This is a genomic window from Gilliamella sp. M0320, from assembly GCF_016101635.1.
GTDB lineage: Bacteria > Pseudomonadota > Gammaproteobacteria > Enterobacterales > Orbaceae > Gilliamella > Gilliamella apis.
Window position 1 is genome coordinate 186100 of the sequence record NZ_JACFQD010000001.1, and the last position, 57671, is coordinate 243770.

51 protein-coding genes and 4 tRNA genes (2 of these 55 only partly in view) are annotated in these 57671 nt (G+C 34.1%); 31 read left to right on the forward strand and 24 right to left on the reverse strand.

Features of this window, described 5'->3' with window-relative positions; all coding sequences use genetic code 11:
• The 17 genes from mraZ to yfbR form a co-directional block, all read left to right on the forward strand.
• Positions 1 to 434 carry the 3' portion of a division/cell wall cluster transcriptional repressor MraZ gene (mraZ, locus tag H3T83_RS00830; protein WP_034901162.1) on the forward strand. The gene continues 13 nt to the left of window position 1, outside the view, so only the last 434 of its 447 coding nucleotides appear in the window; its start codon lies off the left edge, out of view; its stop codon occupies positions 432 to 434.
• A 15-nt stretch (positions 435 to 449) separates the two neighbouring features.
• Positions 450 to 1385 carry a 16S rRNA (cytosine(1402)-N(4))-methyltransferase RsmH gene (rsmH, locus tag H3T83_RS00835; RefSeq protein WP_065614421.1) on the forward strand — a complete coding sequence of 312 codons (936 nt, stop codon included), beginning with the start codon at positions 450 to 452 and terminating at the stop codon, positions 1383 to 1385.
• Positions 1378 to 1758, forward strand: a complete 381-nt coding sequence (ftsL, locus tag H3T83_RS00840; RefSeq protein WP_065578131.1) for a cell division protein FtsL — start codon at positions 1378 to 1380, stop codon at positions 1756 to 1758. The genes rsmH and ftsL overlap by 8 nt, the downstream gene beginning before the upstream one ends.
• Positions 1758 to 3536 (forward strand): peptidoglycan glycosyltransferase FtsI, encoded by a 1779-nt coding sequence (ftsI, locus tag H3T83_RS00845; protein ID WP_034901166.1) that lies wholly within the window; start codon positions 1758 to 1760, stop codon positions 3534 to 3536. Before ftsL ends, ftsI begins: the two co-directional genes overlap by 1 nt.
• A 13-nt stretch (positions 3537 to 3549) precedes the next feature.
• A complete protein-coding gene (gene murE, locus H3T83_RS00850) occupies positions 3550 to 5097 on the forward strand; it encodes a UDP-N-acetylmuramoyl-L-alanyl-D-glutamate--2,6-diaminopimelate ligase (protein WP_198214827.1) in 1548 nt (515 codons plus the stop codon).
• Positions 5094 to 6458, forward strand: coding sequence for a UDP-N-acetylmuramoyl-tripeptide--D-alanyl-D-alanine ligase (murF, locus tag H3T83_RS00855; protein ID WP_198214828.1), 1365 nt, complete (start codon positions 5094 to 5096; stop codon positions 6456 to 6458). Before murE ends, murF begins: the two co-directional genes overlap by 4 nt.
• 4 nt (positions 6459 to 6462) lie before the next feature.
• On the forward strand, positions 6463 to 7545 hold the full coding sequence (mraY, locus tag H3T83_RS00860; RefSeq protein WP_065578128.1) for a phospho-N-acetylmuramoyl-pentapeptide-transferase: 1083 nt from the start codon (positions 6463 to 6465) through the stop codon (positions 7543 to 7545).
• A 24-nt stretch (positions 7546 to 7569) separates the two neighbouring features.
• On the forward strand, positions 7570 to 8904 hold the full coding sequence (murD, locus tag H3T83_RS00865; RefSeq protein ID WP_034901177.1) for a UDP-N-acetylmuramoyl-L-alanine--D-glutamate ligase: 1335 nt from the start codon (positions 7570 to 7572) through the stop codon (positions 8902 to 8904).
• The gene (gene ftsW / locus H3T83_RS00870) at positions 8901 to 10052 is read left to right on the forward strand and encodes a cell division protein FtsW (RefSeq protein ID WP_081298822.1); all 1152 of its coding nucleotides are present in this window, start codon (positions 8901 to 8903) and stop codon (positions 10050 to 10052) included. The genes murD and ftsW overlap by 4 nt, the downstream gene beginning before the upstream one ends.
• Entirely contained in the window at positions 10052 to 11104 is a 1053-nt protein-coding gene (murG, locus tag H3T83_RS00875; RefSeq protein WP_065578126.1) for an undecaprenyldiphospho-muramoylpentapeptide beta-N-acetylglucosaminyltransferase, read from the forward strand. The genes ftsW and murG overlap by 1 nt, the downstream gene beginning before the upstream one ends.
• Before the next feature lie 142 nt (positions 11105 to 11246).
• Positions 11247 to 12695 carry a UDP-N-acetylmuramate--L-alanine ligase gene (gene murC, locus H3T83_RS00880; protein WP_198214829.1) on the forward strand — a complete coding sequence of 483 codons (1449 nt, stop codon included), beginning with the start codon at positions 11247 to 11249 and terminating at the stop codon, positions 12693 to 12695.
• A gap of 2 nt (positions 12696 to 12697) precedes the next feature.
• The gene (locus tag H3T83_RS00885) at positions 12698 to 13606 is read left to right on the forward strand and encodes a D-alanine--D-alanine ligase (RefSeq protein ID WP_065578124.1); all 909 of its coding nucleotides are present in this window, start codon (positions 12698 to 12700) and stop codon (positions 13604 to 13606) included.
• A 14-nt stretch (positions 13607 to 13620) separates the two neighbouring features.
• The gene (locus H3T83_RS00890) at positions 13621 to 14454 is read left to right on the forward strand and encodes an FtsQ-type POTRA domain-containing protein (RefSeq protein ID WP_086320946.1); all 834 of its coding nucleotides are present in this window, start codon (positions 13621 to 13623) and stop codon (positions 14452 to 14454) included.
• A gap of 21 nt (positions 14455 to 14475) precedes the next feature.
• Entirely contained in the window at positions 14476 to 15729 is a 1254-nt protein-coding gene (ftsA, locus tag H3T83_RS00895; RefSeq protein WP_034901190.1) for a cell division protein FtsA, read from the forward strand.
• 80 nt (positions 15730 to 15809) lie between these two features.
• Entirely contained in the window at positions 15810 to 16958 is a 1149-nt protein-coding gene (gene ftsZ, locus H3T83_RS00900) for a cell division protein FtsZ (RefSeq protein ID WP_034901192.1), read from the forward strand.
• A 64-nt stretch (positions 16959 to 17022) separates the two neighbouring features.
• A complete protein-coding gene (lpxC, locus tag H3T83_RS00905; protein ID WP_034901194.1) occupies positions 17023 to 17937 on the forward strand; it encodes a UDP-3-O-acyl-N-acetylglucosamine deacetylase in 915 nt (304 codons plus the stop codon).
• A gap of 80 nt (positions 17938 to 18017) precedes the next feature.
• Positions 18018 to 18611 carry a 5'-deoxynucleotidase gene (gene yfbR / locus H3T83_RS00910; protein ID WP_198198417.1) on the forward strand — a complete coding sequence of 198 codons (594 nt, stop codon included), beginning with the start codon at positions 18018 to 18020 and terminating at the stop codon, positions 18609 to 18611.
• Positions 18612 to 18674: 63 nt separating this feature from the next.
• On the opposite strand, the gene H3T83_RS00915 is transcribed toward yfbR, so the two are convergent.
• The 9 genes from H3T83_RS00915 to H3T83_RS00955 all read right to left on the reverse strand — a co-directional run bounded on the left by H3T83_RS00915 (position 18675) and on the right by H3T83_RS00955 (position 27650).
• A complete protein-coding gene (locus H3T83_RS00915) occupies positions 18675 to 19346 on the reverse strand; it encodes a response regulator (protein ID WP_065578122.1) in 672 nt (223 codons plus the stop codon).
• 4 nt (positions 19347 to 19350) lie between these two features.
• Positions 19351 to 20973: a DcuS/MalK family sensor histidine kinase gene (gene dcuS / locus H3T83_RS00920; protein WP_081300031.1), complete on the reverse strand. Its 1623-nt coding sequence runs from the start codon at positions 20971 to 20973 to the stop codon at positions 19351 to 19353.
• A gap of 112 nt (positions 20974 to 21085) precedes the next feature.
• A complete protein-coding gene (locus H3T83_RS00925) occupies positions 21086 to 22243 on the reverse strand; it encodes an NADP-dependent malic enzyme (protein WP_198191886.1) in 1158 nt (385 codons plus the stop codon).
• A gap of 120 nt (positions 22244 to 22363) precedes the next feature.
• Entirely contained in the window at positions 22364 to 23659 is a 1296-nt protein-coding gene (locus H3T83_RS00930; RefSeq protein WP_065578120.1) for a 2-hydroxycarboxylate transporter family protein, read from the reverse strand.
• 478 nt (positions 23660 to 24137) lie between these two features.
• Positions 24138 to 24794, reverse strand: a complete 657-nt coding sequence (locus H3T83_RS00935) for a DUF799 domain-containing protein (RefSeq protein WP_065651594.1) — start codon at positions 24792 to 24794, stop codon at positions 24138 to 24140.
• Positions 24795 to 24797: 3 nt separating this feature from the next.
• On the reverse strand, positions 24798 to 25157 hold the full coding sequence (locus tag H3T83_RS00940; RefSeq protein WP_198214830.1) for a DUF4810 domain-containing protein: 360 nt from the start codon (positions 25155 to 25157) through the stop codon (positions 24798 to 24800).
• 31 nt (positions 25158 to 25188) lie between these two features.
• A complete protein-coding gene (locus H3T83_RS00945) occupies positions 25189 to 25860 on the reverse strand; it encodes a CsgG/HfaB family protein (protein WP_232351083.1) in 672 nt (223 codons plus the stop codon).
• A 310-nt stretch (positions 25861 to 26170) separates the two neighbouring features.
• A complete protein-coding gene (locus H3T83_RS00950; RefSeq protein ID WP_086320944.1) occupies positions 26171 to 26755 on the reverse strand; it encodes a hypothetical protein in 585 nt (194 codons plus the stop codon).
• A gap of 190 nt (positions 26756 to 26945) precedes the next feature.
• Complete coding sequence (locus tag H3T83_RS00955; protein ID WP_198214832.1) at positions 26946 to 27650, reverse strand: lipopolysaccharide core heptose(II) kinase RfaY; 705 nt, start codon at positions 27648 to 27650, stop codon at positions 26946 to 26948.
• A gap of 271 nt (positions 27651 to 27921) precedes the next feature.
• On the opposite strand from H3T83_RS00955, the gene H3T83_RS00960 reads away from it, so the two are divergent.
• Entirely contained in the window at positions 27922 to 28227 is a 306-nt protein-coding gene (locus H3T83_RS00960; RefSeq protein WP_086362050.1) for a GIY-YIG nuclease family protein, read from the forward strand.
• 13 nt (positions 28228 to 28240) lie between these two features.
• Here the strand turns inward: H3T83_RS00960 and H3T83_RS00965 are convergent, their stop codons facing one another.
• The 3 genes from H3T83_RS00965 to H3T83_RS00975 form a co-directional block, all read right to left on the reverse strand.
• Positions 28241 to 29227, reverse strand: a complete 987-nt coding sequence (locus tag H3T83_RS00965) for a serine/threonine protein kinase (protein ID WP_198214833.1) — start codon at positions 29225 to 29227, stop codon at positions 28241 to 28243.
• 9 nt (positions 29228 to 29236) lie between these two features.
• Positions 29237 to 29839: a ribosome biogenesis GTP-binding protein YihA/YsxC gene (gene yihA, locus H3T83_RS00970; RefSeq protein WP_110453333.1), complete on the reverse strand. Its 603-nt coding sequence runs from the start codon at positions 29837 to 29839 to the stop codon at positions 29237 to 29239.
• Between the two features lie 76 nt (positions 29840 to 29915).
• On the reverse strand, positions 29916 to 31127 hold the full coding sequence (locus tag H3T83_RS00975; protein ID WP_198214834.1) for an aspartate aminotransferase family protein: 1212 nt from the start codon (positions 31125 to 31127) through the stop codon (positions 29916 to 29918).
• A 193-nt stretch (positions 31128 to 31320) separates the two neighbouring features.
• Here H3T83_RS00975 and H3T83_RS00980 point away from each other — a divergent pair, with 193 nt between their 5' ends.
• The 5 genes from H3T83_RS00980 (at position 31321) to pflA (ending at position 37087) form a co-directional block, all read left to right on the forward strand.
• Positions 31321 to 31590: an oxidative damage protection protein gene (locus tag H3T83_RS00980; RefSeq protein ID WP_034902970.1), complete on the forward strand. Its 270-nt coding sequence runs from the start codon at positions 31321 to 31323 to the stop codon at positions 31588 to 31590.
• Positions 31591 to 31598: 8 nt separating this feature from the next.
• A complete protein-coding gene (gene mltC / locus H3T83_RS00985; protein ID WP_034902973.1) occupies positions 31599 to 32669 on the forward strand; it encodes a membrane-bound lytic murein transglycosylase MltC in 1071 nt (356 codons plus the stop codon).
• Positions 32670 to 32869: 200 nt separating this feature from the next.
• Complete coding sequence (focA, locus tag H3T83_RS00990; RefSeq protein WP_034902976.1) at positions 32870 to 33718, forward strand: formate transporter FocA; 849 nt, start codon at positions 32870 to 32872, stop codon at positions 33716 to 33718.
• A gap of 64 nt (positions 33719 to 33782) precedes the next feature.
• A complete protein-coding gene (pflB, locus tag H3T83_RS00995) occupies positions 33783 to 36065 on the forward strand; it encodes a formate C-acetyltransferase (protein ID WP_065578112.1) in 2283 nt (760 codons plus the stop codon).
• Positions 36066 to 36310: 245 nt separating this feature from the next.
• Positions 36311 to 37087 (forward strand): pyruvate formate lyase 1-activating protein, encoded by a 777-nt coding sequence (gene pflA, locus H3T83_RS01000; RefSeq protein WP_217331941.1) that lies wholly within the window; start codon positions 36311 to 36313, stop codon positions 37085 to 37087.
• Between the two features lie 48 nt (positions 37088 to 37135).
• Here pflA and rarD read toward each other — a convergent pair whose 3' ends face one another.
• A complete protein-coding gene (rarD, locus tag H3T83_RS01005; RefSeq protein WP_198214835.1) occupies positions 37136 to 38032 on the reverse strand; it encodes an EamA family transporter RarD in 897 nt (298 codons plus the stop codon).
• Between the two features lie 71 nt (positions 38033 to 38103).
• Positions 38104 to 39396 carry a serine--tRNA ligase gene (gene serS, locus H3T83_RS01010; RefSeq protein ID WP_198214836.1) on the reverse strand — a complete coding sequence of 431 codons (1293 nt, stop codon included), beginning with the start codon at positions 39394 to 39396 and terminating at the stop codon, positions 38104 to 38106.
• Between the two features lie 775 nt (positions 39397 to 40171).
• On the opposite strand from serS, the gene H3T83_RS01015 reads away from it, so the two are divergent.
• Entirely contained in the window at positions 40172 to 40441 is a 270-nt protein-coding gene (locus H3T83_RS01015) for a DUF4190 domain-containing protein (RefSeq protein WP_034903477.1), read from the forward strand.
• Positions 40442 to 41068: 627 nt separating this feature from the next.
• On the opposite strand, the gene H3T83_RS01020 is transcribed toward H3T83_RS01015, so the two are convergent.
• The 8 genes from H3T83_RS01020 to recA form a co-directional block, all read right to left on the reverse strand.
• Positions 41069 to 41145, reverse strand: a tRNA-Arg gene (locus H3T83_RS01020).
• A 19-nt stretch (positions 41146 to 41164) separates the two neighbouring features.
• Positions 41165 to 41241, reverse strand: a tRNA-Arg gene (locus H3T83_RS01025).
• 18 nt (positions 41242 to 41259) lie between these two features.
• Positions 41260 to 41336, reverse strand: a tRNA-Arg gene (locus tag H3T83_RS01030).
• Positions 41337 to 41353: 17 nt separating this feature from the next.
• Positions 41354 to 41446, reverse strand: a tRNA-Ser gene (locus H3T83_RS01035).
• A gap of 123 nt (positions 41447 to 41569) precedes the next feature.
• Positions 41570 to 41770 (reverse strand): carbon storage regulator CsrA, encoded by a 201-nt coding sequence (gene csrA / locus H3T83_RS01040; RefSeq protein WP_065578109.1) that lies wholly within the window; start codon positions 41768 to 41770, stop codon positions 41570 to 41572.
• A gap of 142 nt (positions 41771 to 41912) precedes the next feature.
• A complete protein-coding gene (gene alaS, locus H3T83_RS01045) occupies positions 41913 to 44546 on the reverse strand; it encodes an alanine--tRNA ligase (protein WP_198198408.1) in 2634 nt (877 codons plus the stop codon).
• A 192-nt stretch (positions 44547 to 44738) separates the two neighbouring features.
• Positions 44739 to 45239, reverse strand: a complete 501-nt coding sequence (locus tag H3T83_RS01050) for a regulatory protein RecX (protein WP_086356861.1) — start codon at positions 45237 to 45239, stop codon at positions 44739 to 44741.
• Positions 45239 to 46285 carry a recombinase RecA gene (gene recA / locus H3T83_RS01055; protein ID WP_034903468.1) on the reverse strand — a complete coding sequence of 349 codons (1047 nt, stop codon included), beginning with the start codon at positions 46283 to 46285 and terminating at the stop codon, positions 45239 to 45241. Before recA ends, H3T83_RS01050 begins: the two co-directional genes overlap by 1 nt.
• Positions 46286 to 46720: 435 nt before the next feature.
• On the opposite strand from recA, the gene H3T83_RS01060 reads away from it, so the two are divergent.
• The 3 genes from H3T83_RS01060 to H3T83_RS01070 are packed head-to-tail and all read left to right on the forward strand — an operon-like array spanning position 46721 to position 50202.
• Entirely contained in the window at positions 46721 to 47965 is a 1245-nt protein-coding gene (locus H3T83_RS01060; RefSeq protein WP_165601682.1) for a PqiA/YebS family transporter subunit, read from the forward strand.
• Between the two features lie 15 nt (positions 47966 to 47980).
• Complete coding sequence (gene pqiB / locus H3T83_RS01065) at positions 47981 to 49618, forward strand: intermembrane transport protein PqiB (RefSeq protein WP_065578105.1); 1638 nt, start codon at positions 47981 to 47983, stop codon at positions 49616 to 49618.
• Complete coding sequence (locus H3T83_RS01070; protein ID WP_198214837.1) at positions 49618 to 50202, forward strand: ABC-type transport auxiliary lipoprotein family protein; 585 nt, start codon at positions 49618 to 49620, stop codon at positions 50200 to 50202. The genes pqiB and H3T83_RS01070 overlap by 1 nt, the downstream gene beginning before the upstream one ends.
• 61 nt (positions 50203 to 50263) lie before the next feature.
• On the opposite strand, the gene pabB is transcribed toward H3T83_RS01070, so the two are convergent.
• Together pabB and H3T83_RS01080 are read right to left on the reverse strand one after the other, a co-directional pair.
• Positions 50264 to 52003 carry an aminodeoxychorismate synthase component I gene (pabB, locus tag H3T83_RS01075; protein WP_198214838.1) on the reverse strand — a complete coding sequence of 580 codons (1740 nt, stop codon included), beginning with the start codon at positions 52001 to 52003 and terminating at the stop codon, positions 50264 to 50266.
• Position 52004: 1 nt separating this feature from the next.
• On the reverse strand, positions 52005 to 52577 hold the full coding sequence (locus H3T83_RS01080; protein ID WP_110453088.1) for an aminodeoxychorismate/anthranilate synthase component II: 573 nt from the start codon (positions 52575 to 52577) through the stop codon (positions 52005 to 52007).
• Positions 52578 to 52886: 309 nt separating this feature from the next.
• On the opposite strand from H3T83_RS01080, the gene manD reads away from it, so the two are divergent.
• The 4 genes from manD to H3T83_RS01100 all read left to right on the forward strand — a co-directional run.
• Positions 52887 to 54101 (forward strand): D-mannonate dehydratase ManD, encoded by a 1215-nt coding sequence (gene manD / locus H3T83_RS01085; RefSeq protein ID WP_034902860.1) that lies wholly within the window; start codon positions 52887 to 52889, stop codon positions 54099 to 54101.
• A gap of 24 nt (positions 54102 to 54125) precedes the next feature.
• Positions 54126 to 55460 carry an MFS transporter gene (locus H3T83_RS01090; RefSeq protein ID WP_081300034.1) on the forward strand — a complete coding sequence of 445 codons (1335 nt, stop codon included), beginning with the start codon at positions 54126 to 54128 and terminating at the stop codon, positions 55458 to 55460.
• A 48-nt stretch (positions 55461 to 55508) separates the two neighbouring features.
• Positions 55509 to 56990: a mannitol dehydrogenase family protein gene (locus H3T83_RS01095; protein ID WP_198214839.1), complete on the forward strand. Its 1482-nt coding sequence runs from the start codon at positions 55509 to 55511 to the stop codon at positions 56988 to 56990.
• A 184-nt stretch (positions 56991 to 57174) separates the two neighbouring features.
• Positions 57175 to 57671, forward strand: the 5' portion of a protein-coding gene (locus tag H3T83_RS01100; protein ID WP_065578100.1) for a GntR family transcriptional regulator. 187 nt of this gene lie beyond the right edge of the window; only the first 497 of its 684 coding nucleotides appear in the window; its start codon is at positions 57175 to 57177; its stop codon lies beyond the right edge, outside the window.

A 57671-nucleotide genomic window follows, 5' to 3' on the forward strand; every position in this document is an offset into this window, starting at 1 on the left:
CAATTTCAATCAATTTAGATAGTAAAGGGCGAATAGCAATTCCTACTCGTTATCGTGATTTTTTGTCTGACGGTTTAGTTTGTACCATTGGTTTATATCATCCTTGTTTAACACTTTATTCAATGTCTGAATGGCAAAAAATTGAATTACAACTATCAACATTGTCGACTATTATTGAAGTAGAAAGAAGAATTAAAAGGCTACTATTAGGTTATGCAACGGAATGTAATTTAGATAATGCTGGACGTATTTTACTTCCACCAACTTTACGTACTTATGCAAAACTAGAAAAACATACTATGTTTGTCGGCCAATCTAATAAATTTGAAATTTGGGATGAAGGAATATGGTATCAACAAATTAGTGATGATATTGCTGCGTTACCAACAGATATTGAAAACTTATCAGATAATTTAAAAAATCTAACAATTTAATAAGAGTAAATAACAATGGATTATCAACATAAAACAGTTTTATTAAATGAAGCTGTAGAAGCATTGAATTTAAAAAAAAACGGTATTTATGTTGATGGGACTTTTGGCCGTGGTGGTCATTCTCGTTTGATCCTCGAACAATTAGGTGACAAAGGAAAACTAATAGCAATTGACCGTGATGATAGGGCTGAGCAAGCAGCATGTCAGATAAATGATCCTAGATTTACTTTTGTTAGAGGTGAATTTTCTAATGTATATCAATATATTAATGAATTAGGGTTCCTAGGCTGCGTTGATGGTTTTTTGTTAGATTTAGGTGTGTCATCACCTCAATTAGATGATCCTGAAAGAGGATTTTCTTTTATGAAAGATGGACCACTTGATATGCGGATGAATAATCATAAAGGTATAACTGCAAGTGAGTGGTTACTAAATAGTGATGAAAATGATATTGCATGGGTATTAAAAACTTTTGGTGAGGAAAAATTTGCTAAACGTATCGCGCGGGCAATTGTCGAGCAAAATAAGGTAGCACCAATCACTCGTACCTTAGAGTTAGCGAGTTTAATTGAAAAAGTGACTCCGAAGAAAGATAAAAATAAACATCCAGCAACACGCTCATTTCAAGCTATTAGGATTTACATAAATAGTGAACTTGAGGAAGTTGAACAAGCATTAAATAGCAGCTTGTCAATACTGGCTAATCAAGGAAGACTTGCTGTGATTAGTTTTCATTCCTTAGAAGATAGAATCGTAAAACAATTTATTAATAAACAGAGTAAAGGTCCAGATTTACCTGCAGGGTTACCATTAACAGAACAACAAATTAAACAATATGGTAATGCTAAATTAAAATCACTTGGCAAAATTAAGCCGAGTAATGATGAAATATATGGTAACCCGCGTTCACGTAGCGCGATATTAAGGATAGCAGAAAGGAAAAATGAATAGTAACCAAAACAATGAAATTTATAACAGAACTAGTGTAGAAATACACAATCAAAAAAGACCAAGCAAAAGTTTATTTGGATTAATCCTTAATGATTTGCTTGGTCATCAAAAGATTTCATTATTGTTATTGTTACTTATTATTATCTCAGCTGGTGCTATATTGATAACAACACAGCAGGTACGTAAACAATTATTTGAACGTGAACAATTACTACTTGAACAAGATGTATTAGAAAGTGAATGGCGTAATTTAGTTATTGAAGAAAACGTGCTTGCAGATCCAAAACGGATTGAAGAAAAAGCTAAAAATCAATTAAGTATGTCGTATGTTACACCTCAAAATGAAACCGTTATTGTGATAAAGAGTAAATAATGAAGTTTGCCAATAAAAATAAAAAAGATAACGTAAGACTTACTACGAAATCGAATAAAGGGAATAAATTAAACAGTAAAAAGCAAGTTTTTACGCTTAATCGATTCTACCTAGTATATGGCTTTATTATTTTAGCTATTATTGGTTTGTTGATTAGATTGGCTATTTTACAAATAATTGAACCCGATAAACTTATTGCTGAAGCCAATAAACGTTCCATTCGTCATCAAGAAATGAGTGCGCCGAGAGCGATGATTACTGATCGTAATGGTAGAGCACTGGCCGTTAGCGTTCCAATGTATGATGTTTGGGCTGATCCGAAAATAGTTGTGCAGAAAGGTGGGGTTGATGCCAATGATATTCGTTGGCAAGGATTAGCGAAAACGTTAAATATTCCAATGTCGACATTAGAACAAAAATTGAGTAATCCATCGATGCGTTTTGTTTATTTATCTAAACAAATTACACCAACTATATCGGATTATTTAAAAAAATTGAAATTACCAGGAATATCGTTTGCTAAGACTTCAAAACGTTATTACCCTGCAGCAGAAAATATCGCCCAATTAATTGGCTTAACAGATACCGATGAAAACGGTACAGAAAAAGGTTCTGAAGGTATCGAAAAAAGTTTTAATAAATGGCTTATTGGTGAATCAGGACAACGTGTAGTAAGACGAGATAGAGTTGGTCGTGTTATTGAGGAGCTAGAAAGAACAGAAAGTGAAATTGCTTCTGATTTAACGTTAAGTATTGATGAGCGTTTACAGTCGCTCGTTTATAGCGAGCTTAGCCAAGCTGTTACTTTTAATAAGGCTGATAGTGGTACAGCTGTTTTAATCGATGTTCATACTGGTGAGATTTTAGCGATGGCAACCAGCCCATCCTATAATCCAAATAATCGTTCTTCAATTGATTATAATTTGTTACGAAATCGAGCCATAACAGATGCATTCGAGCCAGGTTCAACAGTTAAACCTTTAGTTGTTATGGCTGCATTAGAAAAGAAAATAGCTGATTTGAACACTATCATAGATACTAGACCATTTTTAGTTAACCGCTATGAAATAAAAGATGTTTCTTATCAAAAAGCACTGAATTTGGCTGGTATTTTGGAAAAATCCAGTAATGTAGGGGTAAGTAAATTAGCACTGCAAATGCAATCAGGTGATCTTGTTGAGTTTTATAGTCGTTTTGGCTTAGGCCAACCAACAGAACTTGGTTTAGGAGGTGAAGTTAGTGGTTCTATTGCTGCCGATAGAACAAGAAAATGGGCGGATATAGAGCGTGCAACTTTTTCTTTTGGTTATGGCTTAAGTGTTACCCCATTACAATTAGCTCGAGCTTATGCAACTATAGGTAGTTATGGTGTTTATCGACCGGTTTCAATATTAAAAGTGACAGAACCCGTAGAAGGTAAACGGGTTGTAAGTGAAAAAATAGCTAAAACTGTAGTGCAATTGATGGAAGCTGTGGCAGTAACCGGTGGCGGAACTAAAGCCTCAGTTCCTGGATATAGTGTCGGTGTTAAAACGGGTACAGCTAAAAAACTAGCTGGTGGTCGATATGTCAACCAGTATTTAGCTTATACCGCAGGTATTGCACCGGCAACAGGGCCAAAATATTCACTAGTTGTGGTAATTGATAATCCAAAAGCAGGACAATATTATGGCGGCTCTGTTTCCGCACCTGTTTTTAGTCGAATTATGGGTGGTGTTCTTAGAACAATGAACGTTAAACCAGACCGCCAAGTAGATGGCCAAATGATCGTATATTAGTAGGTAACAAATAATGGCAACTAACACATTTAAAACGTTATATAAATTATTAGGTGGAAGTGATCTAGAACTAGATGATTTTCCGCTTAATCATTTGATAATTGATAGTCGAAAAGTAAATAAAGATGATGTTTTTATTGCTATTAAAGGGTATACCGTTAATGGTCGGGATTTTATTCCGCAAGCTATCTCATCTGGTGCTGCTGTAGTTCTAATTGAAACAAATAGAAAATCAAATGATTTGAAAATTGATTATCTTAAACAAAAAAATAAGAAAGCTATTCCACAAATAAGTATATTTCAGCTTTCTCAAAAATTATCAAAAATTGCAAACGACTTTTATTGTTCACCATCAAAAAACTTATCGGTTATTGGTGTAACAGGAACTAATGGTAAAACAACAGTAACGCAGCTTATTGCACAATGTGTAACTTTGTTAAATAAAAAAGCCGCATTATTGGGTACGATAGGTAATGGTATTTATAATCAACTTGAGCCTTCATTAAATACGACTTTATCGGCTATTGAAGTTCAATCAGCTTTAGCTGAATTTGTCACGCAACAAGTTCAAGTTGTCGCCATGGAAATTTCGTCCCATGGTTTAGCGATGAATCGAGTAAAAGCATTAAATTGTGCAGCAACAGTGTTTACTAATTTAAGTCGTGATCACCTTGATTATCATAAAACCATGAATAAATATGCTAAAGCAAAATGGTCATTATTCAGCGGTGATGAACACGAAAAGCAAGTTGCTAGTTCAGGTAAATCAATTATTAATTATGATGATGAATACGGACGGCGTTGGATTGACAAATTATCAAGTGTTACGGTTGTGTCATGTCAACCTAAATCATTGCGCCGTTTAAAAACATTGGATAAGCCCTATGTTGGCGTATCAATGATTGAATATCATGATAAAGGGGCCAAAATTCATATGGAATCGAGTTGGGGTAATGCTATTATTCACAGCCGATTATTAGGTGAATTTAATGTATCAAATGTTTTGTTAGCAATTGCAACCTTGTTGACTCTTGATTATCCATTTTTTGCTGTTGTTAATATGGCATCATATCTTAAGCCGATCTGTGGTCGTATGGAAGTAATACATGTAAAAAATAGTCCAACAGTCATTATTGATTATGCACATACGCCAGATGCATTACAAAAAGCATTACAAGCAAGTCGTATTCATTGCAAAGGCCAATTATGGGTGATTTTTGGTTGTGGTGGAGATAGAGATACCGGTAAAAGACCTTTAATGGCCGAAGTCGCGGAACAATTTGCTGATAAAATTGTATTAACAAATGATAATCCCCGAACTGAAGATGAGGCTAAAATTATTCATGATATAGAGCAAGGTTTAACCAATATTAAAAATACACAAGTTATTACCGATAGAGTTACAGCTATCCGAGAAACTCTTGCTCAGGCTAAAGCTGATGATGTGATCTTAATTGCAGGAAAAGGACACGAAGATTACCAAATTATTGGTAAAACTAAACATCATTATTCAGATCAAGAAACGGTAAAACAGATTTTAGGAGTAGAGAATCTATCATGATTCCTTTAGTTATTAAACAAATTGCAACAATCGTCAATGGTACATCTTATCATCTTCCAAATGAAAAATTGGCTATTAATGAAATTTGTACTGATTCACGAAAAATTACTGATCAATCACTATTTATTGCATTGGTAGGTGAAAAATTTGATGGTCATTTATTTGCTAAACAAGCTATTGACGATGGTGCTATTGCGGTAATTGTAAATCGTAAAATCGATGATGATATTCCTCAAATAGTGGTCAATGATACTTATATAGCCTTAGGTCAACTAGCTGAATTTGTAAGAGATAAAAGTTCAGCAAAATTTGTTGCGTTAACTGGTTCATCGGGCAAAACCTCCGTCAAAGAAATGACTGCTAATATTTTACAACAATGTGGTGAGACTCTTTATACTCAAGGTAATTTTAATAATGATATAGGTGTGCCACTAACATTACTACGATTAAAGAAGCAAGACCAATTTGCAGTTGTTGAATTAGGTGCCAATCATATTGGTGAAATTGCTTATACTACACGCTTAGTTAAACCAAACAGTGCGCTGATTAATAATATAGCTTTGGCGCATATTGAGGGATTTGGTTCTCTTGAGGGTGTAGCAACAGCTAAAGGTGAAATTTTTGAAGGATTAGCTGATAACGGAATTGCAATTATTAATTTGGAAAGTTGTTCAGATAAATGGTTAAAGAATTTGAAAAATAAAACTGTCTGGACTTTTTCAACAGCTGATTCTTCTGCCGATTTTTATGCCAGCAATATAAAAATGATGGATCAGACAGTTTTTACATTGCATACCCCAATTGGTGAGAGCGAAATTAGCTTACCGTTAGTTGGTGAGCACAATATATCTAATGCAATAGCGGCATCAGCTTTAGCAATATCAGTAGGTGCAAGTTTAACACAGGTTAAAAACGGTTTAGCTGCATCAAAACCAGTAAAAGGACGGTTGTATCCTGTTAGGTTAAATCAAACGCAGTTAATTTGGGATGATTGTTATAATGCTAACGTTGGCTCAATGTCAGCTGCTATACATGTTTTAGCAACACAGCCCGGGTATAAAGTATTAGTCGTTGGTGATATGGCTGAATTGGGTAACGATGCAAATATTTATCATCAACAAATCGGCGAGTTAGCTAAACAACAAAATATTGATTGTGTTGTTAGTGTCGGTCAGCTAAGTGAATTAATCAGTCAATTTAGTGGTGTTGGCCATCATTTTATTGATAAACAATGTGCTGTAGATTATTTATTAAACTTACTACGTCTACATCCAACTTTAACTATGCTAGTCAAAGGATCACGTAGTGCAAAAATGGAAGATCTTATCGTGGAAATTCAAACAAAAATAGGTCAGGATTAAAATTATGTTGGTGTGGATATCAGAATATTTAGTTAAATATTTTACTTTCTTTAATGTTATTTCTTATCTTACGGTAAGGGCTATTTTAGCGCTATTAACTTCATTGACCATTTCGCTAATTATGGGGCAAAAAGTCATTGATTGGTTGCAAAAATTGCAGATTGGTCAAGTTATCCGTAATGATGGTCCGGAATCTCATTTAAGTAAAAAAGGAACACCAACAATGGGAGGAACACTTATATTAGCCTCCATTTCAATTTCAGTTTTTTTATGGGCTGATCTGCGAAATCCTTATGTTTGGGTAACATTATTTGTATTACTTGGTTATGGTATTGTTGGCTTTGCAGATGATTATTTAAAAGTTATACGTAAAAATACAGCGGGGCTAATTGCTCGATGGAAATATTTTTGGCAGTCAGTTATTGCATTAATTGTTGCTTTTGGTCTTTATGCTTATGGAAAAGATAGTTCTGTTACAGTACTAGTTGTACCATTCTTTAAAGATGTTATGCCGCAATTAGGATTGTGGTTTATCTTATTGACTTATGTCGTCATAGTTGGTGCTGGTAATGCAGTGAATTTAACTGATGGTCTCGATGGATTGGCAATTATGCCAACAGTTTTTGTTGCTGCTGGTTTTGCACTTGTTTCTTGGGCAACTGGTAATGTTAATTTTGCTGCTTATTTACATATTCCATATATTAAATTTAGTGGCGAATTAATGATTGTTTGTACAGCTATTATTGGTGCTGGTCTTGGTTTTTTATGGTTTAACACTTATCCGGCAATGGTCTTTATGGGCGATGTTGGTTCATTAGCTTTAGGTGGTGTGTTTGGGATTATTTCTGTTTTACTCAGACAAGAGTTCTTATTGTTAGTTATGGGTGGTATTTTTGTTATTGAAACCTTATCTGTAATTTTACAAGTAGGATCCTTTAAATTAAGAGGTAAACGAATTTTTCGAATGGCACCAATTCATCATCACTATGAATTAAAAGGTTGGCCAGAACCAAGAGTTATTGTTCGGTTTTGGATTATTTCACTGATGTTAGTGGTAATTGGTTTATTAACTTTGAAATTACGCTAAATAATATTAGAGCAGGATTAAATCATGGTTGATTATCAAGGTAAAAAAATTGTTATTATCGGATTAGGTATTACAGGACTTTCCTGCGTTAACTATTTTCTTGCTCAAAATGTTATACCGAAAGTAATTGATACTCGTTCATCTCCTCCAGGATTAGAGCAATTAGATAAGCGAGTTATTTATCATTTAGGTAATTTAAATACAGATTGGCTATTTGAGTCTGACTTGATTATTGCTAGTCCAGGTATTGCTTTATCAACACCTGAATTACAAAAAGCTGCTGAACTCGGTATTGAGATTATTGGGGATATTGAACTTTTTTGCCGTGAAATTAATCAACAAACAAATAAAAAAGTTATTGCCATTACCGGGGCAAACGGTAAAACGACTGTCACTACTTTGGTTGGCGATATTATAAAAGCAGCTGGTATAAAAGTTGGTGTAGGTGGCAATATAGGTGAAGCCGCTTTATCATTATTGCAACAAGACTGTGATGTTTATGTCCTTGAACTATCAAGTTTTCAATTAGAAACAACATCAAGTTTACAAGCTTCAGTGGCAACAATTTTGAATATTTCTGAAGACCATATGGATCGTTATCCACTAGGATTGTTGCAATATACTGAAGCGAAACAACGCATTTATCATAATGCAAAATGTTGTGTTATTAACTATGATGATAAATTGACTAAACCGTTTGGTAAACAACAACATTGTGTCTCTTTTGGATTAAACAATGGAGACTATCATTTAGATGAGAAGTATGAACATTTAATTGCACAAAATCAGCCTGTTTTATCAACTAAATCAATGAAACTAATCGGCTGTCATAATTATCTGAATGCTTTGGCTGCTTTAGCTATTGCTGATAATTTACAGATCCCACGAGATTCAAGCTTACAAACAATTTCTAATTTTCAAGGTTTACCTCATCGTTTTGAATTAGTATTTGATAACAATAATGTCAAATGGATTAATGATTCTAAAGCCACTAATGTCGGTAGTACTGAAGCGGCATTGAAAAGTGTTATATGTAATGGAAAACTATTTTTATTGTTAGGTGGTGATGGTAAATCGGCAGACTTTACCCCTTTGATTCCTTATTTAAAAAGTAGAAATATTGAAATTTTCTGTTTTGGCCGAGATCGAGATTTGCTTGCTAATTTAGCCCCTGAAATCACAACTGTTACGTTAACTATGTCCGAAGCCATTCAGTGTATAGCTAAAAAAGTAGTCGCAAATGATGTCGTGTTGCTCTCTCCAGCTTGTGCGAGTTTAGACCAATTTAAAAACTATATTGAGCGTGGAAATCTATTTGCACAACTTGCCAAACAGTATGGTTCAAGGAGTGATACATGACATTCTTCTGGATAAAAAAACAAGTTAATCCAAATATTCCATTTGATAACCAACTACTTTGGACTGTAATTGGTTTAATAGTATTTGGTTTAATTATGGTAACATCTTCATCAATGGCGTTTAATGAAAGTGACCCATTTTTCTATACGCAACGAGAGTTGATTCAAATCGGAATGTCGCTCTTTTTAATGGGGATCACGTTATATATTCCGATGCAACGTTGGCAACAATTTGGATCAGTTTTATTAATCCTTTCAATTATTATGTTGATAGTTGTTTTAGGGATTGGTTCTTCAATCAACGGTGCGTCTCGTTGGATCCCATTAGGTGTTTTTAATTTTCAGCCAGCTGAACTTTCTAAATTATCGTTATTTTTATTTTTAGCAGGTTATTTAGCCCGTAAGTCAGAAGAAGTCCAAAGCGGCTTTTGGGGCTTTTTCAAACCTATGGTGGTTATGGCAGTTTTATCAATTTTGTTACTTAAACAGCCTGACTTAGGTACTGTAATTGTATTATTTATGGTAACAATAGGTATTTTATTTATTGCTGGCGCTCAATTATGGCAATTTATTGCGATTTTACTAACTGGAGTCGGTGCTGTAGTTTGTCTTATTTTATATGAGTCTTATCGTTTAACGCGTTTAATGACATTCCTTGATCCGTGGCAAGATGCAACTGGTGCTGGTTATCAGCTCGTTGCATCATTAATGGCAATTGGTAATGGTGGTATTACTGGACAAGGAATTGGTAATTCTATTTTTAAATTACGCTATTTACCTGAATGTCATACCGACTTTATTTTCTCAATTATTTCAGAAGAGTATGGATATATTGGTGTTGCTGCGTTATTGCTATTACTCTTCTTTCTAACTTTCAAAGCATTAGCAATCGGCTATCGAGCTTTGAATGAAGGTTCTCAATTTTCGGGCTATTTGGCTTGTGAAATTGGTATTTGGTTTGGATTTCAAACTTTTGTTAATGTTGGTGTCACCTCCGGTATGTTACCGACAAAAGGTTTAACTTTGCCATTTATTAGTTATGGAGGCTCAAGCCTTATTGTGATGAGTATTGCGGTTGCAATATTACTGAGAATAGATTTTGAGTTTAGACAACAACAAACTCAAGCAAGAATAAGGTCGATAAAATAATGAAAAAATTATTAGTCATGGCTGGTGGAACCGGTGGTCATGTATTTCCAGGTATTGCCGTTGCTCATTATTTAATGAAGCAAGGTTGGCAAGTGAGATGGCTAGGCACTGCAGACCGTATGGAAGCACATTTAGTGCCAGAAAATGGTATTGATATTGATTTTATCCAAATATCAGGTTTGCGAGGTAAAGGTAAAATGGCGTTATTAAAAGCGCCTTACAAAATATTAAAAGCGGTTTTGCAAGCAAGAAAAATCTTAAAAAATTATCGTCCTGATGTCGTTTTAGGTATGGGAGGATATGTTTCCGGACCGGGTGGTATTGCGGCTAAATCTTTAGGCATTCCGGTTGTATTACATGAACAAAATGGTATAGCAGGTTTAACTAACAAATCTTTAGCTAAAATTGCGACCAGAGTTTTACAAGCTTTTCCAACAGCATTTCCTAATGCAGAAGTTGTTGGAAATCCTGTTCGTAGTGATTTATTAACGATTAAAGAACCAAGCGAAAGATTTAAAGATCGACAAGGCCCAATTAGAGTCTTGATTATGGGCGGAAGTCAAGGAGCCAAAGTCATTAATGATGTTGTACCTCAAGTAATTACAAGATTGTCTGATAAGTATGTTGTTTGGCATCAAACAGGTAAGGGTATGTTAGATGATGTACTTAAATCATATCAGCATTGTGATATGACAAATAATCGTGTGACAGAATTTATAACAGATGTCAAAGAAGCTTATGATTGGGCTGATATCGTAATTTGCCGTAGTGGGGCATTAACTGTAAGTGAGATTGAAGTTGTTGGTATTGGAGCTATTTTCGTACCATTTATGCATAAAGATCGCCAACAATTTTGGAATGCGAAATCTTTAGCGGATATTGGTGCAGCAAAGATAATTGAACAACCAGATTTCAATGTTGACTCACTATTTACGTTACTTGAGCATTTGAGTCGCGAAGATTTAGTTGAAATGGCTATTAAAGCAAAAAGTTTATCAATTATAAATTCGACGGAAAGAGTAGCCGAAACGCTTATTTCGGTGGTAAAATAGTGAATTTTATATATAATTTTAAGTAATTGTTTTATTGATGTGTTTGATATTTAATCTTAATTTGTTTGATAAATGATTGTCCAATAAATTTTTAAATACCGAATACTAAATAAGAAGTAACTAACTAGCTAGGGGTTTAAGTGTGAATACTAAGGAATTAGCTGAATTAAGAGCAATCATTCCAGAAATGAAACGAGTCAAACATATCCATTTTGTTGGTATTGGTGGCGCGGGCATGGGCGGTATTGCCGAAGTTCTTGCTAATGAAGGATATCAAATTAGCGGTTCAGATATTGCTGAAAATCCTGTAACTCAGCATTTAGAAACATTAGGTGCTAAAATTGTCATTGGTCATGCTGCTGAAAACGTCCTGAGTGCTAGTGTCGTGGTTATCTCTTCGGCTATTTCTCAGGATAATATAGAAGTTATTGCAGCTAGAGAGGCTCGGATACCAGTGATTCAAAGAGCTGAAATGTTAGCTGAGTTAATGCGTTTTCGATATGGTATTGCTATCGCTGGTACCCATGGTAAAACAACCACTACAGCAATGGTTACTTCTATATATGCTGAAGCTAAACTTGATCCAACTTTTGTTAATGGTGGATTAGTAAAAGCGGCAGGAACACATGCTAGATTAGGTAGTAGCCGTTATTTTATTGCTGAAGCAGATGAAAGTGATGCTTCATTTTTACATCTACAACCTATGGTCTCTATAGTCACTAATATCGAACCTGACCATATGGATACCTATCAAGGAAGTGTAGAAAATCTTAAACAAACCTTTATATCTTTTTTACGCAATCTCCCTTTTTATGGTTTAGCCGTAATGTGTTATGACGATCCGATTAATCGCGAGTTATTACCAGTGGTTGGTCGTAAAATTATCACCTATGGATTTAGCGAAGAAGCCGATGTTGTAATTAAAAATTATCGCCAAGAAAGAGGTGTTAGCTATTATACTGTTTGCCGTCCAGATAGAGATGATTTACACATTGAATTGAATGCTCCAGGCAAACATAATGCTTTAAATTCTGCAGCAGCGATTATTGCGGCAACAGAGGATGGTATTGATGATGATTCAATTGTACGCGCGCTGGCTAAATTTGCTGGTACTAGTCGACGTTTTGATCTTCTAGGTATTTTCCCTTATGGCAATGATAAAGATATAATGATGGTTGATGATTATGGGCATCACCCTAGTGAAGTTAATGCAACAATTCAAGCGGCTAGAAATGGTTGGCCAGATCGGCGTTTAGTTATGTTATTTCAACCGCATAGATATACGCGAACTAGAGATCTCTTTGATGATTTTGCCCAAGTACTTTCTCAAGTTGATGCATTAGTTATGTTAGATGTTTATTCTGCCGGAGAACAACCTATTGCTGGTGCTGATAGTCGTTCACTTTGTCGTTCAATTCGTAATCGAGGAAAAGTGGATCCAATTTATGTTTCAGATTTAGATCTGGTACCGGAAATTATGAAAGAAATATTACAAGGTGGAGATTTGTTATTAACACAAGGCGCTGGTAGTGTTGGTCGGATTGCCCGTCAATTAGCTGGTAGTCAATTATTTTCAAAAGGGGTTTTATAATAATGGTTGATAAAATTGCTGTATTGTATGGTGGAACCTCTGCTGAACGTGAAGTATCACTAAAATCAGGACAAGCTGTTCTAGCAGGATTAAAAGAAAATGGTATTGATGCCCATCTTGTTGATACAAAAGAGTATTGTATAACTAATTTAAAACAAGATGGTTTTTCAAAAGCATTTATTATTTTGCATGGGCGTGGTGGTGAAGATGGTATTACTCAAGCTATTTTAACTTATCAAAATATTCCTTATACCGGAAGTGATGTTTTATCCTCAGCATTAACTATGGATAAGTTAAAAACCAAACTAGTGTGGAAATCACTTGGTTTACCTGTTGCTGATTATGTAATGGTTGATAAATCACAATCAATTGATGTTGATAATATTATTAAACAACTTGGCTTACCATTGTTTGTTAAACCTAGCCATGAAGGTTCAAGTGTCGGTATGTCCAGAGTTAATCAAGCAGACGAATTAAAAGCAGCTGTTGATATTGCCTTTAAATATGATAATACCGTGATGATCGAATCATTTTTAGCTGGACCAGAGTTTACTGTAGCTATTGTTGGTGAAGATGTTTTACCTGCAATTTACATTAAACCTGCTACCAATTTTTATGATTATGATGCAAAGTATTTGTCAGATAAAACCCAATATTTTTGCCCTAGTGGATTAAGTGATGCTAAAGAACAAGAAATTCGTAAGTTAGCTCTAGATGCTTATAAAGCTGTAGGATGTAGAGGTTGGGGAAGAGTCGATATTATGTTTGATGAAAATGAAAAGCCATATTTACTTGAGGTAAATACTGCCCCTGGAATGACAGATCACAGCTTGGTACCAATGGCGGCAAAAGAATATGGCTGGTCATTTAGTGAATTGGTTAAACGTATTTTACAATTAGCAACCATATAATTGGCTTTATTTTTATGAAAAAAGTCCGACAAGCAGCGCATAAACATCAAAACCAGAATAAAAGAAAGTTGCTTGTTTTTCGCAATGCAGAACAAATGTTAGGTTTTTTGTTCTTAGTAGTAATAGTTGTTATTTGTGGATGGGTCGTCAATTCTATTCGAGACTGGATGGAAGATCCCGATCAGATGGTATTATCACAATTGACCTTAAGTGGTGATTATACTTATACGACTGAAGATGATCTTAGACAAGCAATTCTAGGATTAGGTTTGCCAAATACCTATATTGGACAAGATGTGGATGATATTCAGCAAGAAATTATGCGATATCCTTGGGTAAAACAAGCAAGTGTTCGTAAACAATGGCCCGACAGATTGATTGTAAACATTGAAGAATATAAACCTGCATTTTACTGGAATGATTTATATTTACTTGATAAAAATGGCAATACTTTCAGTGTGCCATTGGATCGTTTGAACGATTTATCATTGCCAAGGCTTTATAGCCCTGAAGGTAAAGCCAAGTCAATGTTAGAAACTTATTTTAGATTAGAGGAACTCTCTAAAAAATGGGCTAACAATAAGTCTACTTTGATAATTCAGGCAGCAATATCGGATGAACGTAATGCATGGCAATTAATGGTAAAGCAATGTAAAGTTGATTTGTGTTCTGAAAATGAGGAAATAAAATTGATATTAGGTAGCGAAAAAATAGAACAACGTTATCAACAATTTATCAAATTATTTCCAGAAATTCAGTCAAGAATACCGGATGGTGAAAAAATAACGGCTGCTGATTTACGTTATGAAAATGGTATTTCAGTGCAACGAGAAAAAATCTCTCAATAAGGAATAAATAAAGGCTGAAGTATGAAAGCAACAGAGAAAAAATTGGTTGTTGGACTTGAAGTTGGCACCTCGAAAGTTCTTGCCCTCGTTGGTGAAGTTCTTCCTGATGGTATTGTCAATATTATTGGTGTTGGCCATTGTCCATCAAAAGGTGTTGATAAAGGTGGTGTGAACGATCTTGAATCAGTGGTTAAATCAATCCAACGAGCTGTTGATCAAGCTGAATTAATGGCTGATTGCCAAATATCTTCTGTTTATTTAAGCCTGTCAGGTAAACATATTCGTTGTCAGAATGAAATTGGAATGGTGCCGATTGCAGATGAAGAAGTGACAGCAGAAGATGTTGAAAATGTTGTTCATACTGCTAAATCTGTACGTATTTTAGATGAACATAGAATCTTACATGTTATTGCCCAAGAGTACTCTATTGATCTACAAGAAGGTATTAAAAACCCAATTGGATTATCTGGTGTAAGAATGAAAGCGAAAGTTCATTTGATCACCTGCCATAATGATATGGCGAGAAATATAGTTAAAGCAGTAGAGCGTTGTGGATTGAAAGTTGATCAGCTTATTTTTTCTGGTTTGGCATCGAGTTATGCTGTATTAACTGATGATGAAAAAGAGTTAGGTGTTTGCGTCATAGATATTGGTGGCGGAACAATGGATGTCTCAGTTTATACTGGTGGAGCATTACGTCATTCTGTGGTTATTCCTTATGCTGGTAATGTGGTTACCAGTGATATTGCTTACGCATTTGGCGCACCACCAATGGATGCAGAAAATATTAAAATTCGTTATGGATGTGCTGTTGGTTCACTAGTCGGTAAAGATGAAGTTATTGATGTTCCAAGTGTAGGTGGACGTCCGTCTCGTTCATTACAGCGGCAAACATTAGCTGATGTCATTGAACCTCGTTATTCAGAGCTTTTATCGTTAGTTCAAAAAGAGCTATTAGTATTACAAGACGAGCTTAAAAGACAAAATGTTAAATATCAATTGGCAGCAGGAATTGTGTTAACAGGCGGTGCTGCTCAAATTAAAGGTATGGTTGAATGTGCTGAGAAAGTGTTTCAAAATCAAGTACGTATCGGCCAGCCTTTAAATATTTCAGGATTAACTGATTATGTACAAAAACCATATTGTTCAACAACTGTAGGGTTATTGCATTATGGTAAACAAAGTTTATTACATGATGATGCTAAAGACAGCAATAAATCATCATTAAAAGGGATAGCTAAACGTTTGACCGGTTGGTTCAAAAAAGAATTTTAGCTAATATATTTAATAACTTCGTAGACATTGTAGCTGGTTATCTGTACAATGTCCTTAGATCGTAAATTTGGAGATAAGTTATGTTTGAGCCTATGGTTGCGGATGATGAGCCAGCAGCTGTCATTAAAGTTATTGGTGTCGGTGGCGGCGGCGGTAATGCTGTTGAGCATATGATTGCTGAACATATTGAAGGCGTTGAGTTTTTTGCAGCAAATACTGATGCACAAGCATTGAAAAGAATAAAAGTTGGTCAAACTATCCAAATCGGAAATAATGTTACCAAAGGACTTGGTGCTGGTGCTAATCCAGAAGTTGGCAGAAATTCAGCAGAAGAGGATCGTGATGTTATTCGTAGTGCGATTGAAGGTGCCGATATGGTCTTCATTGCAGCCGGAATGGGTGGCGGAACAGGTACTGGTGCTGCACCAGTTGTTGCTGAAATTGCGAAAGAATTAGGTATTTTAACTGTAGCTGTAGTTACAAAACCTTTTGGATTTGAAGGTAAAAAACGCATGGCTTTTGCTGAGCAAGGTATTGCTGAATTAGCTAAACATGTTGATTCACTTATCACAATTCCAAATGATAAACTATTAAAAGTTTTAGGGCGTGGCGTTAAATTATTAGATGCTTTTGCTGCAGCAAATGGTGTATTAAAAGGTGCAGTGCAAGGCATCGCCGAACTAATTACCAAACCTGGTCACATCAATGTCGACTTTGCTGATGTTAGAACTGTAATGTCTGAGATGGGCTATGCGATGATGGGTTCTGGTCGTGCAACTGGTGATAATCGAGCTGAAGAAGCAGCTGAAATGGCGATTTCAAGTCCTTTACTTGAAGATATTGATTTATCAGGCGCTCGTGGCGTATTAGTTAATGTTACAGCAGGTCTTGACCTTGGTCTTGAAGAGTTCGAAACAGTGGGGAGCACCGTAAGAGCGTTTGCATCTGATAATGCTACTGTTGTTGTTGGTACGACTTTTGACCCAGATATGTCAGATGAGATTAGAGTGACTGTGGTTGCTACAGGTATAGGAATGGATAAACGTCCAGAAGTTAAGATAACTAAACCTGCCGCTCATCACGGCTCGTTGTTTGGTCAAACCAGTCATTTACCGTTACAACAAGAAGAATCATCAATATCTAAGGTTGTGAATGAACCTGATGTGTCTCCTATTGAAGAGCGTAAAATTTTAGATATTCCTGCGTTTATTCGTAAGCAGGCTAATTAATATTGAACTTATTTGATTTATTATTGTCTAATGGCATAGTAACAAATAAAAAAGTAGGTGCGAAGTGAAACAAAGAACATTAAAAAAGACAATTCAAGCAACTGGTGTCGGTTTACATACTGGTAAAAAAGTTACTTTGACATTACGTCCTGCACCGGAAAATACAGGTGTTATTTATCGTCGTACAGATTTAAATCCGTATGTTGATTTCCCTGTGGATGCAAAATCAGTGCGAGATACAATGCTTTGTACCTGTTTGGTTAATGAAGATAATGTTCGTATTTCAACTGTCGAACATATTAATTCAGCATTAGCTGGACTTGGTATCGATAATATTATTATTGAGGTAAATGCTCCGGAAATTCCAATTATGGATGGTAGTGCAAGTCCGTTTATCTATTTGTTATTAGATGCTGGAATCGCTGAACAAAATGCGTTGAAAAAGTTCTTACGAGTAAAAGAAACTGTTCGTGTTGAAAATGGTGATAAGTGGGCAGAAGTACGACCATATAGTGGTTTCCGTTTGGATTTTACTATTGATTTTCGTCATCCGGCTATTGATAGTAGTTCGCAACGTTACCAACTAGATTTTTCTTCTGAATCTTTTATTCGCCAAATTAGTCGTGCAAGAACTTTTGGCTTTATGCGAGATATCGAAGCTCTACAATCTAAAGGATTATGTTTAGGTGGTAGTTTAGATTGCGCGATTGTTGTTGACGATTATAAAGTTCTTAATGAAGACGGTCTTCGTTTTGAAGACGAATTTGTACGTCATAAGATGCTTGATACCATAGGTGACTTATATATGAGTGGTCACAATATGATTGGTGAAGTCGTTTGTTATAAATCTGGTCATGCATTGAATAACCAACTATTGCAAGCTTTATTGGCGAAACAAGACGCTTGGGAATATGTCACATTTACTGAAGAGCAAAGTGTTCCTGTTGCTTTAGGTACAAGACAACTTGTTCTAGCATAATTCCTTAAACGAAAATAATCGCTTTATTAACGCTTCCGAATTGGAAGCGTTTTTTATTATTATAATTATGAGATATTAACATGAATAATAGCCATTTCTTTGCTCATTTATCACGTTTGAAATTAATTAATCGCTGGCCTTTAATGCGAAATGTGAGAACAGAGAATGTATCTGAGCATAGTCTACAAGTTGCTTTTGTTGCACATGCTTTAGCTGTCATTAAGAATAAAAGATTTAATGGCAATGTTAATCCTGAGCGAATCGCATTATTAGCGATGTACCATGATGCATCAGAAGTACTGACTGGTGACTTACCGACACCAACTAAATATTATAATCCGCAAATTACATCTGAATATAAAAAAATTGAAAAAATAGCTCAAAATAAACTCATTAATATGTTGCCTAAAGAGTTGCAAGACGATTTTAGATCATTAATTGATGATGATTATTATAATGAGTCTGAAAAGAGTATCGTAAAACAAGCAGATGCTTTATGTGCATACCTTAAAACCATTGAAGAACTTAGCGCCGGCAATAATGAATTTAAGTTAGCTGAGCAACGTCTGAAAAAAACATTATCTGAACGCAATAGTCCTGAAATGGATTACTTTTTAGATATATTTGTGCCAAGTTTTAGTTTATCTTTAGATGAAATTACTATGGATAAATAGTTTTATTTATTTTTTAATAACTAATTTATTAAATAGTAAGAAAAAAATTAAAGTGCATCGGATCTATTTTTGATAAATATAACGCTTTACTGGGCGACCAATTGGTAAGTAAGTCAAATGACTTTCTATCTCTCCCTGTTCTTCTAAGTAATCCAGATATTTCTTAACTGATATTCTAGATAGTGAAATTAATTCAACAATATCACTCATTGAAAAATCTTGCTGATAATTAGCGACCACCTCTCGCACTGATTGTAATGTTTGTGAATCGATACCTTTAGGTAACCTAGTTGAGGGATTAACGTGTTTGGTAAAAATCCGATCATCTAATTGATCTTGATTTAGTATTTCTGATGATGATAACAATCGAACACGTTCTTGATAGGAGATTAAGGCTGTGCGAAATCGTTGAAAAGTAAAGGGTTTAACTATGTAATCAATGACTCCTAAACGTAATGCTGTCTGAATGTCGTTGGTATTACATGCAGCTGTTACCATTATGATATCTATTTTGGGATAACTAATGCGAATGTATTTTAATAGTTCAAGACCATTTAATTTTGGCATAAATACATCAAGCAGTAACAGGTCAATGTGGTTATCATGAATAAAATGTAGTGCTTGTTCTCCATTACTAACAACAGATGCCAAATTGAAACCAGGTAACATTTGTAAATATTTTTTATTTAATTGAGCCACCATTGGATCATCTTCAACGATTAAAACTTCTACCATTTTCTTATTTATTCCTATATATCTCTTTTAGTGGTAATAGTACCTTAAAACAAGTCCCTTTTTTATTATTAAGATCACATAATTGTATATGCCCATCTAATTCGTCAATACTGGCCAATACTAAATAGAGTCCAAAGCCACGGTTATCACCTTTAGTCGAATAACCTTTTTGAAAAATATATTGAATATCTTTTTCTGAAATACCTTCGCCGTTGTCATTAATTTCTATTTCAAAATTAGAGTTATCTATGACTAAACTAACTTTTATTTGTTTATCATCTAAAAACTGTACAGCATCTAAACCATTATCAATTAAATTACCAAGTATTGTGACTAAACTATGAATAACAGAAGTGTCTGTTATGGGTGCTAAAACACCATCAATATTGAACTCTAAGGTAACATTTAATTCACGGGCTCGGCTAAACTTACTATTTAAAAAACCAGCTATAATTGGATCTTTTATATATTGACTAACAAGTTTTGATTCAGCTTGTTGGTTGCCAATAATTTGTTCAAGGTAGTCCATTAATTCTTGTTTATTATCATTGAAAGCTAAACCATAAATAACATGTAGTTTGTTATTGAATTCATGTGATTGTGAACGTAAGGCATCGGCGTATCGATTTACCCCAGTTAAATTTTCTGCCAATTTACGAACCTCTGTCATATCTCTAAATGAGGCAATGGCCCCGACTAAAGCATCATTAACAAATAAAGGTGTTCGATTGGTGAGTATTACCACTCCATTGATATTTTGTTCACAATCATATTCCGCATTGCCACTCATCATCACTTCATGTAGGCGAGTATTAGGAATGAAATTCTTAATAGGTAAGCCAATAATATTTTCTTTATCATCATCTATACGTAAAATTCTAATCGCTTCATCATTAATTTGAGTTATTAAACCGTTTCGATTGATAACAACAATCCCTTCTTTTACTGTTCTAATAATTGCATTTCGTTCTGCAAATAACTGAGCCATTTGAATTGGTTCAAGACCATATAGGATCTTTTTTATATTATGGGATAACAAGTAGGCTAAAATAATAGCGATAGTTAACGAGGCAAATAAGGATAACCAAATCGGTTGGCTTGTTCTCGATGCTAAATGATTAATTTTCTGCAACGTTTGGCCAACCAAAACGGCACCAATTTGTTGATGTTTTTCATTCATGATTGGTTTAAATGCTCGAACAGAATCCCCTAACGTACCCTTTGCGATTGAAGTATAGGACTCACCATTTAACGCTCGTTGTTCATCTCCTCCGACTATAGTTTGGCCGATTTTATTTTTATCTGGATGTGAATATCTAACACCTTGCATATTGAATATAACAATAAAATCGATTTGAGTCAGAGCTCTAGTTTGTTCTGTAGTTGCCTGAATGGCGGCGATATTTTGTAAAGTAGGGTTTTGTATTTTATCAATGATCGTCTGAGAAGTTGAGATAATACTGGCAATATTTTCTACACGTTGTCGAGAATTAATAAGATATTCGTTATTGACTACATGAATAATATAGATGTTTTGTGCAATAACTGAGAGTATAAAAACCAAACAAATTAGGCTTATTAGCTTAACTTTCAATGGTAATTTGTTAAATAGGTATCTCATTATCATTTAATATATAAAAAATAAACGTCTAACTATATTAACTGATTAACAGGCAAAACCTACTAATAAATTTATTAGTAGGTTTTTTTAGTTAATCTAATTTATTTTCAAGTTATCATTACAGTTTTGCTGCATTTTTGACACTTTCGGCAACAACTTTCGCTACATTAGGTTCGAAAGCGTTAGGTAATATGCAATCAACTGAAAGTTTTTCTGGTGTAATGATATCCGCTAATCCTTTGGCTGCAGCAAGTTGCATGGCTAATGTAATATTTTTTGCTCTAGCATCTAAGGCTCCTCTGAATATACCTGGGAATGCTAACACGTTATTGATTTGATTTGGATAATCACTACGCCCAGTTCCAACAATATAAGCTCCTGCGGCTTTGGCTTCATCAGGGAATATTTCTGGTGTAGGGTTTGCCATAGCAAAAATAATCGATTTTTCGGCCATCGTTTTAACCCATTCAGCTTTTAGTACTCCCGGTGCCGATACACCAATGAATACATCAGCACCTTTAACTGCATCTTCTAATGTACCTTTTTGTTTAGATTTATTGGTTCTTTTCGCCATTGCTAAATGATGGGGTGGTAACGAAGTGTCATCTTCAGATAATATACCAATTTTATCGACAATTTTAAGATCTTTGACGCCGGCAGCTAATAACATATCGGCGATTGCTAAACCAGCTGCTCCTCCGCCATTAATCACAACTTTGGCTGATTCTATCGATTTGCCAGCAACTTTTAAGGCATTATATAGTGCTGCTAGTACCACAATTGCTGTGCCATGCTGATCATCATGGAACACAGGAATATCTAAAATTTCTTGTAATCTTTTTTCAATTTCAAAACATCTTGGCGCACTAATATCTTCAAGATTTATTCCACCAAATGAAGGAGCCAACGCAGCAATATGTTTCACTAACTCATCTGGATCTTGAGTATTAATTGATAGCGGTATTGCATCAACATTAGCAAATTGTTTGAATAAAATTGCTTTGCCTTCCATTACCGGAATAGCTGCTTCTGGTCCAATATTTCCTAAACCTAATACTGCTGAACCATCAGTAATAACAGCTACTAAATTACGTTTACTGGTATATTCGTAAACTGATTCAGGATTTTTAGCTATTTCAGTACACACTGCGGCAACCCCAGGTGTATAAGCAACACTAAGATCTGCCATTGAATTAACGGGCACTTTAGAATGAGTTTCAAATTTGCCATGCATTTGCTTACTGATTGCTAGCGCTTTTTCTTGTACTGTTGTCATAATATTTACCTTTTTAAATATATTAAATCTATGTTAGATATTTTGTAAGATTAAATTAGTGCAATAATTCATCTCAAACTGTTTATAAATTTATTAATTAATTCTTTATGTTATATAAAATTACATATGTAAATAACGCATTAGTGCTGTGGTACATATCACCATCAAAGCCCCTCCTAATCTTGTTGCGACCTGAGCAAAAGGCATTAAGTTCATTCTATTTGCTGTAGAAAGTATGGCTACATCACCAGTCCCGCCCATACCGCTTTGGCAAGACGAAATAATTGATGCTTCAACAGGATACATTTTTAAGAAGAAGCTACAGACAAATCCTGTCATTGAAACAGTGAATACAATCGCGATAATAGTAATGAAATATGGGATAGTTAATACATTAACTACACTGGCTAAATCAATATAAAGCAGACCTAATCCAGCCATTAATGGGAAAGTAAAATTGCCCGAAATAAATTTGTACCATTGTTGGCTACCACGCTCTACACTTTCTGGTAATAAGCGGAAATATTTAACGACCGCTGTAGCAATAATCATTAAAACAGGGCCAGGGAAATGAATCATTTTTTCTAGAATCATTCCAAAAATGAATAAAGTGGCTAAAATCATTACTGCACCACTCATTGAGCGAGCATCAAGTGGGGTTTTATCATCTTTTAATGCTTCAGCTAAACCATCAAACTCAATTTTGACCAATTGACCATGACCACTTAAATGAGGTTTAACTTCACCTATTCGGCTCATAACGGCTGTAAAGGTAATTGCAAAAAAGTTACCGACTACTGTAGCAGGAATTAATGCACTAACGAAACTATCATAATCTTGATTTAGGATATTGCTATAAGCATTAGAAAGTTGTAAAACACCTTCACCAATTCCTCCTGCCATTACTGGCGAAACGGTATAGAAAAAGGCGTGTTCCCAAGTATCACCAAAAGCTACAGCGACAGCTACACCAACTAGTGCCGCTAAACACATTCCTAATAACATCGGGATCATCATGCGAATAAAGCCTTGAACTAAAATGACTCGATGCATACCAAGAATACTACCACATACTAAACTGGCGATATAAAAGAGCAGGAAGTTAGATTCTTTCATTAACATTTTGGTCGCCGATAGGGTATTTTCATCAAATACACCATAATAAACTAATAATGAAGGAACAATTAATGACAGAATAGCAGGGGCCCCAAACTTTTTGAAAAATGGAATATTTTGTCCTACAGTTCCCAAAAACCAACCTAAAGGTAATATTACGGCAAAACCACCAATTAATGTTCTTGGTAGCATGTCCAGTTGGGCGGCAATAATAACTATAATGGAACAAACTAAAAATATAGGAAGGGGGAGTGAACCTATATACATCTTATTTTTTTTTATATCTTCAAGCATGCTCATAACTAAACCTCTTTATGTTTTTTATAGTATATAAGCAGTATAGTTAGGTAGATATAAATCAGAAGATTAAGAAAGTTATCTAACTAATTTTGTAATTAATGTAAGTATGTTACTAACATAATTATTGATTTATAAAGACATTTATATTTAGACCATTTTTAAAATAATAAAATTAGTAATGACTAATTTATTAGGATGTTCTTATAATCATTTGACTAATTAAATCAATCAATCCATTCATTCATTTATTCATTCTTAATTTTTGCCCCTTTTTGAGTATACCAATCCCGGTTCTTGAACTTTTTTATATAGCCATTATTAGCTAAACAGTGTTGTCTTTAGTGTCTAAACAAAAGATGAATAAATGATTCTGTAAGATGATGAGTATGGTTAAAAAAGGTAATAATGATATGTGTAATTATATCAATGAAAAAGCGGTAATTATTACCGCTCTTTTATAAAGAAATTATCAGATCAGTTATTTTTGTTTAGCATAAGGACCATATAAAATCCCGTTACTTTTTACCGGGTTTGGTGTAAATAAACGAGCAGCTGCGACGCTTGAGATTGCTACACTTCGATCCGTAACAGTATCACTTATTTGAGTGATAGCAGCAGAAATTAACATACCTAATAAACTATTATTTGATTGTTGGTTTTCTAGACTAGAAGCTGTAGCACTGCCTGTCCAAATAACTTTTCCAGTTCGAGCATCGAGTAGTTTTGCTTCTAATGTTACACGTGTATCACTTTGGATCACTTGATAATTAGTTCCATAATTTTGCACATTAATATATAAAACTGCATCAGGATCAAAGGTCTGTTGTAATTTAGATAAACTAACTGCGTGAATTTCGTTAGCTACCGTTAAGCCATTTTGTTTAAATACTTCATCAGTAAACATAACAGGGAAAACATAATAACCAGCTTCAGCTAAAGGTAAGGTTACTTGAGATAAAACCCCATAACTCGCATTGATTTCATTTGAGTGGTTGACAGGTAGTAAAACTAAAATTGAAGCAGGTTTACTTTCTTTAAATGCTGTATAGTCATAACTTTCTTTATTTACTGTACATCCTGCCAACATAAAGAGACCCAGAAATGTTCCTAGTAGAGCAATAAATTTATTATTCATTGATTATTTCCCTTGATATTTTCTTTCAATAAAATCAATAAAGTGTTTTGATTCAGGGAAAAGAGTTTTTTCCTTTTCAAATTGTTCAAAAGCTTTATTTTTATCACCAGCGGTTGCATATAACAAACCTAAATGAGCATGTAATCCTGGTGGTACAGATTTATTAGTTGATTTAGCTTTTTCTATAGTTTTTTCTAAATCTTGAATCTGTTCAGTGTAGTTGTTTTTATCTGATTGATTATAGTTATAAAGTACTTCTTGATAGTCACCCCAGTAATAAATAGTATTAGATGATTGACAACCATTTAATACAAATAACATTCCTGCGAACAATAAATATATAAAGTATTGTTTTTTTAACATTGTTATGATCCTTATGTCATTAACGTTCATTTTATTTGGTATTAGGTTTCCAGTCGCCGCTATCTATGCCTCTGACTAAATTATTAATTGCTTCTCTAATAGCCAAATCTAATACTTTGCCATTTAAAGTAGAGTCATAACTTGCCTTGCCGCCAAATCCAACAACTTCTCGATTGGATAGGCTATATTCACCGGATCCTTGTACTGAGTAAGCTACTTGAGATGTTCGGATATCAATTATGTTCAGACTTACTTTAGCATAAGCAATTTGTTCCTTACCTTTGCCGAGGATTCCCCATAGTTGATGATCACCGACTTCTTTTCGTCCAAACTCTGTTACATCACCAGAAATGATATAATTTGCACCGATCACATTTTGCTTCTGTTTTCTATATTTAGCTTCATTTGCTATTTCTTGCATGTTAGTTCTATCTAGAACATTAAAATGATTGGTTTGTTGTAAATGACTAATAAGCAATGTTTTTGATTGATTACCTAGTTTATCAACTCCATCAGAGAAAATACCATTTTGATAATTTGAACGATTTTCAAATTTACCTACAGCAATATTGGTTTTAACACCATTATAATTTGAATGATAGCTATTTACTGTTGGCGATTCGATTGTCCTGGAAGATTCTTTAGCACAGCCAAATAATAAACCACTAACAACTATTACTCCTAACAACTTATTAATTTTCATCATAATTCCTTATGTTTTTATTATACCAGTACTGCATAATTGAATTTTATGAGAATTAAATAATATATCATTAAGAATGATTATCAATAACTATTTTACAGTTATTGTTTTATTTAATGATTTAGATTTTCAATTAGCTTTTTTTATTATTCCACAGCGTAAGTATTGATAAATAATTTATAGATAAAGCGAGTTATTTAAGGAAGGAAAAACGTATAGAAATGTTATTCAATAATAAGAAAATAATATATAGTTGCTAAATAAAAACCCTGTTCCTCAAAAATTTTTAAGGAAAGGATTAGTATTAGTATTAGCGTAATAAGCAAGCTTGAATTTTATCGACTTCTTTATTAAGTGCATCAATAACTAAATCAGGATGTGATCTTTCAAGGGTTTTTACGTTTTGAAATCCATCATTAGCAATCGAACCGGTATATTGTTGAGCTTGTTTAATGTTGCTAAATAAGTAATGAATATTTTTAGCTTTTCGCGTAGTTGTTAAGGTATAACTGATAAAGTATTTAGTTTGCGATTGATAATCAGTAAGCGCATTGGCAACAATATTATTTCCTTCAACTAATTTGATGGTATCTCCGCCATTGATGGTAATGGCTTGTTGAGTTGGCATATTATAATATGGCCACCAAGCTGAACCCAAATAGTTATCGCTATTTAAAACCACTGGGCTGTTATCAAGTTCTTGAGCAATACAAACTGATAATGAAGAATGAAGAACAGTGATAGGACGAGAAGTACTATATTTATTTATTATATCCACACCGACAGGATTTTGGGCAATTTCGACTCCTGGAGTTTGATAGATTGATTGCATTTTGTGAGAAGCACAGCCAGTTAGCAACATTACTAAAACAGTAAAACCAATTAACTTTCTCATATCTCATCCTAGCTTGATTAACTACTTTAATTCTAACTGGTTATAAAAGGATTTACTAGTATTTAAAAGATGAACATATAAATATTTTTTAGTATTAAAAATTAGTCAGTAATTTGTTTTATATAAAATTAAAATAATAATAATTTTGGCGAGAAATTGAGAGAAATTAATTTTTCTCTCATTTTTATTATTAGTCTTCTTTACCGCGAATTTTTCTCGATAATCGTTTAAATCCATGGGTAAATTTCTTTATTGCCATTGCCAAGACTGGTACCTTAATTTTAATATCAAAACGCTCACGCAACTCGATTGCATCATTAGCTTTGGTAAGCCAAATAAAACCAGAGTTAGTTAAATCGATCGCTTTGATTGTTCCTTCAGGTGTTAAAATAAAATTCCCTCCATGAATGTCATTGGAAACTAAATTATAACTATGTAATTTTTCAACGCAGTTTTTTATTTGTTCACCATAGGTTTTCATTTCTTCCCATTTTAACGAGCGACCTTCAATAAAATTAAAAATCATATAATGACGTTTGGTAACTTTATCAAATGCGACTAGATAAAGTTCATAAGCTATATCACATTTGTCCAATGATATTTTTGCTAGCTTATGAATTAAATTGAAATAAAAATCACCAGTCAATTTGGCGATAATACGGCGTTCTAAACGATGTTCAACACCACCGTCAATTTTAAAAATGAATTTAGTTTTCTCATGATTGATTAAATATGTATATCGCTCAATTCTATCACTTGGATCGAGTAATTCATGATGGCCTTCTTCAGCCAAAAATTGGTCAAAAAGGTCTAAATAATTGATTTCATCATTTTGCACATAGGCAAATTTCATATTGCCACGTTCAATTTCAATAATTTTTGCAAAGTTATTCAAATTTTGTCGTCCTAAGAGAGATCAAAAAAATTAAGCTATCTTAAACATTATCCCACCTAAAGTAAATCAATCACTGACAGTTATTAGAACAAACATCAAAAGTATATAAAAAGAATTTTAACTACTTATTGAACTTTTAAGTTAAATTAATACAAAGCTAATATTAGTAAAGATGAGTAATTAAGGTAGAAAAGTGGAAAAGGTAGATTTACTATTTATAAAAATTCACTTAATGATATGATCTGTTTATTATTAACAGCGACTATTTTTTATGCAAACTAAAGCTGCTGTGTGGTTTTTATATATCATAAGAACCGCAAAACAATCTTTATATACTGGTATCACTACTGATGTTGCTCGGAGATTACACCAACATCAAATGGGTAAAGGTGCAAAACATCTAAAAGGACATAAGGATCTTATTATCGTCTATCAACTAAGAGTTGGGGATAGATCAACTGCCTTGAAATTAGAATATCGTATTAAACAGTTAACCAAAATACAAAAAGAAAAATTAGTTTCAATATCTCCAAGTCTCAATGAATTACTTATTTTTCTAAATATGAAAACTATTTAATATTATTTGTTGTCTACATAATTGATAATAACTGTAATGGTGGAGCTTTAATTGCTTCAATTTGTTGGTTAAATTGTTTTAATTGTTGTTGCCAAAAATCAATATCAGTCAACCAAGGGAAGGCTCGAGGAAAAGCCGGATCTTGCCAACGTTGAATAATCCATGCCAGATGGTGCACAATTCGCATTGCTCGTAATGATTCGATTAATTTCAATTGGTTATTATCAAATAGGAAAAATTCCTCATAAAGTTCAATAAAACTGGATAATTGAATTCTCTGCTGTTGTTGATCACCATTGAGTAGCATCCAGATATCTTGAATTGCTGGACCGTTTCTCGCATCATCAAAGTCAACCAAGATGGCTTTATCCCGCCATAAAATATTTCCAGGATGACAATCGGCATGTAGTCGAATTGGTTGCCAATCGTTATGCCAATGTTGTTCAACAGTTTTAATTAAATCGCGGAGGATGATTTTAAGCTCTATTTGGATTTTATTCGGGATGATGGCGTTAGATAACAAAATTTCTTGAGGTTGGTAAAGATATTCTTGCAAACCTATGGTTGGACGGTGTTCAAAAGGTTGTTTTGCGCCAATTTGATGAATTCGACCAAGCATAGTTGCTATGGAATCAAATTGCACTAAATTATCGGTTTCATACTGCCTTGCGCCAACACTTGGAAATAATTCAAATAGATAGCCCTGATATTCATGCACACTACTGTTGTTAATTACCAGAGGTGCAATAACTGAGATATCTGCCTGTGATAATTGTTGGGTAAATTGATGCTCTTCAATAATTTGTGATCTATTCCAGCGATGTGGCCGATAATATTTAACGACATAACGAGTACGATTTTCATCAGAAAATTGATATACACGATTTTCATAACTATTTAAAGCCGTAAGGCCTGAATCAACATAGATACCTATGGCGGCTAAGCTATCAAGAATCAGTTCCGGCGTTAATGTTTGGAACGAAAATGCACTGTTATTCATAATGTTCCATTATTGTTGGCTAAACCATTCGTCTAGTTTTTGTTTTAATGCATCTAAACCAACGCGTTTTGGCGATGAGAAAGGTGCAACAGTAATATCACCTTGAAAAGGTAAAATGGCTTCTTTGACCATATTAACTTGTTTTTTTTGTGCACCAGAAGCCAGTTTATCAGCTTTAGTTAATAATAACATTACAGGAATATTTACAGATACAGCCCATTCAATCATTTGTTGATCCAAATCTTTTAATGGGTGTCTAATATCCATTAATACAACTAAACCTTTTAAACTTTCTCGTTTTTGCAAATACTCACCCAGTGATTTTTGCCACTTGCGTTTAATCGCTTCAGGTACTTGGGCATAACCATAACCAGGTAAATCAACTAAGCGACAGTTTTCTTCAACTTCGAAAAGGTTAATTAGTTGTGTTCGTCCTGGAGTTTTACTGGTTCTTGCTAGGGCTTTTTGATTAGTTAATGTATTAAGTGCGCTTGATTTCCCTGCATTGGAACGGCCTGCAAATGCAATTTCAACGCCAGTATCAATTGGTAAATGTGTAATGTCAGGGGCACTTAAGATAAAATGCGTTTTAGCATAATTTAATGGTCGAATGTCGCTCATAAACAATATCCTTTAAGTGCATTAACGGCACTTAATCACTTAAAATGCCGTTACTGTATAGAAAAACTTAAGAGTTGACAACTTTTTCGACTGCTTTTCTAAATCGGTTCATACCTTCTTTTATTTCATCTTCCGAGATAATTAAAGATGGCGTAAAACGTAGTACATTTGGCCCAGCATTAAGTATCATTACTTTATACTCGGTAGCAAAATTTAAAAAATCTCGCGCTTTACTATGAAATTCAGGTTGTAATTCAGCACCTAAAAGCAAGCCTTTACCTCGATACTCTCGAAATACTTTGAATTTATCATTGATGGTTTCAAGTTGTTCAATAAACATTGCCCGACGTGTTTGGACACCTTCAAGTACTTCTGGGTTGTTAATGATATCGAAGGCAGCACAACCAACGGCACAGGCCAGTGGGTTTCCACCATAAGTGGTACCATGAACACCAGGATGCATTACCGATGCAATCTCATTTGTGGTTAGCATTGCACTAATAGGAAAGCCACCGCCGAGAGCTTTAGCGGAAGTTAAAATATCAGGAATGACATCATATTGTTGATAAGTATATAAACTACCAGTTCTCCCCATACCGCATTGTACTTCATCAAAGACTAATAGGGCATTATATTGATCACAAAGTGCTCGAACACCTTTTAAAAACTCTGGTGTGGCAGAGGTTAATCCTCCTTCACCTTGCACTGGTTCTAATACTACAGCACAAGTATGATCATCCATTACTGCTTTAACAGCATCTAAATCATTAAAAGGAACATGAATAATATCGGCAGGTTTAGGCCCAAAACCATCGGAATATTTGGCTTGCCCTCCGACTGATACGGTAAAAAAAGTACGGCCATGAAAAGATTGATAAAAAGCGATAATTTTCGTCTTGTATGGACTATATTTTTCTGCAGTATAATATCTTGCTAATTTAAAAGCTGCCTCATTTGCTTCGGCTCCTGAATTAGCAAAAAAAACTCGGTCAGCAAATGTATTTTCAATAATTTTTTGGGCAAGTCGTAGTGAAGGCTCATTGGTAAAAACATTACTAACATGCCATAATTTTTCACTTTGTTGGTGTAACGCATTGATTAACTCAGGATGGCAATGACCGAGAGCATTAACCGCTATACCTCCAGCAAAATCGATGTATTCTTCACCATTTTGATCCCATACTCGACTACCTTTCCCTTTCACTGGTATAAAGCTAGCAGGTGAATAAACGGGTAGAATTACTTTATCAAACAGATCTCGTGTAATTTCGGGCTGCATTATTTAATCCTTATTTTAACCAACGGTCATTTTATATTTTATGTTATTTAAAAAGATAGTAAAGTTAATATTTATTCATAATTAATGAATTTATATTCATTTAAAATAAAGTTCTATATTTTATTCTTTTCTGTAATTATTTTCGGGTATAATCAATGGTTAATTAATAATCGTCGATAAGATAGGAATAAATATGAGTCGCATTATCTATTGCCATTATTTAAAAGAAGAATCTGAAGGATTAGATTTTCAGCTTTATCCAGGTGAATTGGGTAAACGTATTTATAATGAAATTTCAAAGATTGCCTGGCAAGAATGGCTTAAAAAACAAACAATGTTAATTAATGAAAATAAATTCAATATGATGAATTTAGAACATCGTAAAAAAATAGAAACCGAAATGGTTAAGTTTTTATTTGAAGGTGAAGATGTGGTTATTGATGGGTATAAACCTGAAAATTGAGAGCTAAAATGAAAAATAACTATAAAATTATTACTTTACTCATTTCCGTAACATTATTAACAGCTTGTCCTGGTTCGAAAAACAAAAGTACTGATGAAGATTATTATATAAAAGATACCAATGCTTTTAATATTTTAATCAGTCAGTATGCAAATAATATAGAACAAATTTGGGGGCCCAAAGAAATTCTTATTGCCGGACCAAAAGATTATGTTCAGTATGAAGATAATTTGCAAACACGAGTCCACATTAATTTTGTTTCAGGTGTAATAACAATTGAGACTTTATCTGATACTCCTTTAGCTTATTTAAAAGATGCGATTGTTTCGACATTACTTATGCCAGAGCCAGTTGATATGATTCGCCATGATAAAATAAGTCAGAACTTATCAGGAGAACCATTTTTATATAACCAAGTTCTTGACCAAGAAAGACAGCCAATTCGTTGGAGTGGTAGGGCGAATAGTTTTGCTGATTATTTACTTGCCAATAATCTAAAAGTCCGTTCATCTGGTTCTCATAAAATTACCTATGTTGAAATCAAGCTAGTTCCAAATCATATTAATGAACGAGCAAGAAAATTTTTACCACTTGTTACTGAAGCATCAAATCGTTATTTTATTGATGAACGATTAATTTTAGCTATCATGGAAGTAGAATCTGCATTTAACCCTTATGCAGTCAGTCGTACTGATGCGTTAGGATTAATGCAAGTTCAACAACATACTGCCGGCCGAGATATCTTTAATTCACGAGGAAAATCAGGCGAACCTAGCCGTCAATTTTTACTCGATCCACGTAATAATGTTGATATGGGAACCGCTTATTTATCATTGTTGAAGACTAAGTATTTAGCCGGTATAAATAATCCAATTTCATTAAGATATGCAATGATCACTTCCTATAATGGTGGTGCTGGTAGTGTATTGCGTACTTTTTCTAATGATAGAAATGAAGCTATTAATATTATTAACTCGATGACACCACAACAAGTTTATCGAAAATTAGTGACCTCACATGTTTCTCAAGAATCACGTAATTATTTAGTGAAAGTAAGTAAAATCTTAGATAGCAAATAATTAATTACGCAACGATTATTAGCCACTTTTTTAGTCTAGATAAGAGATACAAAGAGTGGCTATCTTATATACAATTCACATTATTAATAACTAATGATTTTTTAAGTTTTAAAGATTTTTAATAAAAAAAACGTGATCTACGTTAATTTTGGAGTATACTATGCGCCTCATAAAAGCATAGTTTTTTTGAGGATGTCAACTTGAGTAATGATAAGCTTGTGGACTCGTTTTCTCCCGCACAAATGACCCAAATCGCCGAAGAACTTGGCAATTATAAAGTTAATAAACACCCTAGTAGTACTATCTTATCTGCTATTCTTGCAGGTGTTTTTATCTCCATAGCCTTCGTATTCTATATTACTGCAACCACCGGTACAGCAACCGTTGCTTTCGGACTGGCTAAATTAGTTGGCGGTATCTGTTTCTCGCTTGGTTTGATGCTTGTTGTTTGTTGTGGAACGGATCTATTTACTTCAACCATTTTAACTATTTTACCTAAAATGACGCATAGAATAAGTTGGGTAAAAATGTTTCGTAACTGGATTTTTGTCTATATTGGTAACTTTATTGGTGCTATACTGTTTGTAGCAATTATTTGGTTTTCTGGGCAATATATGGTTGCCAATGGTTTGTGGGGATTAAATGTCTTACAAACTGCAGATCATAAATTACACCATACTTTCATCGAAGCGGTGTTCCTTGGTTTATTAGCTAATTTAATGGTGTGTTTAGCTGCTTGGATGAGTTATGCAGGTCGCAGTTTACTTGATAAAATGCTAATTATGGTGCTACCTGTAGCTATGTTTGTCGCCAGTGGGTTTGAACATAGCATTGCAAATATGTTTATGATTCCTATGGGAATTGTAATTAATAATTTTGCGTCACCTGAGTTTTGGGCTGCTGTCGGGGTCGCTCCTGATACCTTTAAGGCACTAACAGTTGAGCATTTTATTGTAAATAATTTAATTCCTGTTACTATCGGGAATATTTTAGGGGGCTTATTAGTCGCCGTTCCTAATTGGGCTTTACATTTACGTAAGCCACATTGATTTTATAATATTTACCCTTATGTAAGAGTAGATAGATATTTTTGTAAACCTGAGGTTAATAACTATGAGTAATTTAAATGAAGTACAAGCAAAGGCTTGGAAAGGATTTAAAGAGGGTGATTGGCAAAATAATGTCAATGTTCGCGATTTCATTCAAAAAAATTACACACCTTATGAGGGTGATGAATCTTTCTTAGCTGGCGCTACAGAAGCAACCACTAAATTGTGGGATAAAGTGATGGAAGGTATCAAATTTGAAAACTCCACTCATACGCCAGTTGATTTTGATACCAGTGTAATCTCTACTATCACTGCTCATGATGCAGGTTATATCGAAAAGGATTTAGAGAAGATTGTCGGTTTACAAACTGAAAAACCATTAAAACGTGCAATTATCCCGTTTGGTGGTATCAAAATGATCGAAAATTCTTGTAAAGCTTATGATAGAACTTTAGATCCATTAGTTAAAAAAATCTTTACTGAATATCGTAAAACTCACAACCAAGGTGTATTTGATATTTATACTCCAGATATCCTACGTTGTCGTAAATCAGGTGTAATCACTGGTCTTCCTGATGCTTATGGTCGTGGTCGTATCATTGGTGACTACCGTCGTGTTGCGCTTTACGGTATCGATTACTTAATGCAAGATAAATTTGCACAATTTACTTCATTACAAGCTGACTTTGAAAATGGCGTTGATTTACCAATGACTATGCAACGTCGTGAAGAAATTGCTGAACAACATCGTGCACTTGGTCAAATTAAAGAAATGGCAGCGAAATATGGTTTCGATATTTCAGCACCAGCAACTACTGCACAAGAAGCAGTTCAATGGACTTATTTTGGTTATTTAGCTGCGGTTAAATCTCAAAATGGTGCAGCGATGTCTCTTGGTCGTACTTCTACTTTCTTTGATATCTATTTCCAACGTGATTTAGCAGCTGGTTTAATTACCGAAAAAGAAGCGCAAGAAATTGTTGACCACTTCGTTATGAAATTACGTATGGTTCGTTTCTTACGTACTCCTGAATATGATGAATTATTCTCAGGCGACCCAATTTGGGCAACAGAATCTATTGCAGGTATGGGTGTTGATGGTCGTACATTAGTAACTAAGACTTCTTTCCGTTTCTTAAATACTCTATATACAATGGGTCCTTCTCCAGAACCAAACATGACAATTCTTTGGTCTGAACAATTACCTTCTGGATTTAAAGAATTTGCATCTAAAGTATCTATCGATACTTCATCTTTACAATATGAAAATGATGACTTGATGCGTCCTGATTTCAATAACGATGACTATGCTATCGCATGTTGTGTAAGTCCAATGATTGTTGGTAAACAAATGCAATTCTTTGGTGCTCGTGCAAACCTTGCTAAAACCCTTCTATACGCAATCAATGGCGGTGTGGATGAGAAATTAAAAATGCAAGTTGGTCCTAAAGAAGATCCAATCACTGACGAATATCTTGATTTTGACAAAGTGTTCGCTCGTTTAGATCATTTTATGGATTGGTTAGCAAAACAATACGTGACAGCTTTAAATGCAATTCACTATATGCACGATAAATATAGTTATGAAGCATCATTAATGGCGCTACATGACCGTGATATTATTCGTACTATGGCTTGTGGTATAGCTGGTCTTTCTGTTGCAGCTGACTCATTATCTGCAATTAAATATGCGAAAGTAAAAACTATTCGTGATGAAGATGGTTTAGCAACTGATTTTGAAATCGAAGGTGAATATCCACAATTCGGTAACAATGATCCACGTGTTGATGACATTGCTGTTGATTTAGTTGAACGTTTCATGAAGAAAATTCAAAAACTTAAAACTTATCGTAATGCAATTCCTACTCAGTCTGTGTTAACTATTACTTCAAACGTAGTATATGGTAAGAAAACAGGTAACACTCCAGACGGACGTCGTGCTGGTGCGCCATTTGGACCAGGTGCTAACCCAATGCACGGACGTGACCAAAAAGGTGCGGTTGCTTCATTAACTTCTGTGGCTAAATTACCATTTGCTTATGCTAAAGATGGTATTTCATATACTTTCTCAATCGTTCCTAATGCATTAGGTAAAGATGATGACGCACGTAAACGTAACTTAGCTGGCTTAATGGATGGTTACTTCCATCACGAAGCAACAGTTGAAGGTGGTCAACATTTAAATGTTAACGTATTAAATCGTGAAACATTATTAGATGCGATGGAACATCCAGAAAAATATCCACAACTAACTATTCGTGTATCTGGATATGCAGTACGTTTCAACTCATTAACTAAAGAGCAACAAAAAGACGTTATTACACGTACTTTCACTCAATCAATGTAATTTAGTTAATAATAAACTTAAATTAAATAGCGTCCTTTAGGGGCGCTATTTTTTTGTAGTTGAAATTTTTTGCTAAAAAACGTTATTGGGTAATGCAAAGCTATTTTATTTATTTGTCTTGATATATATTCACTATAATTAAATTAATATCGTTTCTCACTTATTGGTGTAATTGGTGAAAACATTAGTCTAACTGAGTTAAAATAAGAAAAAAGAGCAATGTAAGCAATTATCAGAGAATTGTTATGGAAAAAAATATTATTATGACAACACAACAACCGATTAAAGGTCGTATTCACTCTTTTGAGTCTTTTGGTACAGTTGATGGACCAGGTATTCGCTTCATTGTTTTCTTTCAAGGATGCTTAATGCGATGCTTATATTGTCACAATCGTGATACGTGGGATTTAAAAGCAGGGCGTGAAATTACTGTCGCTGAGCTGATGAAAGAGATCATCACTTATAAAAATTTTATTATGCCTAATGGTGGTGGTGTGACTGCATCTGGTGGTGAAGCAACCTTACAATCAGAATTTATCACTGAATGGTTTAAAGCTTGTCATGCTGAGGGAATTCATACTTGTCTAGATACTAATGGTTATGCAAGACAACTTGATCATACCGTTGAAGAGTTAATGGAAGTAACAGATCTTGTGATGCTTGATTTGAAACAAATAAATGATGAGATACACCAAAAATTGGTAGGTGTTCCAAATAAACGAGTTTTAGAATTTGCTAAATATCTTCAAAAAATAAATAAACGAACTTGGATCCGCTATGTTGTTGTGCCGGGATGGACGGATGATGATAATTCTGCTCATTTACTCGGTAAGTTTATTCAAGGGATGGAAAATATTGAAAGAGTTGAACTACTTCCATACCATAAGCTCGGTGCATATAAATGGGATACACTGGGTGATAAATATATGTTAGAAGGTGTAGAAGCTCCACCACGAGAAACATTGGATCGAATTCAAGCAATTATTGAAAGTTACGGTCAGTATGTGACATTTAGTAAATAAAGTTGATTAACTAGTAAAAAGGCACCAATTATGGAGCCTTTTTATCTACTATTTTAATCTTTTTCGTTTTACTGTTCGTAGTATATAAACAGTTCCTTCTAATACTAGGACACAAACTGATAACCAAATAAGTCCGTATGGTAAAATATGCTCTGTGGATACTGATTCATGTAAAAATAATACTGAAACGAGGGTAAGTAAGACTGGCTCTACATAGCCTAGCAGTCCAAATAAACCAAGCGGTAATAATCGCCTAGCTACAAAATACATAGCAAAGGCGATGGCGGTAATAATACCGAGCATTGGGATAAAAATATGGAAATGAGATAAATCACTTATAATCTGATTACAAGGGTAATGTAAAAGAAAATAAATCAGACAGCCTATAAATATAAAAAAGAAGTCTGAAAATGTTCCTGCAATACCTTCTATTTGCAATTTACGTCGTGTCATAAAGTAAATAGGATAACCCAAGGCGATGACCGCCGTTTCCCAAGAGAAAGCGCCAGTAATATAGATTTCTAATATAACACCTATGCTAGCGAGTAGTACCGCAATTTTTTGAAAAATACTTAGCCTTTCTTTATAGAAAATTTGCCCAAAGACCACCATACTTAATGGTAATAAAAAATAGCCAAGAGAAGCTGACAATCCATGACCATTTATTGGTGCCCAAATAAAAATAAGCATTTGAATAGTCAGTAGGAAAGAAGAAAACAATAACCCAACTAAAAGAAATGGCTGATGTTTAATTCGAATAAAGAGGGCAGATATAGATGACCATTGCTTTTCAATCAGAATTAAGACAATAATAGCCGGAAAAGATGTTAATAATCGCCAGCAAAAAATATCTACTACAGATAAAGGTTGCAATAATACTGGATAGTAATACAACAAACCAAAAAGACATGATGCTAGGATTGATAATGCAACACCTTTTATCATCTTATTTACCTTAATTAATAAAAAAATAGCGCTAATGAATAGCGCTACAATGAATATATGAAATTATAAAACTAACCAATAACTTCAAGGCCATTCATATATGGCACTAATACTGATGGTACTTTAATTGTTCCGTCTGCTTGTTGATAATTTTCCATTATAGCAACCAGTGTACGTCCAACAGCTAAACCTGAACCATTTAGTGTATGTACTAAATAGGTTTTATTATCAGCTTTATTGCGGTAACGAGCTTGCATACGACGTGCTTGGAAATCCCACATATTTGAACATGAAGATATCTCACGATAAGTATTTTGTGCTGGTACCCAAACTTCTAAATCATAAGTTTTGCAAGAACCAAAGCCCATATCTCCAGTACAAAGTACAATTTTACGATATGGCAATTCTAATAATTGTAAAACTTTTTCAGCATGTGCAGTTAATTCTTCTAATGCTTGCATTGATTCTTCTGGTTTAACAATTTGTACAAGTTCGACTTTATCAAATTGATGCATACGAATTAAGCCACGGGTATCTTTACCATAAGATCCAGCCTCAGAACGGAAACAAGGTGTATGAGCTGTCATTTTTAATGGTAATACGCTTTCATCAAGAATCTCATCACGCACTAAATTAGTAACTGGTACTTCAGCAGTTGGAATTAATGCATAATTACTGCTTTCTGACTCTTCATCAAGAGGTTTAGTATGGAATAGATCTCCTGCGAATTTAGGTAATTGACCTGTTCCAAAAAGCGTAGCTTGATTCACTAGATATGGTACGTAAATTTCAGCATAGCCATGTTGTTCGGTATGTAGATCTAGCATAAATTGCGTAATTGCACGATGTAAACGTGCTATTTGTGATTTCATTACCACAAAACGTGCGCCAGTTAATTTTACACCAGCAGCAAAATCAAGACCACCAAAACGTTCACCTAATGCAACATGATCTTGAATAGGAAAATCGAAGGTTCGTGGGGTACCAAAACGAGAAACTTCAACATTATCATTCTCATCTTTACCATCTGGCACTGAATCATTAGGAATATTAGGAATGTTGGCAGAAATATCTTTAATTTGATTAAGAAGTTTATCAAGCTCTGTTTTTGCGCTATTAAGCTTCTCGCCAAGTTTGTTTACTTCTTCGCGCAGTATTGAAATATCTTCGCCACGTGCTTTGGCTTCACCAATTGCTTTCGAGCGTGCATTGCGCTGTGCTTGTAAGTTTTCTGTTTCAACCTGTAGTGTTTTACGTTTTTCTTCAAGTTGTCGAATTGTCTCAACATCTAATTTAAATCCACGACGTGCTAATTTGCTAGCAACGAGATCTAATTCATTTCGAAGTAAATTTGGGTCCAACATAAAAAGAGTCCATTATTGTTTATTAATGTTATTTATTTAATTTCTTATTTTAGTACAGCTAACAAAACATATAAATAAAAAAGTATGATTAATAACACATATGAAATTCGTGAGTTAAGTATACTAGAATTGTTTTGGGATTCAACCGAAGTGGCAGGCCCGAACAACGCTAAATGATATTCATAAATTTATTTAATTGGATAAGAAAATAATCATTCGTTATATGTCAAAATACTATACATATAAAATTTATTATTTTTTGTGTTTGTTACTGTTGTGTATCTTGCTTAATATTTTCAGGTGACTATTATTAATAAAAGCAAATACAAATACAAGTTATTAACAGTCATTTTTTAGTAAAATATATAATATTAAAAACGTTGTTCCTTCTATAAAAATTATTATTCTTTTTTTCAAAAGTAATAAACCAAATTTTAAATCGTTTATTTACTACTGAAACTATATTTTTCTAATATAGATATTATTAGAATTTTTAGTTGTTTCGTTTGGATTACTATTGTTATCGACAATTTTCTATCCATCAAAGTCTTATCTAAAAGTTAAAATAATCAATGAAAAAGGTTTAAACACTTTTTAGCTTTCTTTTTCATCAACTATCCCTTATAAGTTTTTTGAGGGATTCAGTGAACTATTTGATAATTGGTGATAGTTCGCATTGAATGGATCTTATATTGATTTGCAAAAACGATAATATTATACTTAATTGCTATTTATTTATTTTAACTTTTCAAAATTTTTACAGGATAGAAGGTAAATGGAACAACAACAGAATAAACCAACAAGTGGTTTTGCTATAGCAGGAATGATTTGTGGGATTGTATCATTAATTCCAATGGGACTTTTAAGTATTGCTGTGGCTATTGTTGCTATAGTGTTAAGCGCTATTGCTAAGGGCGATATAAGAAATAATAATAAAAATGGTGCTGGTTTTGCTACAGCCGGGATGGTTTGCGGAATTATTGCTATTGCACTATGGGTCTTATTGATAGTTGTGATTGGTGGCGCATTATTATCATTTGCCTAATTATATAACTAAAATATAAAATTATTATTAATTGAAGCTGACAAAGTCAGCTTTTTTTGATCTAAAAGTAAAATATAATAAATTTGTTATTTTTCTATCTTTGCAAATCTATATTTTCATTTATGTCGTATTCTTTTTAAATATAGAATCATTTCTTTTTAATCCATAAAACGTTTCATCTAGATTTTTTCTGCATGTTTAACTATTGCCTTTTGAGTTTTTTATTCATCTCGCGATATTCGAATTTTACAGTAATGATTGGATTGGATAAGGTATAACGAGTACAGTCATAGATTATATGCTTTTTAAAAGGCTATAAATGAGCGTTATTAGCCGTTTTTGAGTCAGGTAAGGGGGTAGGTAGGGTAGTTAATCAAGTTTATTATATTTTGTGTTTTATTAGATTTATATTTAAAAGATTATTCTTATATATTTATCATTTCAATCTATAAACAGGGTTGATGATTATTAACAAAGTATTTGTCTTATTCTTGTCCCTTGTTTTTATCAAAATATGTAAAGAGAAATATCTAATGGAGATCAAGGCATGGCTAACAGTTCAGCTGGAGTTTATATAAATTATAATTTTTTTGAGTGTAAGAAATCGAAATGCTTTTGGATGCTTAATGGCGCACCCGAAGGGATTCGAACCCCTGACCGCTCGGTTCGAAGCCGAGTGCTCTATCCAGCTGAGCTACGGATGCGTGTAAGTTCGTAAAAAAATGGTGCATCCGAAGGGATTCGAACCCCTGACCGCCCGGTTCGTAGCCGGGTACTCTATCCAGCTGAGCTACGGATGCGTATTGAATATTATAAAATGGTGCATCCGAAGGGATTCGAACCCCTGACCGCCCGGTTCGTAGCCGGGTACTCTATCCAGCTGAGCTACGGATGCATATTTTAATTTGTAAATGGCGGTGAGAGAGGGATTCGAACCCTCGATGCAGCTTTTGACCGCATACTCCCTTAGCAGGGGAGCGCCTTCAGCCTCTCGGCCATCTCACCAAAACATTATGATTTTGCTTCAACAACAAAATCATAATGTGTGGCGCACATATTACGTTCTAGAAAAAATAAGTCAAACATTTTTTTAAGAACAAGTGCTAGTTGTTTATTTCGTACCCAATATTACTCTTTGGGCTGAACTAATTCATCACTTTTATCTTGCGATTGATGAATTCTGTTGTATATTTCTTCTCTATGAATAGAAACTTCTTTAGGTGCATTAATACCGACTCTGACCTGATTACCTTTCACGCCCAAAACGGTAATAACAACATCGTCACCAATTATAAGTGTTTCACCTACTCTCCGAGTTAAAATTAACATTAGATCTCCTAATATCAGTTAAGTATATATCCAAACAATTTAAGATATAGCTTCGTCAGCCCCCCATCAATAAGATAGAAAGACGGAATTTACAGAAATACTCTAATGTTTAATTAACAAACAAACACTGGAGCACATCTGGCTAACTTGCTTGTAATTTATTACTGATTTCCTTTTTCACAGAAGATAACGCTTCTGGTAACGCTGAAAGATCCATTCCACCTGCTTGGGCGAAATCAGGCCGCCCACCACCTTTACCACCTACTTTTAATGCTAATTGAGATACTAATTCACCAGCTTTAACAATGCTTAATAAATCATTAGTTACACCGGCAGCTAAATTGATTTTGTTACCATTAACAGCTGCTAAAATAATTACGCCGGTTTTTAATTGATTTTTCAAATCATCAATCATAGTGCGTAACATTTTTGCTTCGACATTATCAAGTTTAGCAATTAGCAAGTTTTTATTATTTATTTTTTCGCATTGATCAAGCAATTGCCCACTTTGTTGGCTAGCTTGTTGGGCTTTTAGCTGCTCCATTGCTTTCTCTAATGCTTTAGTTTGATCGAGCAATTGCTCAATTCGTGATAACACCGCTGATTTATCACTTTTGACCAATTGTCCAATTTGATTTAATAAATTGGATTCATGGTGTATATAATCCATCGCATTTTGTCCTGATGTGGCTTCGATGCGACGTACTCCTGAGGCAATACTTGATTCAGAAGTGATTTTAAATAGGCCTATATCTCCAGTTCTATCAACATGTGTGCCACCACAAAGTTCAATAGAGAAATCGCCCATGGTTAATACTCTAACAATATCTTCGTACTTCTCTCCAAATAATGCCATAGCACCTTTATTTTTAGCCTGATCAATAGGCATCAGTTCTATGTCGACTGGCAAGTTACGACGTATCTGTTGATTAACTAGATTTTCAATTTCAACAATTTGTTCTTGCGTAATAGCTTGATTATGCGAGAAATCAAATCGAAGGTAACTGTCATTAACTAGTGATCCTTTTTGATGTACATGATTTCCTAAAATACGTTGTAGAGCAGCTTGCAATAAATGTGTTGCTGAATGGTTACGACGGATACGTTCCCGTAGTTCTACATCTATTGCAGCGGTTACAATATCACCAACTTTTAATGTTCCTTTGGTGACTTTACCAATATGACCGATACTTTTGCCATATTTTTGGCTATCAGTCACATCGAATAATAGATTTGCTGAGCTTAATACACCTTTATCACCAACTTGTCCGCCTGATTCACCATAAAATGGTGTTTTGTCTAAGATGACAACTGCGGTATCGCCGGCATTGATAGCTTCAACTTTATTTCCATCTTGAAAAATTGCAATGACCTTTCCTGATGATTCGGTAAATTTATACCCTAAAAATTCAGTTTTATCATCAAGTTTAATCATATTGCTATAATCAACACTAAATGAACTTGATTCACGAGCTCGTTTTCGTTGTTCTTCCATGCATTGATTAAAGCCGTCTTCATCAATAGTGATATTTTTTTCACGACATACATCAGCAGTAAGATCTAATGGGAAACCGTAAGTATCATACAGTTTAAACGCAACATCTCCAGGTAGTATTGCATTAGTAATCTTACCTAACTCTTGATCAAGTAAAAATAAGCCTCGTTCTAATGTTTTTAAAAACTGTTCTTCTTCTATTTTTAAAGTTTCTTCAACTAATTTTTGGTTATTTGCTAATTCATTAGCGGCGCTTCCCATTACATCAATTAACGGCTTAACTAACTTATAAAAGAATATATTTTTAGCGCCTAGCATATGTCCATGACGTACAGCTCGGCGAATAATTCGACGTAATACATAGCCTCTACCTTCGTTGGAAGGTAAAACTCCATCAGAAACTAAAAATGCACAAGAGCGGATATGGTCAGCAATAACTCGTAATGATTTACTTTCTAAATCATTAGTTTTGATGATTTGCGCAGCATCTTTTATTAATTTTTTAAACAGATCAATATCATAATTTGAATTGACATGTTGTAATACTGCTGCGATTCGTTCAAGCCCCATGCCTGTATCAACGGAAGGTTTAGGTAATGGTTCCATTGTTCCATCAGCATGGCGATTAAATTGCATGAAAACGATGTTCCAAATTTCAATAAAACGATCACCATCTTCTTCAGGACTTCCTGGAGGACCTCCCCAAATATGATCACCATGATCATAAAAAATTTCAGTACAAGGTCCACAAGGCCCGGTATCTCCCATCTGCCAAAAGTTATCAGATGCATATGGTGCACCTTTATTATCACCTATGCGAATAATACGCTCTTTTGGAATACCAATTTCATTTTCCCAGATTGCATAAGCTTCATCGTCGGTTTCATACACGGTTACTGTCAAACGATCTTTTGGTAGGTTAAACCATTTTTCACTGGTAAGTAATTCCCATGCAAAATGAATCGCGTCATGTTTGAAATAATCGCCAAAACTAAAGTTTCCTAACATTTCAAAAAAAGTATGATGCCGAGCAGTATACCCTACATTGTCAAGGTCATTATGTTTGCCTCCAGCTCGCACACAACGTTGTGATGTCGTTGCTCTGGTATAAGATCGTTTATCAATACCAAGAAAAACATCTTTAAATTGATTCATTCCCGCATTTGTGAATAAAAGTGTTGGGTCATTGTGTGGAACAAGGGAACTACTCGCAACAATTTCGTGTCCTTTGCTATGGAAAAAGTCAAGAAAATTTTGACGAATTTCTGCAGTGCTTTTCATTTATGCTTCCATATTAAACGATAAATTTTTAGACATAGTAATATACCCGTTACAACTTAAGTTGAAAAGTAAATATTCTTAATACAGCGATTGAACTAATTACTATTAGTAAGGAATAAAATTAAAAGATCTTGAGAGCTTTTTTACGCAATGGGCATTCATTCTGTTTAGTATTGTAGGGACTATAATAGTTTAAGTCAACAAACTATACACAGTTTTTATATCACCTTGTGTAAAACCTCTAGAGGTTAAATACTGTGCTACTTTTTGTTTTTGTTGATTATTTTTAGGATCAATAAGTTTGAACTTTTTCAACAATTGTTGATAAGCTATCTCAGACCAATTAATATCAGCTAAATTTAATAGCTTTTTATTAAGATCGGATGATAATCCTCGTTGCTTTAATTCCAAACTAATTTTATATTTTCCATAACCTTTATTCGCACGCATAAATATATATTTTTCAATATATTGCTCATCATCCATCCAATGTTGATGAGTACAATGTTTAATAACATGTTCTATTTGTATCTTTAATTGGCTTAATTCTTCTGGATAATCATCTTCTATACATTTTATTTTTTTACTAAAAAATAAAGTTAATTTTCTGGTAAGTTCATATGAAGAGTGATCACGCTGTGCAAGTAATTGCACAGCTTTAGCTAAAATTAATTTATTAAGATTGTGTGACATTATTCGAAATTTTCATCTTCTGTTGTAGATTCTTCATCTTCAGCAGAGAAAACAGCTGGACTATTTAATAATAAATCACGCAATTTGGTTTCAAGTTCGGTAGCGATTTCAGGATGTTCTTGTAAAAACTTAATTGAATTAGCTTTACCTTGTCCAACTTTCTCACCATTATAGCTATACCATGCACCGGCTTTATCAACTAATTTATGTTTAACACCTAAATCAATCAATTCGCCTTCTTTTGATATACCACATCCATAAAGAATTTGGAACTCAGCTTGTCTAAATGGTGCAGCGACTTTGTTTTTAACCACTTTTACACGAGTATCACTACCGATAACATCTTCGCCTTCTTTTACTGCACCAGTACGACGGATATCTAAACGCACTGAAGCATAGAATTTTAATGCGTTACCGCCAGTAGTTGTTTCAGGATTACCAAACATAACACCAATTTTCATACGAATTTGGTTGATGAAAACGACAAGGCAATTAGCATTTTTGATGTTAGCGGTTAATTTACGTAATGCTTGAGACATTAAACGTGCTTGTAATCCCATATGCGAGTCGCCCATTTCACCTTCAATTTCCGCTTTCGGTGTTAATGCTGCGACTGAGTCGACAATAATGACATCTACTGCGCCAGAGCGAACCAATGCATCACAAATCTCAAGCGCTTGTTCACCTGTATCTGGTTGTGAAACTAATAAATCATCAACTTGAACCCCCAATTTTGCAGCATAGATTGGATCTAAAGCATGTTCAGCATCGATAAATGCACAGGTTTTACCTTCTTTTTGTGCTTGTGCAATAACTGATAATGTTAACGTTGTTTTACCTGATGACTCAGGTCCAAAGATCTCAACAATTCTGCCCATTGGTAAGCCACCAATACCCAATGCTATATCTAATCCCAAAGAACCAGTTGAAACGGCGTCCACATCTAAGGTTTGTGTGTCGCCTAAACGCATTATTGAACCTTTACCAAATTGTTTTTCGATTTGACTTAATGCTGCTGAAAGTGCTCGTTGTTTGTTTTCATTCATATAATTAAATTCCAATAAGTAAGGATATGAAACACATTATACTGTATTGTTATACAGTATCAAGTTTTTTTTATAAACAGCCTTAAATTGATTAATTATGTGAAATTACTCACAAATTTTCTTAATATTTATTAATAAATCCCGCTATTCAATTAATTAAACGTTATCTTAAGCGTTATTTAGAATAACGATCTTCATATTGTCATTTGGAAAAATGATAATAATCAAATTATGCTAATTTAATTAGGTTATACTTTCATAAAAAAGAAGCATTTGGTATGATTAACCTCAAAAGCTGTTGGCCATTATTGATGTATTAAATTAATTACCCCATAACATAATCGTTTAATAAATATTGGCAATTTTTTATACCTAAACGTTATGCTAATCAAAAACATCTTTACTAATTAATACACTATCAAATAAAGGAAAATAATGACTGTTGATAATCAAGATTATGTATTGTGTTCCCATTGTGATTTGGTTATCGAATTAACAGATGTTGCAATTGGTCATAAAGCAACTTGTCCTCGCTGTGGTACGACATTGTTTAAAAATCAGAACAATATGAAGTTTCGTGCGGCAATGTATGCATTTTGTTCATTAATTATGCTTGTTGTCGCTTGTGGTTTTGTATTTATTGATATTAATTTAGTTGGTAATATTAATGGTGTAAGTGTTTTGGATATACCTAAAACACTTTTTTTTGATAGATATAGCTATATTTCCGCACTATTTGTTCTATTTGTGCTCGTTTTTCCATTACTCAATTTATCTATTATTGTATTACTTTGTTGCAAAATAAAACTGACTAAATATCGAAAAAGAGATCTCTTGATCGTGTATGAAAAATTTCAGCATTGGTGTATGCCTGAAATATTTTTGACAGGAATTTTAGTTAGTTTTGTTAAATTAATGAGTTATGGCAGCCTTGGTGTTACAGGAACATTTTGGGCGTTTTGTTTGTTTGTTTTCTTTTATATCAAAGCATTAGTTATTTTTACACCAGGAAAAATATGGAATGAAATCCATCGTAATAATTTTACCTTAAAACCGTTACAAGTGGGTAAAACAGGAATTTATCAAAATATAAAATTGTGTAGTTGTTGTCATGCAATGGTTCCTACTGAGTATGCTAAATGTCCAAGATGTAAACAAAAAAGCCAACTTAGAGGAAGAGATAAAATACAGTGGACGATTGCACTATTAGTCACTTCACTGATTATTTATATACCTGCTAATTTATTTGGCATCATGATTACTGAAGTATTTGGGTCACCTTCAAGTTCGACGATTATGGATGGCGTTATTTATATGTGGCAAGCTGGTGATGTACCGGTAGCGTTAATTATTTTTGCTGCTAGCGTGGTTATCCCCATTTTAAAAATTATTTCACTTAGTTTGCTCTGTTATTTTGCTTTGGCAGTTAAGCATAAGAAAAAACGTAATTGTCTAAAAATGAAGAAATTATATAATGCTGTTGAATTTATTGGTAAATGGTCAATGATTGATATCTTTGTGGTTTCGGTCGTGTGTTCTTTAGTAAGAAATCAACAGATGATGGGCGTATATCCTGATATAGGGGTAAGTTTTTTCGCCACTGTTGTTATCATTACAATGATTGCATCCCAAAAATTTGATCCACGTTTGCTATGGGATCGAATACCAACTAGAAAATAAAATAATAGGAATAATATGGCAAGCTCAAGTAAGTTAGCAAAAATAATTAAAATTAGAGCAATTTCAGCAATATGGATTATTCCCATAGTTACCGCAATTGTTGGTTTATGGATTATCTATGCTCATTTTGCTGATCGAGGTACTTCTTTTACCTTATTAGCTAAAGATGCAAGTGGTATTGTGGCCGGTAAAACAGTTATAAAAAATCGTAGTGTTGATGTTGGTATTGTTGATGAAGTGACATTATCTGATGATTACAAACAAGTCGTAATTAAAGGTAGAATTTATAACGATATGAATCCGCTATTGAAAAATGATTCGATATTTTGGGTAGTTAAACCTGAAATTGGTCGTGATGGTGTAACAGGGCTAGGTACTATTTTATCCGGTGTTTATATTGAGCTTGTTTCCGGTAATGATACTCATAGCTTTAAAAACAATCCATTTGTGCTGTCTGATACACCGCCATTATCCGATCCAAGCATAAAAGGAATTCGTTTAAATTTAGATAGCGATCAAAGCGGTGTTGTGCCCCGTGGCGCTAAAGTAATGTTTCGCGGCTATCATGTCGGTAATGTTGAGACATCCGAATTTGATGTTGAAGCACGAAAAATGAAGTATCAAATTTTCATTACCACGCCTTATGATGCATTAGTAACTGAAAATGTACGGTTTTGGAAAGAGGGGGGAATCAATTTATCGCTATCTTCTCGTGGTGCCAGCTTAGATGTGCCTTCTTTAGATGTTCTAATGTCAGGTGGTATCAGCTTTGATTTACCTGATGGCGCTAAATTGGGACAACCTGCTAAACAACATGATGTATATAAGTTATATGAAGATAGAAAATCAATTCAAGATTCCCAATATACCGATTATAAGGAATTTATTATCATGCTTAATGATTCAATCTCTGGCTTAACCGAAGGTGCGCCAGTTGAATATCATGGCATAAGACTCGGTACAGTAAGTAAAGTGCCGTTTTATACCACAGAAATGTTGCAAGAAAGATCAATCCTTAATCAAAGAGTACCGATACTAATCAAAATCGAACCTGACAGATTAGCTGAATTGGTAGAAGATAAGATAGATATTGCTAATTTAATTATAAATGAGCAAAAAAATGGTTTGCGAGCATCATTAAAGACTTCAAATATGTTTACGGGGGCGCTCTATATTGATTTAGATTTTTATCCAGAGTTAAAAGACAAATATGATACTAAATTGGCTAAACAATATGGGTACGATACGATTGAATCTACATCAACTGGATTTGCGCAAATTCAAGCAAAAATACTGCAATTATTAGATAATTTTAATAATTTACCAGTTACCAATACTATGGAACAATTTAATAAATCTTTACAATCTAGTGAACGCTTAATGAATACCATCAATCAAATTATGGCAAGCAAAGAGATGCAAAATATGCCAAAAGATTTACAAAAAGCTATGCGTTCGTTAAATGAAGCGATGAAAGGAATACAACCAGGTTCACAACTTAATACACAAATGAATGAAAGCTTACAAAAAATTCAGCAAATGATGGATGAATTAACACCTTTACTCCATACGCTAAACAATAAAAGTAACTCATTGATCTTTTCTGCACCAAACAAAACAGATCAAGAACCAAAAGCTAGAGGAAACAAATAATGTTAAAATTGATTCGAAGCTTTAAAATTACACTATTGATAGCATTATTAACGGTAATGGTAGGCTGTTCGTCGAATACTCCAGAAAAAAATTATTTTCAATTAACAAGTAATTTAGTTAATGCTGATTCAATGACGACTCGCTCGACCAATAAGTTTATTTGGATTGAATCTATTGAAGTTGCTAGTTTTTTAAATAAATCAGGTATTGTTTTACAAACACAAGATATAAAATATGTCACAGCAACCAATAATTTATGGGCATCGACACTGTCTCAACAATTTGCAGATCGATTAGCTCAGGATCTAACCCAACTTTTACCTAATTATTTAGTTTCAACCAAATCTATTACTACACCGACCTTAACAATTAAGCTTTTTATTGATGGTTTCCATGGTAGTTATAATGGTGATGCAGTGATAAAAGGACGCTGGGTAGTGACAGATAATAAAGGACAAATTAGGACTAAATTTATTGATCGTCATGTGCCATTGGCAAAAAATGGTTATGACGCACTGGTAAAAGCCTTATCGCAAGGTTGGCAAGATGAAGAGTTTGAATTTGCAAATTCAATCAAATATTAGTTATTGTTTAACATTCCGCCGATATAATGGCGGAATGTTATCAGTATTTGATTTCAAATTATCATAACTGTTTTTTCAATTCACTAAATACCTGCTCATCAATCTCAATCCAACCACGAACACTATTAATAAATGCTATTTTGTCGGCCAGTAAAATATCTTTTTTGTTAATCGTTTTCTCAATTAATTTATGCTGTTTTAAATAATGTTGTCGCATTGTGCCAGCTAATAATCCTGATGTAATGGCAGGCGTTATCCACTCATCATTAATTAATAAAGCGATATTACCATTAACAAACTCGGTTATTTCATCATGTTGATTATAATTGATAAATTCTTGACCAATCGTCAATTGAGGAAAATGTTGCCGATTGGTTGTTTTATGATAGAGAAAAACATTGTGTTTATCGACACTTTTAGGCGCAAAAGCTATATTATTAATCACCATTGAGGTGGTAAGCAAATCTATGCTTATTTCCGATTGTCCAGATTTTGATTGCAAAAGTCGGACTTTATATTTTCCTAATGGATATTTTTGGGCTAGCTTAGTTAATGTCTGTTTGATTGTTTGAATATCACATGTAAAATCAAAATATTGCGTTGAGTTGTCCAATCTGTCCAAATGTGCATTAAGTAACCAAAACTCTCCATTTTCTAGCAATAAGGTTTCAATAATATATTCAGGCATAGATAAAGTTCTATGCAAAATAGCTGTTTTCGCTAGGACTTCATTATATTCATCATCGGCGCTTGAATCCCAGGTAATACCTCCGCCAACACCATAATTTAACTGTTGATTATTAATGGTTAAGGTACGTATTGGAATATTAAATATCGCCTTTTTCATAACAGGTTCAATATAACCAATTGAACCACAATATACGCCACGAGCTGAATTCTCAATATTACTAATAATTTGCATGGTACTTGCTTTAGGCGCTCCAGTGATTGAGCCGCATGGGAACAGTGCTTGCAATAGTTGATACAGGTTAATATTATCTTTTACTATTCCTTGAATAGTCGAGGTTAGTTGCCATACCGTTGGATATTTTTCTGCGGTAAATAAATGTGGAACGTTTACCGAACCAGGTTTTGAAATTTTGCTTAAATCATTACGCAGTAAATCAACAATCATCATATTCTCTGCAAGATTTTTTTCTGATTTCAACAACTTTATTTGTTGTTTATCTTGTTGTGTCGTCAATCCTCGTGCGGTAGTACCTTTCATTGGTTTTGTTGTAATAGTTTTATCTTCTAGTTTAAAAAATAGCTCAGGAGAGATAGATAAGATATGATAATTTTCAAATTCTATATAGGCACAATAATTGGCAAGATTATTTTTTTCTAGAAAGTGATAATAATCTAAAGGATCGTCATTAAATGGTGCACTAAATTGGATGGTATAATTGGTTTGGTAAGTATTACCTAATTCAATTTGCGAGTGAATATAGTCAATTTTTTGCTGATATTCGTTAATATCAGTATCACAAGATAACTTTAACGATAGTGGTGAAAAGTGATTTGAATCTGGAATCGGCTCACTCGTATACTTATCAAAAATACCAAATAATAGTAATGGTAAATCAAGATTTGAGCTTTTTATAATTTTGGTTTTATTGTTTTCACTAAACCCCATAGCACTTTCATAAGCAAGATAACCACAAGCGTAATACCCTTTATTCGTGAAGTTTTCTATCTGATCAATGAGCTGTTTAATAGATCTATAATCGTTTGATTTTATAATTTTGATTGGATCACAAAAACATTTACGTTCACCTTCAAAATCGATATAAATTTTCATTTTAATTACCATTAACAAAGTTGCTAATTATTTTTAAACCAAATTCTGTCTTAATTGCTTCAGGGTGAAATTGTACCGATTCAATTGGCAGTGTTTTATGGCGTAATCCCATAATTAATCCTTGCCTATTTTTAGCGGTGACTATTAAAGGTAATTCATTTGATGGCAAATTAGTTTGGGCAATTAGAGAATGATACCTTACAACAGATAGTGGATTTTTAATCCCGACAAACAAGCCTTGCTCATCATGAGTAATTTCATCAATTTTACCATGCATTGGTACTGGGGCTTTAACAATGCTATAACCAAAATATTGGGCAATCGCTTGATGACCTAAACAAATGCCAAGGATTGGGCGGTGATTAGCAAAACAATTGATCGCCGATAATGATATTCCGGCATTATCGGGTATTCCCGGCCCCGGAGAAATGACCATTTTGGAAAACGATAATTGCTTTAATTCATCAATAGACTTTTCATCATTTTTGATGACCATAACTTCGGCTCCTGCACGGCAAAGGTAATCATAGATATTAAAAGTAAAAGAATCGTAATTATCAATTAGAAGAATCAAAGTAGTACCCAATGCTTAATAATTATAAAAAAGGAGGTTTTAACGAGTGACTGGTGATTCTATTATAAAAAGCGATGCTATATAAAGTAATTAATTACTTATTAAAAAACTATCTAAGACTATATTAGACATTTAAAAACCCCGTTCCTCAAAAATTTTCAAAAAAATTGAGGAGCGGGGTTTTTTATTACTTATTTCTCATAAAGTTAATATTAATGTGATCCATATCACATTAATAATCTAATCTACTTGTATGGTAGTATTATTCAGATTAAAGTTTGTTCGTTAATCATTTTTCAGAGGTATTAAATGAAAATCGTAAAAGCAGAAGTTTTTGTGTGTAGTCCAGGAAGGAACTTTGTCACATTAAAAATCACTACAGATTCAGGCGTATATGGAGTTGGTGATGCGACACTCAACGGACGAGAGCTATCTGTCGCATCATATCTTAAAGATCATCTTTGCCCACAGTTAATTGGGCGAGATGCTAGTCAAATTGAAGATATATTTCAATATTTCTATAAAGGTGCTTATTGGCGTCGTGGGCCAGTGACCATGTCAGCAATATCAGCAATTGATATGGCGTTATGGGATATCAAAGGTAAAGTAGCCAATATGCCACTTTATCAGTTATTAGGTGGCGCTTCACGTACTGGTGTTATGGTTTATTGCCATACCACTGGTAAAGATATTGAAGAAGCGCTAGATGATTATGCAAAACATAAAGAGATGGGCTTCAAAGCCATTCGCGTTCAATGTGGTATTCCGGGAATGAAGACCACTTACGGTCAAAGTAAAGGTAAAAACTTAGCTTACGAACCGGCTACTCGAGGTAACTATCCAGAAGAGCAATTTTGGGCAACCGATAAATATCTTGATTTCACACCAAAATTATTTGAAGCAGTAAGAAATAAATTTGGTTTTAATGAACATCTATTGCATGACATGCACCACCGTTTAACGCCAATTGAAGCTGCGCGTTTTGGTAAAAGTATTGAAGATTATCGCCTATTTTGGATGGAAGATCCGACACCTGCAGAAAATCAAGAGTGCTTCCGTTTAATTCGTCAACATACCGTAACACCAATTGCTGTCGGTGAAGTATTCAATAGCATTTGGGATTGTAAACAGTTAATTGAAGAACAACTGATTGATTATATTCGAACTACCATAACTCATGCTGGTGGTATTACACATATGCGCCGGATTGCTGATTTTGCCGCACTTTATCAAGTTAGAACTGGTTCACATGGTCCATCTGATTTATCGCCAATTTGTCATGCAGCAGCTCTGCATTTTGATATGTGGGTACCTAACTTTGGTGTACAAGAATTTATGGGTTATTCCGAACAGATGTTAGAAGTTTTCTCTCCTAATTGGACCTTTAATGATGGTTATATGCATCCAAGTGACAAACCTGGATTAGGAATCGATTTTGATGAAAAACTTGCTGCAAAATATCCATACAATCCTGCTTATTTGCCAATTGCTCGTCTAGAAGATGGCACATTGTGGAATTGGTAACTAGAAAAAATTAAGGAAATTAATATGTCAACTTTAGAAACAATAGAAGAAAAAGAAAAACGAAATATCATAAGACGTGTAGCTGTGGCATCATCAATTGGAACCGCTGCAGAATATTATGATTTTTTTGCATATGGGACTGCAGCGGTACTCTTTTTTGGTCAACTGTTCTTTCCTAGTAATGATCCTTTTATTAGTACTCTTGCTGCATTTGCTACTTATGCCGTAGGTTTTTTTGCAAGACCTATTGGTGGTATTGTTTTTGGTCATATGGGCGATAAAGTAGGAAGAAAAAAAGCGTTAGTCATTACTATTTTAATTGTTGGATTAGGAACATTCGTTATTGGTTTATTACCTACTTATGCATCAATTGGTTGGTGGGCACCTGTAATTCTAATTTTAATTAGAGTTTTGCAAGGATTTGGTGTCGGTGGTGAACAAGCTGGTGCTGTGTTGATGACAGCGGAATATTCTCCACCTAAAAAGCGCGGATTTTTCTCTAGTTGGGTACAAATAGGCGCACCACTTGGTTTTTTGTTACCTTCAGCACTTTTTGCTTTATTAACATCATTACTTTCAGAAGAACAAATGCTTGATTTTGGTTGGAGAATACCATTTTTATTAAGTTTACTTTTGGTAATATTGGGATTATTTATCCGATTACGTATTGACGAATCACCAGTTTTTGAAAAAATTAGACAAACTAAAGCTGTTGAATCTTCAATGCCGCTGAAAGATGTTATGAAAAATTATCCGGGGATTGTTGCTAAAGGGGTTGGCGCAAAACTAATTGAAGCATGTTCATTTGCTATGTTTACAGTGATTGTTTTGGCCTATGTAAATGTTAATCAATTTAATAAAAGTTATGTATTAGATGCAATAATTGTTGCTGTAGTCATCGAGATTTTTACTATCCCGTTAATGGGCGCTTTATCGGATAAATGGGGAAGAAAAAGAGTCTATATACTTGGCGCTCTTCTGCAAGTAATTTTTATTGTTCCATTTTTCTTAATGATCAATACACAGAATTATATTTTAATTCAGTTGGCAATGATAATCGTTTTACCTATTGGGCATGCTATGTGTTATGCGCCACAAGCATCATTCTTCCCTGAATTATTTCCAACCGCAATTCGTTGTAGTGGTATTGCGTTGATATGGCAGGTTGGCTCATTAATTGGCAGTGGAATTTTAGGGCTTTGTGCGGTTAAGATTTTACAAATGTGTAGTGGACATTATTCTGGTTTAGCCTTATATGTTGGTACATTAGGTATTTTATCAGTTATTGGTATTGCGTTATTGCCAGAAACAGCACCTAATAAAATTAATAAAGAATACCAACAATGGGTAGGAAAATAAAACGACAAAATAATGATTATTTCAATTAATTATTAATCAGAGATTTTTATGAGATTATCAAATCAAACTTTATCACAACTACCTAAGGAGGTAGTTGTTCCAACTTATGATAGAAGCAAAATTAAAACCAAAATTGTTCATCTTGGTTTTGGCGCTTTTCATCGTGCTCATCAAGCAGTTTATACGGATATACTAGCTGCACAGCATGATAGCGATTGGGGATATTGTGAAGTTAACTTGATTGGTGGTGAAGCACAAATCCAAGATTTAAAACAACAAGATTGTTTATTCAGTGTATGTGAAATGTCCTATGATAACTGGAATACTCGTGTTGTAGGCGTTGCAAAAGAAGCATTACATGCAGATATTGATGGAATACAAAAAGTCTTAGATGTGATGACCCGTCCAGAAATTGCGATTGTGTCAATAACGGTAACCGAAAAAGGTTATTGTTATCTGCCATCGACAGCATCAATTGATACCAATAATCCATTAATTAGTCATGATATTGCCAATCCTCATGCACCTAAATCCGTTCCGGGTGTCATTGTTGAAGCGTTGCGTTTACGTAAAGAGCAGGGATTAAAACCTTTCACGGTTATGTCTTGTGACAATATGCCTGAAAATGGTCATGTTACTCGTAATGTGGTTTTAGCACTGGCTAAACAACGAGATTCTGATTTAACCCAATGGATCGATGATAATGTTACGTTTCCATCTACAATGGTTGACCGAATCGTACCAGCCGCAACGCCAGAAACTATGGCAAAAATAAATAAACAACTAGGTGGTATTGATGATCCCGCCGGTATTGCCGGCGAACCATTTAGACAATGGGTTATTGAGGATAATTTTGTGGCAGGTCGCCCCCAATGGCAAAAAGCGGGTGCAGAATTAGTTAATGATGTATTGCCATATGAAGAAATGAAGTTACGCATGTTAAATGGTAGCCATTCATTTTTTGCATATTTAGGCTATCTAGCTGGTTATTTACATATTGATGAATGTATGCAGGATGTTAATTATGTTACAGCAGCTAGGCATTTAATGCTAAATGAACAAGCAACGACGTTGCGAGTTAAAGATGTTGATCTACCTGCTTATGCTGAATCTCTACTTGATCGTTATCGAAATACTGGTTTAAAACATCGGACATGGCAAATTGCAATGGATGGGACATTGAAGTTACCCCAACGAATGCTTGATTCAATTCGTTATCACTTAGCTGATAATACTGCATTTGATTGTCTTGCTTTAGGGGTAGCAGCTTGGATGCGCTACGTTAGTGGGGTTGATGATGTGGGTAAAGCTATTGAAGTGAGTGATCCGTCAATTATGCAAATAACCGATCTTGTCGCAAATAGTGCCGATGATGAAAATAGAGTAAAAGCGTTATTGTCTTTAAGTCATGTGTTTGGTAGTGACTTGCCACATAATCAACTTTTTGTCGATAAGGTAACAAATGCCTATCTGTCATTACGAGATTTAGGTGCTAAACAGACAGTTAAAAATTTAACTGAACTTTTTTAGCACTATAAATGAAACTAACAATAATTGATAATAACTAAGGTGTAATAGCTTATTTAAGTCATTACACCTTCTATAATCATCATTCTAGTTATTTAATATATATAGTATTTTTTAAAAAAACTTTTCTTATATTTAAAAATCACCTACTATTTATTGTAATTAATTGATTACATAAAAATGGTATATGTTTAAACTTATTGAATTAAATATTTCTGAACCGGTTAATCAGCAGGTTTATCGCGCATTAAGAAGGGCGATTATTACATGTCAGGTGTTACCGGGAGTTCTACTTTCTGAAAAAGAGATCTCAAGTCAATTCAATGTATCACGCCAACCAGTCCGTGAAGCATTTATCAAATTAGCCGAAGCAGGATTAGTTAAAATTCTGCCACAGCGAGGTACATTTGTAACAAAAATCTCGATTAAAAAAGTGATTGATGGGCAATTTATTCGTGAAGCTGTTGAGTGTGCAATTATCAAACGGGTTGCGCAAGAAATAACCAGTGCTGATCTGGTATTATTGGATAAAAATCTTGCCGAACAGGTAGATGCCAATAACCGTAAAGATATTCGCGCTTTTTTGGAAAAAGATGACGAATTTCACCAAATTATAATGAATGTTATCGATTGTCCAATGGCTTGGGAAACTGTCGAAAATATCAAGGCAATGATGGACCGAGT

Coding starts and splice junctions, on each gene's coding strand:
- rsmH (WP_065614421.1), top strand. CDS start 450: ATGGATTATCAACATAAAACAGTTTTATTAAATGAAGCTGTAGAAGCA.
- ftsL (WP_065578131.1), top strand. CDS start 1,378: ATGAATAGTAACCAAAACAATGAAATTTATAACAGAACTAGTGTAGAA.
- ftsI (WP_034901166.1), top strand. CDS start 1,758: ATGAAGTTTGCCAATAAAAATAAAAAAGATAACGTAAGACTTACTACG.
- murE (WP_198214827.1), top strand. CDS start 3,550: ATGGCAACTAACACATTTAAAACGTTATATAAATTATTAGGTGGAAGT.
- murF (WP_198214828.1), top strand. CDS start 5,094: ATGATTCCTTTAGTTATTAAACAAATTGCAACAATCGTCAATGGTACA.
- mraY (WP_065578128.1), top strand. CDS start 6,463: ATGTTGGTGTGGATATCAGAATATTTAGTTAAATATTTTACTTTCTTT.
- murD (WP_034901177.1), top strand. CDS start 7,570: ATGGTTGATTATCAAGGTAAAAAAATTGTTATTATCGGATTAGGTATT.
- ftsW (WP_081298822.1), top strand. CDS start 8,901: ATGACATTCTTCTGGATAAAAAAACAAGTTAATCCAAATATTCCATTT.
- murG (WP_065578126.1), top strand. CDS start 10,052: ATGAAAAAATTATTAGTCATGGCTGGTGGAACCGGTGGTCATGTATTT.
- H3T83_RS00885 (WP_065578124.1), top strand. CDS start 12,698: ATGGTTGATAAAATTGCTGTATTGTATGGTGGAACCTCTGCTGAACGT.
- H3T83_RS00890 (WP_086320946.1), top strand. CDS start 13,621: ATGAAAAAAGTCCGACAAGCAGCGCATAAACATCAAAACCAGAATAAA.
- ftsA (WP_034901190.1), top strand. CDS start 14,476: ATGAAAGCAACAGAGAAAAAATTGGTTGTTGGACTTGAAGTTGGCACC.
- ftsZ (WP_034901192.1), top strand. CDS start 15,810: ATGTTTGAGCCTATGGTTGCGGATGATGAGCCAGCAGCTGTCATTAAA.
- yfbR (WP_198198417.1), top strand. CDS start 18,018: ATGAATAATAGCCATTTCTTTGCTCATTTATCACGTTTGAAATTAATT.
- H3T83_RS00915 (WP_065578122.1), bottom strand. CDS start 19,346: ATGGTAGAAGTTTTAATCGTTGAAGATGATCCAATGGTGGCTCAATTA.
- dcuS (WP_081300031.1), bottom strand. CDS start 20,973: ATGATAATGAGATACCTATTTAACAAATTACCATTGAAAGTTAAGCTA.
- H3T83_RS00925 (WP_198191886.1), bottom strand. CDS start 22,243: ATGACAACAGTACAAGAAAAAGCGCTAGCAATCAGTAAGCAAATGCAT.
- H3T83_RS00930 (WP_065578120.1), bottom strand. CDS start 23,659: ATGAGCATGCTTGAAGATATAAAAAAAAATAAGATGTATATAGGTTCA.
- H3T83_RS00935 (WP_065651594.1), bottom strand. CDS start 24,794: ATGAATAATAAATTTATTGCTCTACTAGGAACATTTCTGGGTCTCTTT.
- H3T83_RS00940 (WP_198214830.1), bottom strand. CDS start 25,157: ATGTTAAAAAAACAATACTTTATATATTTATTGTTCGCAGGAATGTTA.
- H3T83_RS00945 (WP_232351083.1), bottom strand. CDS start 25,860: ATGAAAATTAATAAGTTGTTAGGAGTAATAGTTGTTAGTGGTTTATTA.
- H3T83_RS00950 (WP_086320944.1), bottom strand. CDS start 26,755: ATGAGAAAGTTAATTGGTTTTACTGTTTTAGTAATGTTGCTAACTGGC.
- H3T83_RS00960 (WP_086362050.1), top strand. CDS start 27,922: ATGCAAACTAAAGCTGCTGTGTGGTTTTTATATATCATAAGAACCGCA.
- H3T83_RS00965 (WP_198214833.1), bottom strand. CDS start 29,227: ATGAATAACAGTGCATTTTCGTTCCAAACATTAACGCCGGAACTGATT.
- H3T83_RS00975 (WP_198214834.1), bottom strand. CDS start 31,127: ATGCAGCCCGAAATTACACGAGATCTGTTTGATAAAGTAATTCTACCC.
- H3T83_RS00980 (WP_034902970.1), top strand. CDS start 31,321: ATGAGTCGCATTATCTATTGCCATTATTTAAAAGAAGAATCTGAAGGA.
- mltC (WP_034902973.1), top strand. CDS start 31,599: ATGAAAAATAACTATAAAATTATTACTTTACTCATTTCCGTAACATTA.
- pflB (WP_065578112.1), top strand. CDS start 33,783: ATGAGTAATTTAAATGAAGTACAAGCAAAGGCTTGGAAAGGATTTAAA.
- pflA (WP_217331941.1), top strand. CDS start 36,311: ATGGAAAAAAATATTATTATGACAACACAACAACCGATTAAAGGTCGT.
- rarD (WP_198214835.1), bottom strand. CDS start 38,032: ATGATAAAAGGTGTTGCATTATCAATCCTAGCATCATGTCTTTTTGGT.
- serS (WP_198214836.1), bottom strand. CDS start 39,396: ATGTTGGACCCAAATTTACTTCGAAATGAATTAGATCTCGTTGCTAGC.
- H3T83_RS01015 (WP_034903477.1), top strand. CDS start 40,172: ATGGAACAACAACAGAATAAACCAACAAGTGGTTTTGCTATAGCAGGA.
- csrA (WP_065578109.1), bottom strand. CDS start 41,770: ATGTTAATTTTAACTCGGAGAGTAGGTGAAACACTTATAATTGGTGAC.
- alaS (WP_198198408.1), bottom strand. CDS start 44,546: ATGAAAAGCACTGCAGAAATTCGTCAAAATTTTCTTGACTTTTTCCAT.
- H3T83_RS01050 (WP_086356861.1), bottom strand. CDS start 45,239: ATGTCACACAATCTTAATAAATTAATTTTAGCTAAAGCTGTGCAATTA.
- recA (WP_034903468.1), bottom strand. CDS start 46,285: ATGAATGAAAACAAACAACGAGCACTTTCAGCAGCATTAAGTCAAATC.
- H3T83_RS01060 (WP_165601682.1), top strand. CDS start 46,721: ATGACTGTTGATAATCAAGATTATGTATTGTGTTCCCATTGTGATTTG.
- pqiB (WP_065578105.1), top strand. CDS start 47,981: ATGGCAAGCTCAAGTAAGTTAGCAAAAATAATTAAAATTAGAGCAATT.
- H3T83_RS01070 (WP_198214837.1), top strand. CDS start 49,618: ATGTTAAAATTGATTCGAAGCTTTAAAATTACACTATTGATAGCATTA.
- pabB (WP_198214838.1), bottom strand. CDS start 52,003: ATGAAAATTTATATCGATTTTGAAGGTGAACGTAAATGTTTTTGTGAT.
- manD (WP_034902860.1), top strand. CDS start 52,887: ATGAAAATCGTAAAAGCAGAAGTTTTTGTGTGTAGTCCAGGAAGGAAC.
- H3T83_RS01090 (WP_081300034.1), top strand. CDS start 54,126: ATGTCAACTTTAGAAACAATAGAAGAAAAAGAAAAACGAAATATCATA.
- H3T83_RS01095 (WP_198214839.1), top strand. CDS start 55,509: ATGAGATTATCAAATCAAACTTTATCACAACTACCTAAGGAGGTAGTT.